The organism is Natronomonas pharaonis DSM 2160 (assembly GCF_000026045.1).
In the GTDB taxonomy this organism is placed as follows: Archaea; Halobacteriota; Halobacteria; order Halobacteriales; family Haloarculaceae; genus Natronomonas; species Natronomonas pharaonis.
The window spans coordinates 718,594-774,002 of record NC_007426.1; the positions used below are offsets into that span (position 1 = coordinate 718,594).

At 63.7% G+C, this 55,409-nt stretch carries 58 protein-coding genes, 1 tRNA gene and 1 pseudogene (2 of these 60 only partly in view); 28 read left to right on the plus strand and 32 right to left on the minus strand.

What is annotated here, in order from left to right; all coding sequences use genetic code 11:
• Positions 1-882, minus strand: partial view of a dihydropteroate synthase gene (gene folP, locus NP_RS03700; protein WP_011322465.1) — the beginning only. It extends 1,557 nt beyond the left edge of the window; 882 of the gene's 2,439 nt are visible here — the first part of the coding sequence; it begins with the start codon at positions 880-882; its stop codon lies beyond the left edge, outside the window.
• Between the two features lie 104 nt (positions 883-986).
• On the opposite strand from folP, the gene NP_RS03705 reads away from it, so the two are divergent.
• Together NP_RS03705 and NP_RS03710 are read left to right on the plus strand one after the other, a co-directional pair.
• Complete coding sequence (locus tag NP_RS03705) at positions 987-1,367, plus strand: hypothetical protein (RefSeq protein WP_011322466.1); 381 nt, start codon at positions 987-989, stop codon at positions 1,365-1,367.
• Positions 1,364-2,299: a hypothetical protein gene (locus tag NP_RS03710; RefSeq protein WP_011322467.1), complete on the plus strand. Its 936-nt coding sequence runs from the start codon at positions 1,364-1,366 to the stop codon at positions 2,297-2,299. Before NP_RS03705 ends, NP_RS03710 begins: the two co-directional genes overlap by 4 nt.
• Before the next feature lie 15 nt (positions 2,300-2,314).
• Here the strand turns inward: NP_RS03710 and NP_RS03715 are convergent, their stop codons facing one another.
• Positions 2,315-3,154: a M48 family metalloprotease gene (locus NP_RS03715; protein WP_011322468.1), complete on the minus strand. Its 840-nt coding sequence runs from the start codon at positions 3,152-3,154 to the stop codon at positions 2,315-2,317.
• Positions 3,155-3,293: 139 nt separating this feature from the next.
• Here NP_RS03715 and NP_RS03720 point away from each other — a divergent pair, with 139 nt between their 5' ends.
• From NP_RS03720 to NP_RS03735, 4 genes are all read left to right on the plus strand, one after another.
• Entirely contained in the window at positions 3,294-4,499 is a 1,206-nt protein-coding gene (locus NP_RS03720) for a methyl-accepting chemotaxis protein (RefSeq protein WP_011322469.1), read from the plus strand.
• A gap of 193 nt (positions 4,500-4,692) precedes the next feature.
• On the plus strand, positions 4,693-5,577 hold the full coding sequence (gene dapA / locus NP_RS03725) for a 4-hydroxy-tetrahydrodipicolinate synthase (protein WP_011322470.1): 885 nt from the start codon (positions 4,693-4,695) through the stop codon (positions 5,575-5,577).
• Complete coding sequence (gene dapB, locus NP_RS03730) at positions 5,574-6,314, plus strand: 4-hydroxy-tetrahydrodipicolinate reductase (protein ID WP_011322471.1); 741 nt, start codon at positions 5,574-5,576, stop codon at positions 6,312-6,314. Before dapA ends, dapB begins: the two co-directional genes overlap by 4 nt.
• Positions 6,311-7,147, plus strand: coding sequence for a 2,3,4,5-tetrahydropyridine-2,6-dicarboxylate N-succinyltransferase (locus NP_RS03735; protein WP_011322472.1), 837 nt, complete (start codon positions 6,311-6,313; stop codon positions 7,145-7,147). The genes dapB and NP_RS03735 overlap by 4 nt, the downstream gene beginning before the upstream one ends.
• 43 nt (positions 7,148-7,190) lie before the next feature.
• On the opposite strand, the gene NP_RS03740 is transcribed toward NP_RS03735, so the two are convergent.
• The 6 genes from NP_RS03740 to NP_RS03765 all read right to left on the minus strand — a co-directional run bounded on the left by NP_RS03740 (position 7,191) and on the right by NP_RS03765 (position 11,959).
• Positions 7,191-7,263: transfer RNA gene (locus tag NP_RS03740), tRNA-Gln, on the minus strand.
• Between the two features lie 50 nt (positions 7,264-7,313).
• Positions 7,314-7,751 (minus strand): metal-dependent transcriptional regulator, encoded by a 438-nt coding sequence (locus NP_RS03745; RefSeq protein ID WP_011322473.1) that lies wholly within the window; start codon positions 7,749-7,751, stop codon positions 7,314-7,316.
• Positions 7,748-8,233 (minus strand): rubrerythrin, encoded by a 486-nt coding sequence (locus tag NP_RS03750; protein WP_049939805.1) that lies wholly within the window; start codon positions 8,231-8,233, stop codon positions 7,748-7,750. Before NP_RS03750 ends, NP_RS03745 begins: the two co-directional genes overlap by 4 nt.
• Before the next feature lie 116 nt (positions 8,234-8,349).
• On the minus strand, positions 8,350-9,567 hold the full coding sequence (gene sufD, locus NP_RS03755; RefSeq protein ID WP_011322475.1) for a Fe-S cluster assembly protein SufD: 1,218 nt from the start codon (positions 9,565-9,567) through the stop codon (positions 8,350-8,352).
• 1 nt (position 9,568) lies between these two features.
• Positions 9,569-10,999, minus strand: coding sequence for a Fe-S cluster assembly protein SufB (gene sufB / locus NP_RS03760; protein ID WP_011322476.1), 1,431 nt, complete (start codon positions 10,997-10,999; stop codon positions 9,569-9,571).
• 51 nt (positions 11,000-11,050) lie between these two features.
• Positions 11,051-11,959 carry an ABC transporter ATP-binding protein gene (locus tag NP_RS03765; RefSeq protein ID WP_011322477.1) on the minus strand — a complete coding sequence of 303 codons (909 nt, stop codon included), beginning with the start codon at positions 11,957-11,959 and terminating at the stop codon, positions 11,051-11,053.
• A gap of 248 nt (positions 11,960-12,207) precedes the next feature.
• Between NP_RS03765 and NP_RS03770 the strand changes: the two genes are divergently transcribed.
• Positions 12,208-13,908 (plus strand): histidine kinase N-terminal 7TM domain-containing protein, encoded by a 1,701-nt coding sequence (locus tag NP_RS03770; protein ID WP_011322478.1) that lies wholly within the window; start codon positions 12,208-12,210, stop codon positions 13,906-13,908.
• A gap of 12 nt (positions 13,909-13,920) precedes the next feature.
• Here the strand turns inward: NP_RS03770 and NP_RS14955 are convergent, their stop codons facing one another.
• Positions 13,921-19,143 carry a DNA polymerase domain-containing protein gene (locus tag NP_RS14955; protein WP_011322479.1) on the minus strand — a complete coding sequence of 1,741 codons (5,223 nt, stop codon included), beginning with the start codon at positions 19,141-19,143 and terminating at the stop codon, positions 13,921-13,923.
• A gap of 138 nt (positions 19,144-19,281) precedes the next feature.
• Between NP_RS14955 and NP_RS03780 the strand changes: the two genes are divergently transcribed.
• From NP_RS03780 to NP_RS03790, 3 genes are all read left to right on the plus strand, one after another.
• Positions 19,282-19,464: a DUF7331 family protein gene (locus tag NP_RS03780; protein WP_011322480.1), complete on the plus strand. Its 183-nt coding sequence runs from the start codon at positions 19,282-19,284 to the stop codon at positions 19,462-19,464.
• Between the two features lie 75 nt (positions 19,465-19,539).
• Positions 19,540-19,914, plus strand: coding sequence for a DUF7322 domain-containing protein (locus tag NP_RS03785; RefSeq protein ID WP_011322481.1), 375 nt, complete (start codon positions 19,540-19,542; stop codon positions 19,912-19,914).
• Complete coding sequence (locus tag NP_RS03790; protein ID WP_011322482.1) at positions 19,911-20,324, plus strand: DUF7346 family protein; 414 nt, start codon at positions 19,911-19,913, stop codon at positions 20,322-20,324. Before NP_RS03785 ends, NP_RS03790 begins: the two co-directional genes overlap by 4 nt.
• On the opposite strand, the gene NP_RS03795 is transcribed toward NP_RS03790, so the two are convergent.
• The 4 genes and pseudogenes from NP_RS03795 to NP_RS03810 all read right to left on the minus strand — a co-directional run.
• Positions 20,316-23,009 carry a DNA double-strand break repair ATPase Rad50 gene (locus tag NP_RS03795; protein ID WP_011322483.1) on the minus strand — a complete coding sequence of 898 codons (2,694 nt, stop codon included), beginning with the start codon at positions 23,007-23,009 and terminating at the stop codon, positions 20,316-20,318. The two genes, NP_RS03790 and NP_RS03795, sit on opposite strands and share 9 nt — an antisense overlap.
• Positions 23,006-24,361 carry a DNA double-strand break repair protein Mre11 gene (mre11, locus tag NP_RS03800; RefSeq protein ID WP_011322484.1) on the minus strand — a complete coding sequence of 452 codons (1,356 nt, stop codon included), beginning with the start codon at positions 24,359-24,361 and terminating at the stop codon, positions 23,006-23,008. The genes NP_RS03795 and mre11 overlap by 4 nt, the downstream gene beginning before the upstream one ends.
• On the minus strand, positions 24,362-24,733 hold the full coding sequence (locus NP_RS03805; RefSeq protein WP_011322485.1) for a hypothetical protein: 372 nt from the start codon (positions 24,731-24,733) through the stop codon (positions 24,362-24,364).
• 125 nt (positions 24,734-24,858) lie between these two features.
• Positions 24,859-25,110: pseudogene (locus NP_RS03810) on the minus strand (winged helix-turn-helix domain-containing protein); the annotation flags it as partial.
• A 153-nt stretch (positions 25,111-25,263) separates the two neighbouring features.
• On the opposite strand from NP_RS03810, the gene pan1 reads away from it, so the two are divergent.
• Entirely contained in the window at positions 25,264-26,478 is a 1,215-nt protein-coding gene (pan1, locus tag NP_RS03815) for a proteasome-activating nucleotidase Pan1 (RefSeq protein WP_011322487.1), read from the plus strand.
• Between the two features lie 84 nt (positions 26,479-26,562).
• On the plus strand, positions 26,563-28,818 hold the full coding sequence (locus NP_RS03820; protein ID WP_011322488.1) for a DUF7527 domain-containing protein: 2,256 nt from the start codon (positions 26,563-26,565) through the stop codon (positions 28,816-28,818).
• A 126-nt stretch (positions 28,819-28,944) separates the two neighbouring features.
• On the opposite strand, the gene NP_RS03825 is transcribed toward NP_RS03820, so the two are convergent.
• Positions 28,945-29,250: a hypothetical protein gene (locus tag NP_RS03825; RefSeq protein ID WP_011322489.1), complete on the minus strand. Its 306-nt coding sequence runs from the start codon at positions 29,248-29,250 to the stop codon at positions 28,945-28,947.
• 223 nt (positions 29,251-29,473) lie between these two features.
• Between NP_RS03825 and NP_RS03830 the strand changes: the two genes are divergently transcribed.
• From NP_RS03830 to mobB, 4 genes are all read left to right on the plus strand, one after another.
• Positions 29,474-30,844, plus strand: a complete 1,371-nt coding sequence (locus NP_RS03830) for an adenylosuccinate synthase (RefSeq protein ID WP_011322490.1) — start codon at positions 29,474-29,476, stop codon at positions 30,842-30,844.
• A gap of 156 nt (positions 30,845-31,000) precedes the next feature.
• A complete protein-coding gene (locus NP_RS03835) occupies positions 31,001-31,660 on the plus strand; it encodes a helix-turn-helix domain-containing protein (RefSeq protein WP_011322491.1) in 660 nt (219 codons plus the stop codon).
• A gap of 6 nt (positions 31,661-31,666) precedes the next feature.
• Positions 31,667-32,101: a molybdopterin-dependent oxidoreductase gene (locus NP_RS03840; RefSeq protein WP_011322492.1), complete on the plus strand. Its 435-nt coding sequence runs from the start codon at positions 31,667-31,669 to the stop codon at positions 32,099-32,101.
• Positions 32,102-32,608, plus strand: coding sequence for a molybdopterin-guanine dinucleotide biosynthesis protein B (mobB, locus tag NP_RS03845; RefSeq protein ID WP_011322493.1), 507 nt, complete (start codon positions 32,102-32,104; stop codon positions 32,606-32,608).
• Here mobB and NP_RS03850 read toward each other — a convergent pair.
• The 5 genes from NP_RS03850 to NP_RS03870 form a co-directional block, all read right to left on the minus strand.
• Positions 32,605-33,234: a helix-turn-helix domain-containing protein gene (locus tag NP_RS03850; RefSeq protein WP_011322494.1), complete on the minus strand. Its 630-nt coding sequence runs from the start codon at positions 33,232-33,234 to the stop codon at positions 32,605-32,607. The genes mobB and NP_RS03850 overlap by 4 nt on opposite strands.
• A gap of 93 nt (positions 33,235-33,327) precedes the next feature.
• Positions 33,328-33,765: a MoaD/ThiS family protein gene (locus NP_RS03855; RefSeq protein WP_011322495.1), complete on the minus strand. Its 438-nt coding sequence runs from the start codon at positions 33,763-33,765 to the stop codon at positions 33,328-33,330.
• A gap of 56 nt (positions 33,766-33,821) precedes the next feature.
• Complete coding sequence (locus NP_RS03860) at positions 33,822-35,024, minus strand: TIGR04347 family pseudo-SAM/SPASM protein (protein ID WP_011322496.1); 1,203 nt, start codon at positions 35,022-35,024, stop codon at positions 33,822-33,824.
• Positions 35,021-35,329, minus strand: a complete 309-nt coding sequence (locus NP_RS03865) for an Htur_1727 family rSAM-partnered candidate RiPP (protein WP_011322497.1) — start codon at positions 35,327-35,329, stop codon at positions 35,021-35,023. The genes NP_RS03860 and NP_RS03865 overlap by 4 nt, the downstream gene beginning before the upstream one ends.
• 63 nt (positions 35,330-35,392) lie before the next feature.
• Complete coding sequence (locus tag NP_RS03870; RefSeq protein WP_011322498.1) at positions 35,393-36,508, minus strand: TIGR04053 family radical SAM/SPASM domain-containing protein; 1,116 nt, start codon at positions 36,506-36,508, stop codon at positions 35,393-35,395.
• A gap of 88 nt (positions 36,509-36,596) precedes the next feature.
• Here NP_RS03870 and NP_RS03875 point away from each other — a divergent pair, with 88 nt between their 5' ends.
• Positions 36,597-36,878, plus strand: coding sequence for a DUF2249 domain-containing protein (locus tag NP_RS03875; RefSeq protein ID WP_011322499.1), 282 nt, complete (start codon positions 36,597-36,599; stop codon positions 36,876-36,878).
• Positions 36,879-36,916: 38 nt separating this feature from the next.
• Here the strand turns inward: NP_RS03875 and NP_RS03880 are convergent, their stop codons facing one another.
• Positions 36,917-37,147: a DUF2249 domain-containing protein gene (locus tag NP_RS03880; protein ID WP_011322500.1), complete on the minus strand. Its 231-nt coding sequence runs from the start codon at positions 37,145-37,147 to the stop codon at positions 36,917-36,919.
• Between the two features lie 152 nt (positions 37,148-37,299).
• Here NP_RS03880 and NP_RS03885 point away from each other — a divergent pair, with 152 nt between their 5' ends.
• Entirely contained in the window at positions 37,300-37,491 is a 192-nt protein-coding gene (locus NP_RS03885; RefSeq protein ID WP_148215427.1) for a DUF7511 domain-containing protein, read from the plus strand.
• Positions 37,492-37,574: 83 nt separating this feature from the next.
• Entirely contained in the window at positions 37,575-38,021 is a 447-nt protein-coding gene (locus NP_RS03890; protein WP_011322502.1) for a pyridoxamine 5'-phosphate oxidase family protein, read from the plus strand.
• 13 nt (positions 38,022-38,034) lie between these two features.
• On the opposite strand, the gene NP_RS14315 is transcribed toward NP_RS03890, so the two are convergent.
• The 3 genes from NP_RS14315 to NP_RS03900 all read right to left on the minus strand — a co-directional run bounded on the left by NP_RS14315 (position 38,035) and on the right by NP_RS03900 (position 38,878).
• Positions 38,035-38,187: a DUF7560 family zinc ribbon protein gene (locus NP_RS14315; protein ID WP_011322503.1), complete on the minus strand. Its 153-nt coding sequence runs from the start codon at positions 38,185-38,187 to the stop codon at positions 38,035-38,037.
• 122 nt (positions 38,188-38,309) lie between these two features.
• Positions 38,310-38,498 carry a hypothetical protein gene (locus NP_RS03895; RefSeq protein ID WP_011322505.1) on the minus strand — a complete coding sequence of 63 codons (189 nt, stop codon included), beginning with the start codon at positions 38,496-38,498 and terminating at the stop codon, positions 38,310-38,312.
• A 2-nt stretch (positions 38,499-38,500) separates the two neighbouring features.
• A complete protein-coding gene (locus NP_RS03900) occupies positions 38,501-38,878 on the minus strand; it encodes a winged helix-turn-helix domain-containing protein (RefSeq protein WP_011322506.1) in 378 nt (125 codons plus the stop codon).
• A gap of 124 nt (positions 38,879-39,002) precedes the next feature.
• Here NP_RS03900 and NP_RS03905 point away from each other — a divergent pair, with 124 nt between their 5' ends.
• Entirely contained in the window at positions 39,003-39,650 is a 648-nt protein-coding gene (locus tag NP_RS03905; RefSeq protein WP_011322507.1) for a helix-turn-helix domain-containing protein, read from the plus strand.
• Here the strand turns inward: NP_RS03905 and NP_RS03910 are convergent.
• Positions 39,634-39,837 (minus strand): DUF7560 family zinc ribbon protein, encoded by a 204-nt coding sequence (locus tag NP_RS03910; protein ID WP_011322508.1) that lies wholly within the window; start codon positions 39,835-39,837, stop codon positions 39,634-39,636. The genes NP_RS03905 and NP_RS03910 overlap by 17 nt on opposite strands.
• Positions 39,838-39,956: 119 nt before the next feature.
• Here NP_RS03910 and NP_RS03915 point away from each other — a divergent pair, with 119 nt between their 5' ends.
• The 3 genes from NP_RS03915 (at position 39,957) to NP_RS03925 (ending at position 41,266) form a co-directional block, all read left to right on the plus strand.
• Positions 39,957-40,205 carry a DUF7120 family protein gene (locus NP_RS03915; protein ID WP_011322509.1) on the plus strand — a complete coding sequence of 83 codons (249 nt, stop codon included), beginning with the start codon at positions 39,957-39,959 and terminating at the stop codon, positions 40,203-40,205.
• 75 nt (positions 40,206-40,280) lie between these two features.
• Positions 40,281-40,808, plus strand: a complete 528-nt coding sequence (locus NP_RS03920; RefSeq protein ID WP_011322510.1) for a YeeE/YedE family protein — start codon at positions 40,281-40,283, stop codon at positions 40,806-40,808.
• The gene (locus tag NP_RS03925) at positions 40,805-41,266 is read left to right on the plus strand and encodes a DUF6691 family protein (protein WP_011322511.1); all 462 of its coding nucleotides are present in this window, start codon (positions 40,805-40,807) and stop codon (positions 41,264-41,266) included. Before NP_RS03920 ends, NP_RS03925 begins: the two co-directional genes overlap by 4 nt.
• Positions 41,267-41,275: 9 nt before the next feature.
• Here the strand turns inward: NP_RS03925 and NP_RS03930 are convergent, their stop codons facing one another.
• The 6 genes from NP_RS03930 to NP_RS03955 form a co-directional block, all read right to left on the minus strand.
• Complete coding sequence (locus NP_RS03930; protein WP_011322512.1) at positions 41,276-42,010, minus strand: DUF429 domain-containing protein; 735 nt, start codon at positions 42,008-42,010, stop codon at positions 41,276-41,278.
• A 74-nt stretch (positions 42,011-42,084) separates the two neighbouring features.
• Complete coding sequence (locus NP_RS03935; protein ID WP_193763576.1) at positions 42,085-43,929, minus strand: cation:proton antiporter domain-containing protein; 1,845 nt, start codon at positions 43,927-43,929, stop codon at positions 42,085-42,087.
• Between the two features lie 41 nt (positions 43,930-43,970).
• Positions 43,971-45,446, minus strand: coding sequence for an HTTM domain-containing protein (locus NP_RS03940; RefSeq protein WP_011322514.1), 1,476 nt, complete (start codon positions 45,444-45,446; stop codon positions 43,971-43,973).
• A 62-nt stretch (positions 45,447-45,508) separates the two neighbouring features.
• Positions 45,509-46,483, minus strand: a complete 975-nt coding sequence (gene mvaD, locus NP_RS03945; RefSeq protein WP_011322515.1) for a phosphomevalonate decarboxylase MvaD — start codon at positions 46,481-46,483, stop codon at positions 45,509-45,511.
• A gap of 69 nt (positions 46,484-46,552) precedes the next feature.
• The gene (locus tag NP_RS03950) at positions 46,553-47,812 is read right to left on the minus strand and encodes a Glu/Leu/Phe/Val family dehydrogenase (RefSeq protein WP_011322516.1); all 1,260 of its coding nucleotides are present in this window, start codon (positions 47,810-47,812) and stop codon (positions 46,553-46,555) included.
• A 166-nt stretch (positions 47,813-47,978) separates the two neighbouring features.
• Entirely contained in the window at positions 47,979-48,512 is a 534-nt protein-coding gene (locus NP_RS03955) for a redoxin domain-containing protein (protein ID WP_011322517.1), read from the minus strand.
• 129 nt (positions 48,513-48,641) lie between these two features.
• Here NP_RS03955 and NP_RS03960 point away from each other — a divergent pair, with 129 nt between their 5' ends.
• The 3 genes from NP_RS03960 to NP_RS03970 all read left to right on the plus strand — a co-directional run bounded on the left by NP_RS03960 (position 48,642) and on the right by NP_RS03970 (position 51,191).
• A complete protein-coding gene (locus tag NP_RS03960) occupies positions 48,642-49,145 on the plus strand; it encodes a hypothetical protein (RefSeq protein ID WP_011322518.1) in 504 nt (167 codons plus the stop codon).
• A 68-nt stretch (positions 49,146-49,213) separates the two neighbouring features.
• Complete coding sequence (locus tag NP_RS03965) at positions 49,214-50,104, plus strand: CbiX/SirB N-terminal domain-containing protein (RefSeq protein WP_011322519.1); 891 nt, start codon at positions 49,214-49,216, stop codon at positions 50,102-50,104.
• Between the two features lies 1 nt (position 50,105).
• A complete protein-coding gene (locus tag NP_RS03970; RefSeq protein WP_193763575.1) occupies positions 50,106-51,191 on the plus strand; it encodes a DR2241 family protein in 1,086 nt (361 codons plus the stop codon).
• On the opposite strand, the gene NP_RS03975 is transcribed toward NP_RS03970, so the two are convergent.
• Both NP_RS03975 and NP_RS03980 read right to left on the minus strand, forming a co-directional pair.
• Positions 51,192-52,043: a class 1 fructose-bisphosphatase gene (locus NP_RS03975; protein ID WP_011322521.1), complete on the minus strand. Its 852-nt coding sequence runs from the start codon at positions 52,041-52,043 to the stop codon at positions 51,192-51,194.
• 3 nt (positions 52,044-52,046) lie between these two features.
• Entirely contained in the window at positions 52,047-52,841 is a 795-nt protein-coding gene (locus tag NP_RS03980; RefSeq protein ID WP_011322522.1) for a class I fructose-bisphosphate aldolase, read from the minus strand.
• 319 nt (positions 52,842-53,160) lie between these two features.
• Here NP_RS03980 and NP_RS03985 point away from each other — a divergent pair, with 319 nt between their 5' ends.
• A complete protein-coding gene (locus NP_RS03985; protein WP_011322523.1) occupies positions 53,161-54,306 on the plus strand; it encodes an acyl-CoA dehydrogenase in 1,146 nt (381 codons plus the stop codon).
• 176 nt (positions 54,307-54,482) lie between these two features.
• Positions 54,483-55,409 carry the 5' portion of a copper-containing nitrite reductase gene (nirK, locus tag NP_RS03990; RefSeq protein ID WP_011322524.1) on the plus strand. It continues 162 nt past the right edge of the window, so 927 of the gene's 1,089 nt are visible here — the first part of the coding sequence; the start codon lies at positions 54,483-54,485; its stop codon lies beyond the right edge, outside the window.

Below are 55,409 nucleotides of genomic sequence, written 5' to 3' on the forward strand. Positions count from 1 at the left end.
CATCACCTCGAACCGCCCCGGCCAGTGGGCGTTCCGCAGCCCACGCTCGATGTCGGCCGTCGAGACGTTTCCGACCGTTCGAGCCAGCGCCGCCGCAACACCGGCGTTTCGCGCCTGATGTGCTCCCAGGAGCGGTAGCGCCGTCTCGACGTGCCAGTCGTCGCCGTCGAGGACAACGGCCTGTTCGATGTCGTCCCGGCCGCGGTCCCTGACAGCCACGTCCGCACTGGCGTCGGTACCGACCCGTTCGGTGCTTGCGGCGATATCCTCGATAACTGACAGCGCTTCACCCTCGGCAGCGGTGACAAGCGGCGCGTCGGCCCCGATGGCCGCCTTGTCGCGGGCGATCTCCGCGATGGTGTCGCCGAGCAGGTCCGAATGTTCAAACGTGACGTTGGTCACGGCGGCGGCATCGGGGGCAAAGGCGCTCGTGGCGTCGTGTTCGCCCCCGATGCCGACTTCAAGCACGGCGATGTCGACGCCGGCGCGCTCGAAGGTCCGAGCCGCAAGCCCGGTCATCGCCTCGAAGAACGTCGGCGGCGCACCGTCTGGCATCTCTGTGCGCACGTACGGTTTGATATCCTCGACGTAGTCACAGACCGCCTGCTTCGAGACGGGCCGGCCGTCGACTCGGACCCGCTCTCTGAGGTCGTCTAAGTGCGGCGACGTGTAGAGGCCGACATCGTAGCCGGCTTCCCGGAGCACGGATTCGACCATTCGGGCGGTGCTTCCCTTTCCGTTTGAGCCGCCGACCTGCACGATGTCGATGTCGGTGTCGGCGACGCCCACGTGTTCGAGCAGCCGCCGTGTCGGCTCGACGCCGGTCCGCGAGGGGTACCGGCGGAGGTCGAAAAGGAAGTTTGCCGCCTCGTGGTACTCCATACTCGGTGCAGTGTGGGGAGAGGCTTATCGCTTGTTTCTTCGCTCTGTTCTGTGCCGGTCCGGCCGCGCAAACGCTTTTATCCCCGGCGGCAGACGGCGGAACCATGCGCCGCAGACAGGTCCTTGCTGCTGTCCCAGTCGCCCTCGCCGGCTGCGTTGCCGCCCCCGAACCGGGGCCGCCAACCGGCTCGCCCCCGAACGTCTTTCTCGATGTCGACCGCCACACCGAGGGCTTCGAACTGCGCTTTGCCTATGGCAGCCCTGTCACCGACGACAACACCGACCGTCTCTACGTCACTGATGACGCCGCTCGGACGGAAACACCGTGGGTCGGCGGGGATGGCGCGCCGGCCTCCTTTCCGCTCGAACCGGGCGCTGAACTGTCCGTCGACGCCGACCCCAGCACCGAACACCGGCTCGTCTGGGTCGCCCTCGACGGTGACCGCAGCGTCTCGCTCGCCCAGTTCGGCGGGGAGGACGAATGAACCGCCGCCGGTTTCTCGCTGCCGCTGGCGGCGGCCTCGCTGCGGGCGCGGCGACGACGCTCGGTGTCAGACTCAACAATGTCCGCTACTACGACCCCAACGGGACCGTTGCTACAGACCTGCCGCCGGGCGAGCGGATTTTTGCGGCCGCACGGCTGCTCTCCGTGCTCGACCATCGCGCCGTCTCGCGGGTGACTGTTCTCGAAGACGGGACCGACAGCGACCCCTACCGGCGGTCGCGGTACCGCTACGAGTGGCGTCCCTCGCGCCACCGGTATTTGCTCGTCGCTTCGACGTTTGCGCCGGTCTCCGGCAACCCGCCCCCGACCCGTGGTGGCATCTATGCACTGTTGCATCATACGGAGGCGACCGACGCGGCGGCTGACGAGACGCTCCCGGTCGCGACGGTGGCGTTTGCTTCCGCCCGACGAATCATTTACGACCCGCTCTGTGACCCGCCCGAGACGGTCGACGCGCGGCCACAGATTGACGACGAACGCCGTCGGGTTATGCGCGGGCCGGGGCTCGGACAGTCCAGCGATGACCGCCCGCCACGCCCCGAAGCGGTCCTCTCGGCGGCGGCGACGTGGACACAAACCGACGAGACGGAGACGACGGTCACCTACGAGACGGACAGCCACGAGGATTACGTCGCCGTCCCGCCGCTTGTGACGACAGCGACGGCCGTTGGCGACGGGAGCACGATAGCGGCGACGCTGGACCGAGAGACTGGCCGGCTGCTCGAACTCGATGACCGCCGCGTCGTCGAACAGGAAACCGAGGACGGGCGTCTGCGGGAGTACACCTACCGCATCGAGACGACCTTCGACCAGTACGGCGCTGTCACGGCTCCGGAACCGGACGGGCCGGTGCCAGACGCCTCGCTTTCGGGGACGCTCGAAGAACTGCTGTCCGACGCGACGCTATATTAAAAAAGCCCTACCGTCTCAGTAGTGTTGGCGCTCGACGCTCTGGACCGCCTCGATGCGCTTTTCGATTGGCGGGTGGGTCGCAAACAGCTTCTGTAGGGCGGATTTCTCGCCGCCGAAGATACACAGCGCCGAGACGTTGTCGTCCATCTCGGCCTCCTGGCGTTCGCCGACACTCGAAATCTTATGCAGTGCCCGTGCCATCGCGTCGCCGCCGACGTGTTGTGCGGCGTCGGAGTCGGCGACGTATTCGCGGTACCGTGAGATGGCGAGGACGAACACCATCGCAATCATCTGTGTGATGATACCGGCGACGTAGGCCAAGAGGAAATTCCCGATGCCGCCGTCGCGGGTAAACAGGATGGCAAACTGGACCGCAAGCCCGAGCATCGAGGCGATAGACTGGCCGATGACCATCATGATGACGTCACGGTTGTCGATGTGTGCGAGTTCGTGTGCGAGGACGGCTTCGAGTTCATCGTGGTCGAGCAACTGGATGAGTTGCTCGGAGACGACGACGACGCCGGCTCCACGGCGGCCGACGGCGAAAGCGTTCGGGACACCCATGTCGGCGACCATCAGCCGCGGCTTTTCGAGGTCCATCTCGTCGGAGATACGCTCGACCGACCGGTGTATCTCCGGATATTTGTCCTCGGGCATGTCCTCTGCCCCGGAGCTCCACAGCGCGGCCTTCTTGCCGACGATGTACTGGAAGCCCGCGAAGGCGATTGCCCCGAGGAAGATGAGTTCGAGTCCGATGCCGAACCCGTAGTAGGCGATGAGCGCGAGGAGGGCATAGAAGCCGAAGAGAATGCTCCCCACGACGGCCATTCTGGCCTTGAGTCCTGCGTGTCGCATGTGTACCCGCAGTACGTCGCTCAAACTCAAATGGCTTCTGGCTTCGGCCACTGACGGGCCGGCGGGCGGTTCGACGTACTCGGATTCAGCTATCGAAACACTCTGCGGTGTTTTTCAGGTGCAGGCTGTATGACTGATAATGGATTCGCAGGGCGAAATTGACCGGCTGACTGAACAGGCCGAGGCGGTGCAGACACACATCGAGGAGACGGTCACGGCGAGCGAAACGCAGGCTGACGCGATTGCGGAGCTTTCGGACGACGTTTCGGACCTCAGCGCGACGATGGAAGAGATTGCGGCGTCGGCCGACCAGGTCGCCGAAGCGGTCGCTGACGCACGCGAGTTGGCTGAATCCGGCGTCGAGGACAGCAGACGGGCCCAATCGACCGCCGAAGAAACGCTGGCGGAAGCCGACGACCTCGTCGAGGCGATTCGCTCTGTCAGCGACCGGATGGACGACATCGCCGACATCGTCGACATCATCGCCGACATCGCAGACCAGACGAATATTCTGGCGCTGAACGCCAACATCGAGGCTGCCCGGACCGATGAAGGCGGCGAGGGCTTTGCCGTCGTTGCCGATGAGGTAAAGAGCCTCGCTGACCAGACAGCGACGAACGCAGACGAGATTCAATCGATGATTGACTCGCTGCGGTCCCGTACCGACGATGGGCTCTCGGCTGCCGAGCAAACACACGACGCGGTCGCCGAAACCGTCGATGTCGTCGAGGAGATTCTGTCCGCATTGGAGGACATCGACGACAAAATAGAGGCTGGCGCCGACGGCACGGAGGAAATCGCCGCCGCCAACGACTCACAGGCCAAGACGGTCGACGAAATCGCTGACCGCATCGACCGCATTGACGAACGAGCAACCGAGATGCAGTCACAGATGTCCGAAGCGGCGGCGCTTGCGACCGACCAGCGCGAAATCAGCGGCCACATGAAAGGCTTCATCAACAACCTCCCCGGGTTCGCCTACCGGGTCGAAAACGACGAGGGGTGGCCGATGCTGTTTGCCTCCGACGGTATCGAGGAGCTAACCGGCCACGACCCGGCGGCGCTGCTTGAGGGGTCCATCTCGCTCGGCAGTGATGTTATCCACCCTGAGGATTCGGATGCTGTCTGGCAGGCAGTACAGGAGTCACTCGATGCGGGCGAGCCTTTCGATATCACCTACCGAGTCCAGACCGTCGAGGGCGACGTACGGGTTGTCCGAGAGCAGGGTCGGGGGGTCTACGGAGACGACGGCGATGTCGTCGCGCTCGAAGGGTATCTGTCCGCTGTTGACGCCCAGACGCAGCGACTCTTCGAGGACGACGCCGAGGGAACTCAAAACGCCTAAGTTACTCGGCGACGCGTCGTCACACATGCGACGCCACGTGCTCGATGGCCGGTCGGAAGCCGACAGCCGCGAGCACACCCAGCGTTTCTTCTCGAAAGGCAAACGTCCGTAGCACGGTCTGCGGCGGGTGTGGCGTCCCCGTCGCAGGTCGGTTTCGGACGCACCGCCTTCGACCACAGCAACCCCACCAGCCATGACACACGACACGTTTACCGGCGTCTTCCCCGCGATGACGACGCCGTTCGACGACGAGGAACGCATCGACCACGAAACACTCCGCGACCACGCCCAGCGGCTCGAAGCCGCCGGTGTCGACGGGCTCGTCCCCGTCGGTACGACCGGCGAGTCGGCGACGATGTCCCACGACGAACACATCGAGGTCGTCGAGACGGTCGTCGATGCCGTCGACGATGTGCCGGTTATCGCCGGCTCCGGTTCGAACAACACCCGCGAGGCGCTGGAACTCTCCGAGCGGGCCGCCGACGCCGGCGCCGACGGACTGCTTCTCATCTCGCCGTACTACAACATCCCCGAGCCGGAGGGGATGGAAACCCACTACCGGACGGTGGCCGACGCGGTCGACCTGCCACAGATTATCTACAACGTCCCCGGACGCACCGGCCGGAACATCGCCGTCGAGACGGCCGTGTCGCTGGCCGAACACGAGAATATCGTCGGCTACAAGGCCGCAAGCGGTGACCTCAACCGCGTCGGCGAAGTTATCGAACGCACCCGCGAAGAGAACTTCGAGGTGCTCTCCGGCGACGACGCGCTGACGCTGCCTATCATCGCCCAAGGCGGGACCGGCTGTATCTCCGTGTCCGCAAACGTCGAGCCGGAACGGACCGTCGCGCTCGTCGGTGCGGCACTGGAGGGTGACTTCACCCGCGCCCGCGAACTCCAGTACGAACTCGGCGACCTCTTCCGGACGCTGTTTATCGAGACGAATCCGATTCCGATAAACGAGGCCATGGACATGCGGGATATCCACTCCTCGACGATGCGGTCGCCGCTCAACCCGCTGCAGCCGGAGCACCGCGAACAGCTACGTGAGGTACTTGCGGACCTCGAACGATGAACGTCGTCGTCGTCGGCGCGACGGGCCGCACGGGCAGCGAAATCGTCGCCGAGGCCAGCGAGCGCGGCCACGATGTCAGCGGCGTCGCCCGCTCGCAGACGTCCGTCGGGGACGTACGTGTCTACCCAACCGAGGAGTTTCCCGAGCTACTCGACAATGCGGACGCTGTTATCGACTTCACCGTCCCCGAAGCGACGCGCGAACACGTCCAAGCAGCCGCGGCGGCCGGCGTTCCTTACGTCATCGGCACGACCGGCTTCGACGACGACGGTATGGCGGCGCTCCGGACGGCAAGCGAATCGACGGCTGTACTGAAGGCCTCGAACTTCGCCCGCGGCGTGCAGGCGTTGCTGCGGGTCGTCGAGGCGGGCGTCGAAGCGCTGCCGGAGTACGACATCGAACTCACCGAAACCCATCACAACGGCAAGCGGGACGCCCCAAGCGGCACCGCGAACACGATTCTCGATGTCGTCGACGAGACCCGCGATGAGGCGCTGGACCGCACTCACGGCCGTGAAGGAGAACACCGCCGCGGGGACGACGAGGTCGGCGTCCACGTCCGGCGTGCGGGCACCGTCCGCGGCGAACACGAACTCCTTTTGGCCGGCAACGATGAGGTACTGTCGCTGACACACCGCGCCGAATCCCGGCGCGTCTTCGCCGCCGGCGCCGTCGACGCGGCCGAATGGCTCGCTGACCGTTCCGCCGGCTGGTACGACTTCGAGGACACAGTATGAGTACGCTCCAATCCGACATCGAAGACCTGCAGCACCGCTATGAGAACGGCCTGACTGCCGACGACGCCGGCAACGAGGAGTATGCCCTCCTCGATGAGTTCCTCGCCGCGCTTGAGGCCGGCGAGGTTCGCGCCGCCGAGAAGCGCGACGGCGAGTGGGACGCAAACGGCTGGGTCAAGCAGGGTATCCTCCTGAACTTCGGCCTGCGGGACATCCAAGCCCACACCCACGGCGGCGTCGACTACCACGACGTACTGCCGCTGCGGGAGACCGACGACCTTCCCGGGCGGGGCACCCGAAACACTCCCGATGGAACCGTCATCCGGCGCGGGGCTTACATCGGTGGTGACGCTATCCTGATGAGCCCTGCCTTTGTCAACATCGGCGCGTACGTCGGCGACGGAACGCTCGTCGACTCCTGTGATACGGTCGGCTCGGCGGCCCAAATCGGCGAGAACGTCAAGCTCGGCGCGAACACGCTTATCGGTGGCGTCCTCGAACCGGTCGAGGCGGCTCCTGTCGTCATCGAAGACGACGTTTCGCTCGGGGCTGGCTGTCGGGTTACCTCCGGCTTTGTCGTCGGCGAAGGCAGCGTCGTTGGCGAAAACACGCTGTTGACGCCGCGTATTCCGGTCTACGACCTCGTCGAAGAGGAAGTTATGTACGGCGAACTGCCGCCGGAGCGGCGGGCCTTTACTCGCTTTGTCGAATCGAGCGTCGGCGACCACGACCTCTTCGACGGCGGCGCGTACAAACCCGCCGTCGTTGCTACACACGTCGAAGAGGACACCTTGGAAGCGACAGCGCGAGAGGACGCGCTGCGCGACAACTAAGCCGGTCAGTCGGCGCTTTTTTGAGCGAACTGCCGTAGAGAAGTAGTCCCGGCTGGATTCGAACCAGCGTCATGGGCTCCAAAGGCCCATATGATTGGCCACTACACCACGGGACTGCGCCCGAAGCTAACCGCCACGGACACAATAGGTTTACTTTTTGTCGCCGTCAGTCGGCCGGCTCCGTTTCGAGCTCGATGTCGAGCAGTTCGCAGGCGTCGGCCTCGGCGTCGAAACAGTCCGGACACCGGTCGTTGCGGTCGATGATCGTATCGAGCCGTTCGGCGACCGTCTCGTCGATGACGGCTTCAAGCTGTCGGGCCTCGGTGCGGAAATCCTCGACTTCGAGGACCTCCCATAGAAACCGCTCGATGATACAGTACGTCTCAAGCGCTTCCCGCGCCTGTACGATTCCTTCATCGGTCAGCGAGACACCCTTGTACTTTTCGTGGTCTGCCAGCCCTTGGTCTTCGAGTTTGCCTATCATCTCGTTTGCGCTTGCCGGACTGACTTCCAGCATATCAGCTATCGCCCCCGTCGAGGCCGGACCGTCTTCGCGCTCCTGTACCAGATAGATTGCCTTGAGATACTGTGCCTGCGTGTTCATTCCCGTTCCTCCATCAGTTCAGTCACCTGCTCTGCGCCTTCCTTTTCGTCTGCACGGATCTCTCGTAGCACCGACAGCAGCCGCTCGCGGTCGATGCTGAACTCGACGTCGGAACCCTCGATGGCTGTAATGAGGTCGTCGTAGAACTTGTAGGCGGTTTCCTCGTTGCAAAGCTGGTCGTAGAGGACGCCGTCGAAATCAGTGTCGGATTCGTATCTGGCAGCGACGAGCGTCTCGATTTCGTCGTATGCCACCGGCTCCGCGTCAAGCTCGTCGACGAGCGACTCAAGCCGCTTGCGATGGGTCTCCGACTCTTCGGCGGCTTCGTCCAGCAGGTCGGCCGTCTCCGGGTCAAGCTCCTCGGCGTCGAGCGTCTCCCGGTGTTTGTGGGCGCGTGCTTCGACAACCTCCTCCAGTACCATCCCGATCTGGAGGAGCCGTGCCAGCTGGTGGTCAGTGGCCACCGGATAGGTCAGACTCACCGCGACCACCTCGTGGACGGGAACATACACGCCGTTCAGGGGCCGACGGCCATAAGCGTACCCGTCGGGCGACGTGCGACAACAAAAACGAAGCTTCGGAAACGAACGTCCGGATGTCAGGCGCGTGCCTGCAGCCGTCCGCGGACGCGCCCTTTGAGCTCTTCGCGGAGCTCTTCGACCTCGATTTCTTCGAGGACGGGGACGTAGAACCCTTCGACGAGCATGTTCTTTGCGAGCCGTTCCGGCAGCGCACGCGAGGTCATGTAGAACATCTCCTCCGCGGAGACCTGTCCGACCGTGGCGCTGTGGGAGGCCTCGGTGTCGTGGTTGTTGATGATGAGCTTCGGCGAGGCGTCGGCTTCGCTCTCGTCGGAGAGCATCAGCGTGTTCTCACGCTGGTAGGAGTTGGTGTCCCACGCGTCGGCCCCAACGTCTTGGACGCCCTCGTAAACGGAGCGTGCCTCGTCGTCGATGACGCCACGCGTCACGAGGTCCGCCGTCGTATGCTCGGCGGTGTGCCACACACGGGCGTCGATGTCGAGGTGCTGGTCGTCGTGCCCGTAGAAGGCACCGACGATTTTCGACTCCGAGGAGTCGCCGTCGAGGTAGCTCTCGACGGAGGATTTCGTCAGCTTGGAGCCGATGTTGCACTCTATCCAGTTGACGTTGCCGTAGGTGTCGATTGCCGCCTCCTTCAGCGAATACGTATAGGTCGTCTGGTCGAGGTCCTGCAGGTTGCCGAACTGGACGTAGCTGTTCTCGCCCGCGACAACCTCGGTAAGACCGCTGTAGTAGCGATTGCCGTCGACCTCGTCGCCGGATTCTTGCCGCTCCAGAATCGTCACCGACGACGATTCCTCGGCGACGACAAGCGTGTAGTTGAACAGCGACCGGGAGTTCATCTTCGTCCGGATGGTCACGTCCTCCGCGTCCGTGCCTTCGGGGACATAGACGACCGTCCCGGTGGTAAACAGCGCTGTCGAAAGCGCCGTCAGGTAGTTCGTTTCGGGGTCGACAACGCTGCCGAAGTGCTCCTCGAGGAGGTCGCCGTGTTCGTCGACAGCCTCGGCGAAGGGAAGGACGTCGACGGTGTCGGGGCCGACTTGGTCTTTCTCCTCGGCGGCATCGAGCGGGTCGACAAGCACCTCGTAATCGAGGTCTTCGAGGTTCGTCCACTTCCGCCCCGGCGTCTGAATAACGTCGGGGAACGGAAGCTCTTCGAGCGCTTCGAGCGCCTCAAGCCGCGTCTCGAGCAGCCACTCAGGCTCGTCGAGCTCGTCGCTTATCTGTCGGACCGTCGCTTCGTCGATGGATGCGTGTACCTGCGTGGACATGTTATCCGAGCGAGCCCTCCATTTCGAGTTCGATGAGTCGGTTGAGTTCGACGGCGTACTCGATGGGGAGTTCTTCGGTGATGGGTTCGATGAACCCGGAGACGATCATCTGTTTTGCGTCGTCGTCGTCGAGGCCGCGCGACTGGAGGTAGAAGACGTCCTCGTCGCCGATTTTGCCGACTGTCGCCTCGTGGGCGACGTCGACTTTCGACTCCTCGATCTCCATGTACGGCATCGTGTCGGAGGTCGATTCGTTGTCGAACATCAGGGCGTCACACTCGACGGCCGTCGAGGAGCCTTCGGCCCCATCAGCGATGTGGACCAGCCCGCGGTAGTTCGTTCGACCGCCGTCTTTGCTGATGGACTTTGACTCGATGGTGGACTTCGTGTTGGGTGCGTTGTGGTAGACCTTCGCCCCCGTGTCGATGTCTTGGCCCTCGCCGGCGAAGGCAATGGTGATGTGGTTGTCCGTCGCACCCGGTCCCTTGAGGATGGTACAGGGGTACAACATTGTGGCTTTCGAGCCCATCGACCCCGACACCCACTCCATCGTGCCGTCCTTCTCGACGATGGCGCGTTTGGTGTTGAGGTTGTAGGTGTTTTTCGACCAGTTTTGGACGGTTGAATACTGGACGTGGGCACCTTCTTTGACGAAGACTTCGACGCCGCCCGAATGAAGGTTGAACGCCGAGTATTTGGGCGCTGAACAGCCCTCGATGTAGTGGACTTCCGAGTTCTCCTCGGCGATGATCAGCGTGTGCTCGAACTGGCCCATGTTCTCGGAGTTCATGCGGAAGTAGGCCTGAATGGGCATTTCGACGGTGACGCCCTCGGGGACGTAGACGAAGGAGCCGCCGGACCAGATAGCGCCGTGGAGTGCGGCGAACTTGTTGTCGCTCGGCGGGACGCATTTGGTCATGAAGTACTCACGGACCAGTTCAGGATGTTCCTGAACCGCCTTGTCCATGTCCATGAAGATGACGCCCTTTTCCTCCCACTGCTCCTGCATGTTCTGGTAGACAATCTCGGATTCGTACTGTGCGCCGACGCCGGAGAGGGCGTTTTTCTCGGCTTCAGGAATCCCGAGTTTGTCGAAGGTGTCCTGAATTTCTTCGGGCAGGTCCTCCCACTCTTCGGCCCCGCCGCGGGCCTCGATATCGGGCCGGATGTACGGAACAATCTCGTCGATGTCGACATCCGAAAGGTCCGGCTGTCCGGGCCAGTCGGTGGGCATGGGCATCTGCTGGAACTGTTCGAGCGCTCGAAGTCGCCGTTCGAGCATCCACTCGGGTTCGTCTTTGTCCTCGGAGATGACGCGGATGGTCTCCTCGGTGAGGCCCTTCTCGGTCTTGAAGGCGGAACTCTCCTCCTTCTTGAACTCGAAGCGGGCTTCGGTATCTGTTTCTTTGATGTGGTCTTCTTCGGAACTCATTGGTTGTAATTACGTCTGGATGGTTATAGGGTTGTGCGTAATCGCTACTGATTACGCCGTCTCGTAGACTTCCTCGCGGACCCAATCGTAGCCCTTGTCCTCGAGCTCTTCGGCGAGGCTCGCATCACCGCTCTTTGCGATTTCGCCGTCGAGCATCACGTGGACGTGGTCGGGCTCGACGTAGTCGAGGATGCGCTGGTAGTGGGTAATCTGGAGGATACCGGTACCCTGCTCGTCGCGGAGCGCGTTGATACCGTCGGAGACGTCCTGGAGCCGGTCGATGTCCAGCCCGGAGTCGATCTCGTCGAGAACCGCGATGGACGGCTCAAGGATGGCTGCCTGCAGCACTTCGTTTTGCTTCTTCTCGCCGCCGGAGAAGCCGGCGTTGAGGTAGCGCTGAGCGAAGGACTCGTCCATGTCGAGCAGTTCCATCTTCTCTTGGAGGATTTCTTGGAACTCGGCGACGCCGACCTCGCCCTCGTCGGCGGGGCCTTCCATCGGTGAGTTCTCGTAGCCGGCTTCGTCGTCCTCGTCTTCGCTGTCCTCTTCTTCCTCGAACAGCTCTTCACGTTCTTCGAGCTTGGCGTTGAGCGCCGTCCGGAGGAAGTTCACCATCGTGACGCCTTCGATTTCCGCAGGATACTGGAACGCAAGGAAGATGCCCAGCGCGGCACGCTCGTTGGGCTCCAAATCAAGGAGGTCCCAGGTCAGCTGGTCGTCGTCGATGTCGATGTCATCGAACTCGTCTTCCTCGACGTGGAGGAGTACCTCACCCTCTGTGACTTCGTAGGCGGGGTGTCCGGCGATGACCTTTGCGGTCGTAGATTTCCCGGAGCCGTTCGGTCCCATCAGGGCGTGTATTTCGCCGGAGGCGACCTCGAGGTCGACGCCGCGGAGAATGCGTTCGCCGCCGTCCTCGGCGACCTTCGCGTGCAGATTGTTGATTTCAAGCGTAGCCATGGTCGTGTCTCGTTCAACTATCGGCGCGTGACGCCCATAATGGTTTCGGGTTCACGGCATTGGCTTTCTGAACCAGAAAATTATTTTTCGGTACTGAGTACATCTGATGGTTTCGAACTCTGCCGAGAGCAATTATTTAATTGCTTCGGACTCATCAGAAACCGAAACCATTACTACTGTTTCACCGGTCGAATATACAACCGGGGGTGAGTCCGCAGGTGCAATTCTGGCTTTACGTCGTTCCGTTGATGGCCGCTGCAGTTATTTCTGCTGGACTCACTGTTGTCGTTTTCCAGAACCGCCACAAGCGGACCGCCCCACAGATACTCGGCGTTCTCATCGGGGCGTCCTTTTGGGCGGCAGCCGACGCGTTGCGGCTGCTGTCGTCGGACCCTTCGCTGCAGTTGTTCTGGCACAATGTCCGTTTTCTGGGTTCAACGGTCGTCGTTCTGTCGGCGTTCCTCCACGCCCTTGAGTACACCAACCGAGAGCGATGGCTCCGCCCGCGCTGGGTGTCCGTCGCTGCCTTTATTTTTGTTGTCACAAACCTGCTCGTTTGGACCACCGAACCGCTCGGCCACGAACTGATACGGGCCGGGGCAGAGACCGTCGCCGTCGGCTCACAGACCGTCCTCGAATTCGAACACGGCCCGTGGTTTTTCATCAACGCCGCCTACTCGTATCTCCTCCTCGTCGCTGCGGTGGCGATGTATGCCTTCGAAGCGCTCCAACGCTCCGGCACGTATCGCCGACAGGCGGCAGCGCTCATCGTCGCTATGGCCGTGCCGTGGCTGCTGAACCTCGTCTATGTCCTCGGCTACGTGGTGGTTGACCTGACCGGCTTCGGATTCACCGTTACGGCGGTCGTCTTTGTCGCCCAACTCTACTGGTTCCAGTTACTCGATGTCGTTCCCGTCGCTCGGGGCACCGTCGTCAACCACATCGAGAGCGGGTATCTCGTCGTCGACCCTGAAGGCCGAATACTCGACGCCAATGAGGCGAGCGCGGAGCTTTTTGATGTCCCCCGTGACGCGATAATCGGCCAGACCATCGACGAGGTCTTCGAGACGCTCCCAGAAATCGTCGAACGGTTCGGCGACGAGCGTGATGTCCGCGACATAATTACGATATTCCGCGATGGAGACCGGTACGACTACGATGTCGATATCTCGCCGGTCTACGACAGCCGCGACCGCTACGTCGGCCGCGTCGTCCTCGTTCGCAACGTGACCGAACAGCGCCGCCGACAGCGGAAACTCGAAGAGCGAACCGAGGCGCTCGAACGGCAAAACGAGAAGCTTGACCGCTTCGCCAGCATCGTCTCCCACGACCTCCGAAACCCGATTGCCGTCGCAAACGGCCACCTCCAGATAGCCCGCGAGGACGGCGACGAAGAGAGCTTCGAACGCATCGACGAGTCGCTCGAACGGATGGACGACATCATCGAAGACGTCCTCGCGCTCGCCCGGCAGGACGACGAAATAACCGACCCTGATGAGGTTTCCCTCTCCGACCTGTGCACGCAGGCGTGGACCACCGTTGACACAAATGGAGCGACGCTCGATGTCCAAACCGACGCGACAATCAACGCAGACCGGGGCCAGCTCCGGCGAGCGCTGGAGAACCTGTTCCGGAACAGCGTCGAACACGTTGGCGACGACGTAACCGTCACCGTCGGCGACCTATCCGACGGTTTCTACGTCGCTGACGACGGTCCCGGAATCCCTGAAGACGAACGCGAGAAAGTCCTCGAATCCGGATTCACAACCAGCGAAACCGGTACTGGCTTCGGGCTCAGTATCGTCTCCGGCACCGCCGACGCTCACGGCTGGTCGCTCGATATCGCCAGCGACGACGACGGCGGCGCACGGTTTGAGTTCACCGATGTCTCGGTTGTCGAGAGGGCTGATTCGACACCCGGCGCGCCGGCAAGCATGTGGGAAGAGTAACGGCCAACCGTCTCACATGAAGCTTCCGAGCCCGGTCTGTTCCTGTCCGCTCTCGACCTCGTCCCACGAGATGTCCAGCGCTTCCAGAACCCGAGCGATAGGGCCTTTCAACGTCTTATCGAGCATCTTCTCGTAGTCGACCTCGAAGGCATCGGGAATCTGGTCTTCATACTCGAAGCAGATGACTGCCTCGCCGCTTTCGGCCTCTCGCTTGAATTCGCCATAAAGCTGGTCCGTCGAGGGGTCCAGCCCTTCCTCGGACTCCATCTTCCGGAAGAATGACGGATGGACCTTCGCTAAATAGAGCCGCTTCGGCTTCGACCCGCTCGTGAAGTTCGTCCCGAGCAGCCGGTTTGCGTACTTTGCGCCCCGGACCTGTGCGGTGTCGGTCTCGTAGTTGTCGAGTTTCTTGCCGATACCCCCCGGGATGGCTAACTCCTCGTGGCTTATGTCGCCTTCCCGGACCCGCTCGATGACATCGTGGACGTAGCTCTTGATGTCTTCAGGGTCTTCGCCGGTCACAATCATCTCGAGGACTTCCCGCTGGACCTCCTTGGTAATCGGCGCGATGTCCGACCGCTGGTACTCGAAGCCGGTGATGTCGAGGTCGTCGACCTCTTTGCCCTCCTTCCAGATGATGTGGCCGGCGTATCGCTTTTTCTTGCCGGCCTGGAAGAACCGCCGATAGAGCTTTTCGAACTCTATTTGGAACCGGTGTTCTTCGGCGTTGAGTCGCTCTGCGAATCGGTCGTAGGCGTCGTTGATGTGCGACTCGATTTCGAACGACTGCTCGATGGCTTCGTCCTCAGAAACCTCGTTGCCGAGTTCCAGCATTACCGAGTCCGTGTCGCCGTAGATGACATCCTTATCGAGCTCTGCGGCTGCCTGCTCGGTGAACTCGATGACGTCCCGGCCGGTCGCGGTCACGGCAGCGCCCATCTCCTTGTCGTAGAGCCGGAAGCGGTCCCATCCCAAAACGCCGTAGAGGGATTGGCCGACAAATTGGAATTTCCCCGCTCGGCCTGCAAGGAGTGTATGGTTGTCTTCGACGGTTACGCAGTACACGCCGTCATCAGCAGTTGTTCGCTCTGCGCTCCGGTCCATGCGGAGCGTGTTCGTGCCGTCTTCCGTGACGTAGATGCGATAGACGCCGCTTTCTTCGCTGTAGCTTGCGGGTACGCCGAGATGCGCACAGAGCCGCAACACGTCGTCCCGGAGCCGCTCGCTTGCGGTGTTATACTGCCACGAATTCGGCTGGCGGTCCCCGTCACCGCTGATGAGTGTCTGCATGAACCGCTCTTTCTGTCGGCGAGATGCTTCAAAAACGAGCTGCGGAATACGCTTGTCCTCACTTCCCCCTCCGCCAAGGGTACAGAACAGGTCACCGAGGAGCTTCGAGGTGACCTGATAGCTCCCGTTGTCGTTGTCGTAGTCGAACCCCATCCGGTCGAGGAGCGTGCCAATGGTCGCGTGTGTGTCTCCTCCATCGGCTACGACCGGCTCCTGTGCTATCTGAACCGTCGAACTCCCGTGGCGCTGTCCGTCGAACTCCTTTCGTTCCGATGTGTGGGCGTTGCCTTCGGTCACATACCACGCCAGCAACTCGAGGAAGTCATCCCCATCGTACACGCGAGGAATCCATTTCAGCCCGGACTCGCGGCGGATGTAGCTTTGCTCGCAGACGGATTCGATGTACTCACGGTGCTGTTTGAACTCATCAGCGGTGAACACGTATCCGACGGTATCGATGTCGGCTTTCGGCACTCGCCGGGGCTTCCACCCTAACTCGGCGGTAAACGTCCGACCGTGGACCTCAGGCCGTACCCACACCTCGTACTCCTCGTCGATGAGTTCTGTCAGGTCTATTTGCGTAACGTCTTCACCGTCCGGACCAGCCCAGTCATGCGGCAGCTCGTAGGTTGTCGCCAGGTCGAGGGCACCGGCCTCGACGAACCGATATTCGTCGTCGGTGATGCCGTTCGTCCCGTTTTTTCGGACGAGCATTCGATGGTTCGGTGTCACGCGGAAGTCGATTTCCCCCGTCTGGATGTCTACGAGTTCTCCGCGGTAGTCCGGGTAGGCGTGCGTGTCGACCACGGGCTTGACCTCCATTTCCATCGTCTCTGGGTCTAGTGAGTAGACCTCATCGCCGATGTCGAGGGCACGGATATTCCGGACGCCGTCGGGTGTCAGGACCTCCGTGTCCGGCGTAAAGCAGTTCATAATGACCTTGACAGCTGACTGCTGTCGGTCATACGTCTCGTAGGCGTCGGTGCTTGGCTCGTGTTCGTTTCGGAGGCTCTTTTTTTCCTCCCGTTCTTCGAGCAACTCGTCGACCATCTCCCGGATTACCCCGTCCGGTTCCTTCCGGAAGTGCGTGCCATTGGGAGCGGCGTAGGTTTCGGCCCCGTAGTTGTCGGGGTCGACCTTCGTCTCGGGAGACGCGTTAATCGTCACCATGCACATGGGGTAGAGCGACTGGCCGACCCACTGGAGATGGCCGTTACGGCCCGCGAGTACGACGTGATTGTCCTCGGCGGTGATACAGTGGACGTCCCCGTCGTGGTCTTCAACCGTTGCGTTGGACTTTTTCATCGACCCACGTGTGCCGACTGAGACGTACCACGTACCGTCTTGGTTCTCCGAGACAGTCGGCTTCTCGCCGCAGCGCACCGCAAGCCGAACAACGTCGTCCTTCAGCCGGTCGCTCTGTGTCCAGAACTCTCCGAGCCCGCTGTCGGTACGGCTGCCGTCGCCGTCGACGAGCGTCTCAAGGAGCGTTCGGAGGTGGGCGGCGTCGAGTTCGAACACCCACTCCGGGAGCCGCGTTTCGGTCGCGCCGTCACCGCAGTTTTTGACGAACCAATCGTACAGGACCCGATTTGAGACAGTAACCCGGGTTCCATCGGCGTCGTAGGGCAGTTCCATCCGTTCGAGGAGGCTCCGTATCGCGGAACGACCCTCCTCGTCCTGTCGACGGAGAACGATTCTTTTTGCCTCGTGGGCGAACCGTCCCGCAGTGACGAACCAGCCGACTAGCTCAAGCCAGTCGTCCATCCCGAACCCTGTCGGAATTTGGTTGTCCTCGCGCTCGTATTTGAGCAACACCTCGTCGGCGTGCTCGTCGATTACGTCCCGCCGCTCGCGGTACGTGTCAATGGGGATGCGATACGTGCCGGTCTTTTCTTCCGTTGCGGCCAGTTGGGAGGTGCCGTCCGCCCGGTCGAGAGCGGCTTCAACGCCCGCCGGCATCGCTGTGCGAAACGCGCTGCGGCCATCGTGGGCGCAAACGACGGCGTGTCCGTCGTCGACTGCTCCGGCGAGGTCGAACTCCTCCCGCGTTGCGCCTGCCATCGGCTCGTGGTTCGGAAACGCGAGCCGCTCGTACTCCGGTAGCTCTCGATACTCGGAGAGTGCATAGTCGTCGGGACCGGGGCTGTCCAAGTCCACCGTCTCTGAAAGCAGGAACCGATGGTTCTCGGTCACCTTGAAATCGTGCGTCCTCCCGGCGACGTGATGGAGTTCACCGTACTTGTTCCGGTAGGACTGCGTGTCGACGACCGGCTTTATCTCACATTCGAATGTCTCGGGGTTCAAGGTGTACACCGGGTCACCGACCGCTACCTCCTGAATGTTCTTGATCCCGTCCGGTGTCGCCACGTCCGTATCCCCGCTGAAGCATTTCAGGTCCAGCACCGAGACCATCTCTTTGACACCGGAAATCGGGTCAAAGACGGCCCCTCCCTCGTATTCTTCACCCTCTTGGTGCCCCTTCGACGGCAGCGCGAACTCGCCGTGAATCTTGTGGAGGACATACATGTCGACGGCGTCGCCGGGCGTCGTTGCGTCTTCGAGCTTACAGCCGACGAAGGAGGCGACCTCCTCCCAGAACTCGACGATATTCTGTTTGCGGTTTAGCTCGACACAGAGCTCGACGTCACGGAGGTTATACTCCAGCAGTCGCTCGGGGTCGTCCTCCCAGAGGTCGCCGATGTCGCCCGGATAGCGCTCCTTGCCGACGCCGAGTTCCTCTTCGCCGACGGCATCGAGCCGGTAGGAGTCGAGTTCGGAGAACTGCGTCCGCTGATAGGCATACAGCAGGTCGAAGACGACCCGTCCCTTGATGTTGGGGCCGCCCCAGCCGGAGTCCCAGACCTCGCGGACCCGCGAAAGCCGGTCGGAGTAGAGTCGGTCGTGGCGGCTTGCGATGCGGTCGATGCGGTCGATGAGGTAGGGGGCGTCGAAGTCATCGAAGTTCCAGCCGCTGAGAACGTCCGGGTCGGTATCCTCGATGTAATCGAGGTAGTCGACGAGCATCGTCGCCTCCTCGTCGAAGCGGCGGACATCGACATCGAGTGGACCGTCGCCGATGGGGTCGTATCCGCCGAGGGCTTCGGGCCCGCCGACGCCGTCGTCGGACTCCGAGAGCCAGATGACGTATTCGTCGCGGTAGGAGTCGTAGCTCGTCAGACAGACGATTTCCTCCTCGCCGTCTTCGGGGAACCCGTGTCGGTCGTCGACCTCGATGTCGAGGATGTGGAGGCGGCTTTCGGCGTCGACGGCCGTCGCTGTCAGCTCGCTGTGGTGGACTTTCAGGCTTCCGTCGTCGAGCTCGCGGTTCGGGGCACGGACACCGCTCGTGATGTCCTTGTCGATGAGCAGCCGGTTGGGAAAGAGGATATCTGCCTCGTAGTGCTCGAAGCGGTCCCGTAGCTGCCCGACATCGCGCGGCGTCTGGCCGAAGACCTTTACCAACTTCTCGCCGCGGATTGACTCGTAGACGACCAGTTCATTCGGGCCGTCACCATCGTCGGCTTCCGTTTCAACGCCAGTCAGCCGGTCGTGGTCCAGCCGCGAATCGACGATGTCGGCCTCAGTGAGGGGTGCTTCGGCGCTGTCAGCGATATCAAGCTCCGAAAGCGGCGTATAAAAGTACGGTTTAAATCCGTAGACACGGATGTGGAGTGGCTCGTCATCGCCGTCATTCGGCCGGCGGCCGAAAACGTGTAACACCGGATGCTCGTCGTCGCCGCCTCCCTCGACGGTGTAGTCGACCTGCGTGACCGCACACTCGATTTGTCCGTCCGCGTCGGGGAACTCGTAGTCGGCGACATCGACGACCGACGCGTCCCCGTCGTCGCTGCCGGCGACCGCCGCTGCCTCGGCGGCCGGCCGGCCGGCGTCGGCATCGTCTGACGCGCCCGTATCGAAGTCCCCGAGCGTACCCTGTTCCATACTGTCTATTCCGTGTCCCTCCTCGGTAAAAACCTCCGTGTTCGGTGCGGCCCCTGTGCCGACTCAGTTTCTGTGTCGACTCTTGACACGGTCGGAAGGGATTTATTATGTGGAATTGTACCATGTTATGGTTGCACCATGCCCGAGCACAACGCGCCGACAGAGCAGGATAGCACGGGAGCAGTCGAACCGGCGGTCGCCGACGCCGTCGAGGCGACGGAGGCCTACGAGACCGATGAGGGCGTGGTGTTTTACGATGTCGAGAACCCGCTCGCCTGGGTGCAGGCAGACCACGCTGTCGACCTCGAAGCAGCGCTCTGAGGCCGCTGTCCGGCCCCCGCCTCAGCCGACAACGCGTCCGCGGCACTTTTGAGAGTCCGGCGCTAGCCATCGACTGTGACTTCCTCCACCGACGACGAGGAGTCGTGGCTAGATGACCCGGGGGAGTTCGACCCCGATAGCCTCGGCCCGGACCCGCCAGACACCTCCTCGTCGTCGCTTCAGGACTCGATCCAGGCGACCGAAGACGTTCCTGACGGCCTGTTCCGTGCGTTCTGGGCGTCCGTACTGTTGCTCAACGTCGCTGTTGCTGCCCTCTCGATCGGTGCGATGTTCGTCTACTTCCGCGGCGACTACGAAACCGGCGGCGCTGCGCTCGCAATCGGTGCCGTTGCGGCGTTCGGGACGTTCCGCTACTACTGGGGTGTCAAGACTGGCCGATACACAGATGCAGCGGAGTCGACCCCACAACAGGAGAGTGACAACCAATGACACCTGTCGAACACGACGGAAACCGCTATCTGCTGCGCAAACAATCGACCGAGTCGAGTCTCGTCTACGACCCCGAAACCGGCGACGAGCGCTATCTTCCCAACGACGAACTCACCGAGGTCGGCGATTCGCCGCTTTCAGTTGCCGCCGAATCGGTGCCGGAAGCGGCCAGGCGGGTGCTCGTTGCCGTCCATTCCGACGAAACGCTCGGCCTGCTCGTCGAACTCGACGAACGCGGACCGCTCCCGGCGCGCGAACTGCTCGGCCGCTATGGGCTCTGCGAGTCGGACCTCCACGGCCGCACCGCCGAGCTTCGGGCCGCCGGCCTCGTTGCGACGGCCGACATCGACGGCGAACGCGGCTACGCGATAACCGACGCCGGACGCGACGGCCTCGACGTGTTACGGTAATGCTTCGGTCGTCGCCGACCGCTCGACGGACGACCGGTTTGTCGTCGGGTTCTTCCGCACCGCCACGAGGTCATCAGCCGCGCCGGCGAGTTCGTCGTCGTGGCTGACGACGATTATCTGCTCGACACCGTGGTCGGTCATCGACTCGACCAACTCGACGAGCTTCGAGACGTGGCCGGCATCGAGGAACACCGTCGGCTCATCGAGAATAAGCGGCGGCGTCGGTGACTCCCCGTCGATACCCTCCGACAGCAGCCGATAGATGGCACACCGCAGCGAGAGGTTGAATATCGCCCGCTCGCCGCCGGATAGCTGGTCGGGGTCCAGCGGCGTCCCGTCCTTCTGATACACCGTCAGCTCGTAGTCGCCGTCGAGTTCGATGCGTGCATACGAGTCGTTCTGGTAGACGAGCTCGAAGATTTCGTTGAGCATCGCTTCGAGTCGCTCGACGTTCTGCTGTCGAAGCTCCGAGCGGAGGTCGGCGTAGGTGTCCTGCAGCGTACGTGCCTCGTCGCGGAGCGTTCGGAGCCGTTCGACCGTAGCTTCGAGTTCGTCGCGGCGCTCTCTGAGCGCTTCCAGCTCCTCCAGTTCATTTTTGACGGCCCCGATGTCGCTTTGGAGTTTGTCGCGTTCTTCGCGCTTCGTTTCGAGATACGATGCCACCTCGTCGATGTACTCCTCGGCCCGCTGTTTCTGTGCCTTCGCTTCCGTGACGGCTGCGTCGTCGAACTCAGCTTCGAGTTCGGCCTTTCGGGTTCGTTTCTCGTCTAACCGCTCACGGCGCTGGTCGTTCAGCTCCGTAAGATGCTCACGCCGCTCGCGGAGCGACTCGATGTCGGATTCGTTCTCGGCGATGTCGGCGAGCAACGACGCGACGGTTTCGAGGCGCTCGCGCCGCTCATCGAGGTCGGCCTTCCGGCCGTTCAGCTCACCGATCGCTTCACGAGCGGCCTGTGCGCGCTCTTCGGCCGCTTGCGCCCGTTCTTCGGCCGCCTCCGCTTCGGTCTCGTGGTCGGCGGCCTGTTCACGGAGGGACTCGGCCCGAGTTTCCTTTTCGGCAATCGTCTCACGCTGCTGGTCGAGCAACGACTCGACATCCTGTCGCCGCTCCAGCGACGATTGCAGCTCCGCCGCCGTCTCGGCCGCTTTGACGGCCCGCTCGTGGTCTGCTTCGAGTCGTTCGACCTCCGCTTCGAGCTGTTCGACCTCGGTCTCCAGCGTACCGACCTGCTCGCGGGCGTCTTCGAGCCCTTCAACGTCGCTTTCGTCTTCGATGGGCTGTCCACACTCCGGGCAGTTCCCGGCTTCGAGCAGCGCCGCGGCTTCTTCGACCCGCTCTCTGGCGTTCTGGAGGTCCGCTCGGCGCTCTGCCAGCCGCTCGTTGGTCGCTGCGAGCGTTTCACGGAGTTCGTCGCGCCGCTCCGATAGCCGCTCCCGTCGTGTCTCGATGTCCCCGCCGTCATCGCTTTCGGCTACTTCGCCTTCGAGCTCCTCACGGAGCGTCTCTATCTCTTCGTCTAGCTCGTCGAGGTCCGACTCGCGGGTTTCGAGCGTCTCCCGCGCTGACTCGATGTCAGATTCGAGCGTCGCTGCCTCGTTTCGGGCCTCAGTGGCACGTTCACGGTGGGCTTCAGCGTCGTCGGTCGCCGACTCGGCGTCGTTGAGGTGTTCTTGAGCAGCCAGCCGTTTCTCCTCGATGGTTTCTCTAACGCCCTCGATGGCTTCGCTGAGTTCTTCGAGCCGCTCTTCGACGCGCTCGGCGTCGGCACGCTCTAGCTCCGTCTCCGCCAGCGCGTCGTCGCGGCGCTCTCTGAGCGTCTCTGTCGTCTCCCGAAGCGACCGCAGCCGTTCGCCCAGTGCATCGCGTTCGCTTTCAGCCGCCGCGATGTCTTCGGTTAGCTCCTCGATGTCGGCCTCAAGCGTCTCGATTTCCTCGCGGCGTTGCTCGTAGGCCTCAAGCACTTCCACGGCCTCCTGTTTCGTTTCGACGGCGGTCTCTCGTTCTTCTTCTTTCGTCTCGATGTCGCTCTTCAGCTCGGAAAGCTCCGTCCGGAGCGCGTTAAGACGGTCGTGGAGGCTCTTCTGTTCTTTTTCAGCGATTGTCGCTCGCTTGTCTTCGAGCAGCGTCTCCTGTTGGCTCAACACGCGCTCGACGCCGACGCGGGCGTCGCTTGCCCGCTCGCGGTACTCCTCTAGCGTGCCGAGCTGTAGGAGGCTGTCTATCATGTCCTGTCGCTCGCTCGGTGTCGCGTTGATGAGCTTGTTCACCTCGCCCTGTCTGACGTAGGCACAGTTGACGAAGGCGTCCGCATCCATCCGCAGCAGCTCTTCGATGTGCGCTTCAACGTCCGTGACCTGCTCGACGGTACCGTTCGGCGTCTCTAGCAGACACGTCGTCGTCTGTGCGCTGCCTCCGCGGCGCTTGATATTCCGTTCGATGCGGTACTCGCCGCCGCCGTGGGTGAACCACAGTTCGATGGACATTTCGTCGGCGTCGTTGGCGATGGCGTCATCCAGCGTGCCGTCTATCGCCGCGGACCCGTACAGCGCGAAGAAACACGCTTCCAGCAGCGAGGACTTCCCGCTGCCGTTGACACCGTGGATGACGGTGACTCCCTCCCGGAGCGAAAGCTCCGTCTCGGCGTAGCATTTGAAGTTCCGAAGCCGGATACGCTCGAATCTCATAGATACTCCTCCATCGAGGACTGGCCGTTCTCGGCCGGCTGCCCGTCGGTCTCCTGTGTCTGCGAGGACTCGTTCGACTCTGCCTCTGTCCTTGCATCCCCAGTCTCGCCGGCGTCGCCAGTATCCGATGGTCCCGTCTTCCCGTCGGCACGTTCCGATTCGCTGCCGGTGGTGGCCCCGCTATCTCCCGCTTCACCGTTGTCGCCGGTGTCGGCGTCCGCGGCCGTTCCCGCGATGTCCTCCAGCCCCCCGTCTTCGAGCGCCGACTCGACGCGGCGCTCTATCTCGTCGGAGAGGTTCGAGTCGGCTATCTCGCCGTCACGAACCGTCTCGTCGAGCTGTCTCCCCATCTCGCTTAGTCCGAGTTCACGGACCCGCTCGCGTGCGGCCTTGTCCGGGTCGGCAAACGCGATATCGGGTGCGTCAGCGTCGACATCGATCGTTCGGTTGTCGGTGACGCGGGCGACAAGCGCTCCCTCGTCGGTCGCGAAACTCTCGATTCGGGCCGGCGAGACGTCCTCGCCGTCACCGTCAAGTGTGACCCGAACGACGGCGTCGTCGAGGTCGTATTCGAGCAGCCGGTCGCGGACGTAATTGAACCCCTCGGTCGCCCCGAGTTCGAGGTCGACAAAGACGAACGGACGGGTTTTGATCCCTCGTCGGCTGATTCTGACAGCACCGTCGAAGGTGACGAGGTTGTAGCCGCGGTCGTCGCGTTCGCTGGCACTTGTCCGCTCGGTCGACCCACAGTAGGTGACCCACGTGTCCGCAACTTCCTGTTTCGTGGCGGCGTGCTCGTCGCCGAGCAACACCGCATCGAAGTCGATGTTCGACGCCTCCAGCACCGCCTCGATATCCCACTCGACGTTTCCGTAGTCGGGGACGAGCGGCTCGAAGAGGCCGTGGGAGACAAGCGCCGCATGCTCGCAGTCGTGTGTGGCGAACTCGTATTCGAGGTCGTCCCGCTGGTTCCGCGGGACGAAATCCAGTCCGTAAAACGCCGTCTCGCCCACGGGGACTGGCTCGTCGCCGAGGCGGGTCGCAAGCCCCATCGTCTCGAAGAGGTCGAGCCACTGTGCATCCCGTTTTGTCTCGTGGTTGCCGACGATAGCGAGAAACGGAATCCCGGCCGAATCGAGCGTCTCGAGGATGTCAACCGTGCCGAGCAGGTCAACGAGCCCCGGCCGGCGGTCGTGGAAGAGGTCGCCGGCGTGGACGACGGCGTCGACATCCATCTCGACAGCATCGTCGGCTACCTGCCGGAACGCCGAGAGGAAATCCTCCCGCCGCTCCGGCGTGTGGTACTGCCGATACCCGATATGGGTGTCGCCGGTGTGAAGCACCCGTGTCATTTACTCGTCCGTTGGTTCGTCGCCGCTTCTTAAATCGCTTCCGCGGGCGCGGTGGACGTGGTTCTCGCCCGGTGTGTCCCCTGGTGGTATGGTCGGATCGTTGCCCACAGCAGCCTGCCGGAACCGACGGAAGGACGCAAGCGCTGCCTGCCCGCGGCGCTTGAGTGATTTGTCCTCGACCTGCTCGACCGCCGCCGCCAGCGCCTCAAGGTCGGTTCCGTCGGCGAAAGCCGCTGCGGCCTCGATATCGTCAGTTGCCGCAATCGCCCGCCGGACGACTGTCTCCGGAGCAGCCCCGGCCAGCCGCGACAGTAATGTCCGGACCTGCCGCTCGGTTCGGCACGTTCGCTCTGCGGTGTCGTTCCGGGACACGCCGGCTTTCGTCCCGCTCCAGTATATAAAATCTCGGCCGCTTAGTCATCAGCCGGGAGTACGCTCCCCGACCGAGTGCCGTCCCGCTTTGTCCCGCGAGTGCCGTCCTGCTTTGCTTCATCCTCAACAGCGAGTGTGTACACGCGCTTGCGGGCGTCGGTGAACGAAAACCGGGAGTCGACGGCGTCGACTTCCTCCAGACGGTTGAGTCCGTAGCGGACCGTCCGCGGCGGCAGCATCGTCTCCTCGGCCAGCTGGCTCTGTGTGAGCCGGTCGTTGTACTCGAGAACCTTCGCGACCAGCTTGGCGCTCGGCGGCAGCTCCGCGACGGCCTCCCAGCCGTCAGATTCCACCGCTTTCGTGTCGGTTGCGCTCATCGTACTCTCCTCTTTTCGATGACGGGTAATAATACTTTCCAAACTATAATTCCTGCTGGTTATTGAATCCGCTGGACTGATAGCTTCGGCGGTGGCTGCCGAAGTTGGAGCCACCCGAAGCCTCTTATAAGCACGGGCGCTAGAAATCCAGTAATGACTGACACTGTTGACGACGTCGACCTCCCCTACGAGGACGGCGCGTCACAGCAGGAGAAACTGGAGGCGCTGGAGGAGCGTCTCGAAATCCTCGAACAACAAAACGAGGAGATGCGGGACAAACTCCTCGACGCTAACGCGGAGAACAACAAATACCAGCAGAAACTCGAGCGGCTCACCCACGAGAACAAGAAGCTCAAGCAGTCGCCGCTGTTTGTCGCCACCGTCCAAGAGCTCACCGGCGAGGGCGTCATCATCAAACAGCACGGCAACAATCAGGAAGCGCTCACCGAGGTTACCGACGACATGCGCGAAGACCTCGCGCCGGACGACCGTGTCGCGGTGAACAACTCCCTTTCCATCGTCAAGCGACTCGACAGCGAGACCGACGTTCGCGCCCGCGTGATGCAGGTTGACGAGTCGCCCGACGTCTCCTACGAGGACATCGGCGGTATCGACGACCAGATGGAGGAGGTTCGCGAGACCGTCGAGATGCCCATCGAAAGCCCCGAGATGTTCGACGAGGTCGGTATCGACCCGCCGTCGGGTGTCCTGCTGCACGGGCCGCCCGGGACGGGGAAGACGATGCTGGCGAAGGCGGTCGCCAACCAGACCGACGCGACCTTCATCAAGATGGCCGGCTCCGAACTCGTCCACAAGTTCATCGGCGAGGGCGCAAAGTTGGTCCGTGACCTCTTCGAGCTGGCTCGGCAGGAAGTGCCCGCCGTCGTCTTCATCGACGAAATCGACGCCATCGCGGCCAAGCGAACCGAGTCGAAGACCTCCGGCGACGCTGAAGTCCAGCGGACGATGATGCAGTTGCTTGCCGAGATGGATGGCTTCGAAGACCGCGGCCAGATATCCATCATCGCGGCGACGAACCGCTTCGACATGCTCGACCGCGCGATTCTCCGTCCCGGCCGCTTCGACCGGCTCATCGAGGTCCCGAAGCCCGACTTCGAGGGACGCGAGATTATCTTCGATATACACACCCGCGACATGAACGTCGCCGACGGGGTCGACTACACCGAACTCGCCGAGATGGCTGACAACGCCTCCGGGGCCGACATCAAGGCGATCTGTACCGAGGCCGGTATGTACGCCATCCGCGACGACCGCACTGAGGTCCGCCACGAGGACTTCGAGCAGGCTTGGCGGAAGATACAGGAGACCGAAGAAGCCGACGCCGACGTCTCCAAGACGTTCGCCTGAGACAGCCCCACGCTTTCTGTTGCTCCCATTTCTTTGCGGTCACCGGTCGGTAGCTATATGTCCGTCCTGTCGCTTCTCAGTTGTATGGACGCCCACTCCGTGATTGACGACTGGGACGTGTCTCGGTTCGACGGTGGGTTCAGCGGTCTCGCCGACCTTCGGGACCGCGGCTTTAGCGGCGCGGTCGAGGCCGGGACGTCGTGGCTCTTTTTCCACGGCGGTGAGCCGCTCGCGGTCGTCTCCGACCTCTCGACCGACCCGCGCCCCGGCGATATCGACGCCTTCGAGGGCGCAAGCGGCCAACTCCACGAACCCGAAGCGCCGGAAGCGGCGGCGCTTTCGGCAATGCTGGCGCTCGATGGCGACGTGCGTGGCCGATACTTTACGGACGATACGTCGCTTGCGACCGTCCACGAGACGCTCTCCGAAGGCGGCTTCACCGGCTACGTTGAACTCTCCGAGAACGTCCTCAGCGGTGACTACTACTACATTTACGTTGATGGCGAGGTCGACCACCTCGGCTTCGTCGGCTCCAGCCAGACACTCTCCGGCGAGGAAGCGAAATCGAAGGCCGAAGGCGAAGTCGGCATCTACGACGTCGTCGGAGTCCAGCTGCCGGCTGTTGATATTCCAGAGCCAGAGCCAGAACCGGAGCCAGAGCCAGAACCGGAGCCAGCCCCAGCCACAGCGGCGACAGCGACCGACGATTCATCGGAACCCTCCCCTGAAGACGAGTCAGCCTCGTCCCCAGCGGCGGAGCCGGACACCCCAGCGACGACGGTCGACGAGAGGCCGGACGAGCGGCCCGACGCTCAAGTGTCTCCCACCACAGACGACGTGGAAGCACGGGCTGACGAAACAGCGACGGAGGACTCGGTGGCCGACGCCGCTGCTGAAGAGCCGGAGTCACCCCCTGCCGAAGAGTCAGCCCCCCCGGATGCTGACTCGTCAGCACATGTCTCCGAAGCGACTGCGTCGGACAGCGACCGCGATACTGCCCCCGACGCCGAGACGCGGAACGATAGCGGTGCGACCGGCGAACAACAGTCCGCCGCCGCTCCGTCCAGCGCCGACGACGATGACGCATCGGCAGGTCCGGCCCAGTCTGAAGACACTTCCGCGGATGCCACGCCCCACAGAGAAAGTACTGACACCGCAGAAAAAGGCCCAGAGCAGTCGCGTAAGCCGTCTTCCTCAAAGGTGAAGGCTGCACGAGCCGGCACGGCCAACCGCCCCGAGGAGCGAACTGACCTTTCCGACGTCGAGACGTGGGCCGTCCCGTCGCTTGACCCCGAACGGAGTAGCATCGACACCGACGATGCGGCCGCCACCGATGAGCGGTCACCGTCGACGACCCACACACAGTCGAAGCCGACACAGAACGGGACAACGTCGACCGACAAGCGGCTTCAGCAACTCAAAGAACAGCACGCCGCAGAAGTCGAAGCGTACGAAGACCGGATAGCGGATTACGAGGCACAAATCGAAGACTACGAGAGCCGGATCGAGTCGCTACAGTCGGAGGTCGACACGCTCGAATCAGAAGTCGAGTCGCTGCGAACCGAACGCGACCGGCTCGAAGAACGCGCCGAGACACTCCAAAGCGAGGGCGACACCGCCGATGTCGCTGGCCGCTCACTTGAGCCGTCGGCGGCGCTCCGACAGACGAGCCTCTTTATTCGCGAAGGAACGCGCGGCGAGGCAACGCTGGAAGACGCCCACGACGGGGTTATCGACCGCGAGACGCTTGAATCGAACCTCCGCATCGAGTACCACACCGAGTTCGACGACGAGGCCGTTACTGTCGACAACCAACCGTTCGAAACGTGGCTCCGCTCGTCGGCTCCCTACGCCTTCGTCGAGTGGCTCATTATCGACCTGCTCTTCGAGATCCGCTCGACCGGCACCGCTGGCGGAATGCGACACCTCTACGATGCGCTTCCCGATGTCGACCGTGTCGGTTTCGATGCGGCTATCGAAACCGAGGGCGAGGACGCGCCGATGTTCGACATCGTCGCGTACGACCGGAAGGGCAACCCGCTCTGTGTTGCCAACTTCGACCAGCGGCGTGAGCCGACCGGTGCCGACCGCATTGAGCCGATAATTACCACTGCGGCGGATGTCTGTGAACATGAGCCGACGCTTGCGGCCGCGTTCGCGGTCACGTCAAGCTACTTCGAGTCCGATGCGATGGACGCTGCCGACGAGGCCACAAGCGGCAGCCTGCTCGGTCGGGACAAGTATCGAAGCTTCGTCAAGCTCTCACGGAAGAACGGGTACCACCTCTGTCTCGTTGAATCCCGCGACGAATCGTTCAACCTGACGCTGCCGGAGCTGTAGACGTTCGCTTGGTCACGTAGCTGACCGCCCCGCCGAACACTATCGCCTGCCAATCGTGGCTGCCCAAGCCCTTCGGCTGGAGCGGAAACGCGCCGACTCGACAGCAAACAGAAGACAAAAAACGGGTTAGCCTTCGATTTCGGGAACGTCGTCGATCTTCATCCCTTCGAGCTTGTCGATGATGTCGTCGACCTTCGAGTCGAGGTCCTCGACGAACTCGATGGTGTCCTCCGTCGTGATTGCACCCTGGCTCGACGGCTCGATGAGGTTTTCCTCCTCGAGGACACGCAGGGAGTAGCGAACCTTGTGGTGGGGGTAGCCGGTCTCGTTGGACATCTTGACGATGCCGATCGGCTCGTTTTCGATTACCATCCGGAGAACACGGAGATGGCGTTCGAGCATATCGACTTCTTTCTCAAGTCGGTCTATCATGGCATTTGTTAACTTGTGTTTGGAGGTTTTAAAGGTTGCTGTCCGAGCGGCGTCGAAAACGGCATCGTGTCGACTCTTGACGAGGTGCATATAAATCCCTTGCGCCCCCGGAAGGATACACGAGCAGGGGCCAGCCGTCCGGTGCGGTGGTATCAGGCGGTGGTAGCGACCACGCCGAACAGACCGTAATCTGTTTACCCCGTTGGCGGGAAATACCGTCCCGATGACCGTAACCATCGTCGGTTCACAGCTCGGCGACGAGGGGAAAGGCGGTATCGTCGACGTCTACGGCGATGCCGTTGATGTCGTCGTGCGCTACCAGGGCGGCGACAACGCCGGCCACACCGTCGTCCACGAGGGCGACGAGTACAAACTCTCGCTCGTCCCGTCCGGGGCCGTCCGCGGGAAAGTCGGCGTCCTCGGCAACGGCTGTGTCGTGAACCCGGAGACGCTCTTTGAAGAACTCGACGCGCTCCGCGAGCGCGGCCTCACCCCCGATGTCCGCGTCGCAGAGCGCGCCCACGCAATTCTGCCGTATCATCGCGTCCTCGACGGTATCGAGGAGGATGTCAAGTCCGATGATGACCTTGCTGCGGGTACGACCGGCCGCGGTATCGGCCCCACTTACGAAGACAAAGCCGGCCGCCGCGGCGTCCGCATCGGCGACCTGCTCGATGCCGAAACGCTTCGTGCCCGGCTGGAGTACGTCGTTCCACAGAAGCGGGCGCTCGTCGAGGATGTCTACAACCTCGAAATCGGTGACGACATCGACGCCGACGCCTTCGATGTCGAGGCGCTTTTCGAACAGTACCGCGAGTTCGGCCGTCGGCTCGACGAGGAAGGGATGACCGTAAACTGCGGTGAGTTCCTCAACGAACACCTCGACAACGGCGATGAAATCATGTTCGAGGGCGCACAGGGAACCTCAATCGACATCGACCACGGTATCTACCCGTACGTCACGTCCTCCAATCCGACCGCTGGAGCCGCCGCCGTCGGCACTGGGGTCGGCCCCACCGTCGTCGGCCGCGGCGAGGTCGTCGGTATCGTCAAGGCCTACCTCTCGCGTGTCGGCACCGGCCCGCTCCCGACAGAGCTCGGGTCCGTCGACGGCCAAACGCCCAACAACGGCGGCCGCCCCGACGAGTCCGACCTCGCGACCTACATCCGCGACGAGGGCGGCGAGTACGGCACCGTCACCGGTCGGCCACGCCGGGTCGGCTGGCTCGACATGCCGATGCTCCGCCACGCTGCGCGCGCAAACGGTTTCACCGGACTCGCTGTCAACCACCTCGATGTCCTCGCCGGTCTTGAGGAGGTCAAGGTCGGCCACGCCTACACACTGGACGGCGAGCAACTGCTGACAATGCCCGCGACCACCGAGCAGTGGGCCGACTGCGAGGCCGAGTTCCGGAGCTTCGACGGCTGGCCGGATGTCGACTGGGGCGCTGTCGCCGACGAGGGCTACGAGGCGCTTCCCGAGAACGCTCGGACGTATCTCGACTACATCGCCGACGAACTCGATGCACCGATTTATGCGGTCGGCGTCGGGCCCGGGCGCGAAGAAACCGTCGTCGTCGAGTCGCCGCTGTAGCGGCGAGCCGAACCTGTTCGGGTTTTAAACTCCTGTACAGTAAAGCGTAGCCGACAGGCTGTGTAGAACCATACTCCGATATATGGGTGCTCCTGTTTCGCCAGCGGTTTGCCAACCCGGTCTACCGATTGAGCTGCTTGCGCCGGGGGTGGTGCTGTGACGCTGGCTCGCATTCGAGTGGACCTCCCGGGCGATGCGTGGGTGTCGACCGTTTCCCGGTCGTTCCCGGATGCGACCTTCCGTCTGCTCGCAACGATGCCAGGTGCCGACCACGGTGAAGCCGTTGTCTCCGTCGAGGCGGACCGTCCGGAAGCGGTTCTGGACGCGATGGCCGACTGTGACCCCGACCACGAACCGAGCCCGGTCTCTCAGACCGACCGTGGGCTTACCGTCCAGCTCGATACCGCCCAGCCCGAGCCACTCCGTGCAGCCAGCGAGTCCGGGCTCCCGGTTGAACCGCCCTGCCGCATCCAGAACGGAACCGCGACAGTCGACCTCCGCGGCAGCCACGACCGGCTGTCGGCGTTCGGACAGCAGCTCGACGCCGCCGGCCTCGATTACGAGGTCGAGTTCGTCGGCGGCTTCGAGGACGGCGCCGACCGCCTGCTCACCGACACCCAGCGGGAGCTCCTGATGACCGCCATCGACCTCGGATATTACGATACCCCACGCGGCTGTACGCTGACCGAACTCGCCGCCCATCTCGATATCGCCAAATCGACCTGCAGCGAGACGCTCCAGCGTGCGGAAGGCAACCTGATAAAGCAGTTCGCCAGAGAGCATTTCAGCGCGCCGGCCCAACCTGCGAGCGATTAGCCCCCGATGTCCGACCAGTTTGACACGCTCGACCGCTCGCACGTCGCCGGTGATGCCGGCGGTGACCTCCGAGCACTCGCCGAGCGCCATGGGCTCGACACGCTCGACCGCGAGACGGCCTGTTCAAGCGGCGAGCCCATCGAGGGCCGCTGGCGCGGCGTTCCGCTTTCGGCGCTGCTCGATGCTGCCGACCCCGAAGCGACCCATCTCGTCGTCGAGGCTGCCGACGGTTTTCGGGTCTGTGTGCCGGTCGCGGACGCCCTATTCGGTATCTTGGCTGTCGAGCGGCTCGATGCGCCCGACGAGGGGCTGCCGCGACTCGTCGTTCCGTCCGTCGATGGTCCCCGGATGGCGAAACACGTTCGACGGCTCGACACCGAGCGGCTGCCGCCGGGGACAGAGCCGGAAACGTTAGAACGGCTCGCCCCCGACTCCGAGTGAATGGCCGACGCCGACCCGCTTGTTCAGTTTGCTGACGCTGCAACGCCGCCCGTCGTCGTCACCGTCGCTGGTCCCAGCGACAGCGGCAAGACGACGCTTGTCGTCGACCTGCTTGCGGCCATCGCTGACGACTACCGTGTCGGGACGGTCAAATCAATCCACCACGACATTGAGCCGGATACGCCGGGCAAGGACACCCACAAGCACCGGACCGCCGGTGCCGAGACGGCCGTCGGAATTACGCCCAGCTATACGTTCGAAGTGACCCCCGGCGGCAAGGCCGACGGTGAAGCACAGGCGCTCGCGGCGACGCTCTCGCGGCTCGCCGGCCGCGGCTTTGACCTCGTTCTCGTAGAAGGATTCAGCGAAGCGCCGCTGCCGACGATTCGGGTCGGCGACCCCGCCGCCCGCGACCATGCGGGTACGGTCATCGGGACCGACGACGACTCGGTTGCAGAGCTGGTCGACCGGCTTGAGGCCCGCATTAAAACGGCTGGCGACGCTTAAGCGAGCATCTCATCCAGAAGCTTCGACTGTGCGGCCGACAGATGGCCTCGGAGCGTTGCCGAATTGATACCGAGTTCGTCAGCGACCTCGCCGGCGTTTGCACCCTTGGGGTGCTCGAAGTAGCCCATCTCGTAGGCGGTCTCCAGCACCTCACGCTGTCGGTCGGTCAGCCGTCCGCGGTCGACAACAACCGTCTCCCCTTCTGTCGGTTCGCTCGACTGAACGAGATGTTCTAGCTGGATACCACCGAACTCCCGCTGTAGCGTCCCGACAATCTCCTGTAGTGATTCAACATCCGCCGGCCGGAAGACGATTCGAAGGCTCCCGTCGACGGCCTCGACATCGGCGACCGGACAGCCGAACGTCTCGATGCGCTGGCAGATGCACGGGGCGTCGCCCGCACGGTCGAACCGATAGATGCTGTACCGGTTGTCTCCGAACACTTTTTCCATGTCGTCCGGCGGGTCGGCGTCCGTGTCGAGTTCGAACTCCTCGACGACGCTGCCGTCGTCGTTCGGGACGCCGCTCCACGACACGTCTCCGACTCTGGCGTCGGCTTCGGCCGAAACGTCGGCGACCGGGCACTGCTCCGGATTCGGTATTTTAACCGCCGCTTCGAGTCCCATACAACGATTTATCGGTGCGGTTGCTTTTGTCCGTCCGTGATTCCCATTTGCTGAGACCTCACACCGGCGACACGGCTCCTCGAAGAGCGACACTCAACAGCAGAACATGAACGGATACAGCAGCGAGACACGGTCGCCGTCGGCGAGTTCAGTGTTCAACCCGTCCAGATGCTCGTTGAACTGTCCGTTGATGGCAACCCGAGCGAACGAACGGGTCTGTTCGCCTTCCGGGTTCTTCGCCCACGCGCCCGGTGGGTCACCGTCGCTCGGTGCCCACCCGCTCGTGGTCGCCTCGGCTTCCGTCTCCGCGATGAGCAGGTCTTCAACATCGTAGTCTCCAAAGAACGCCTGCAGGAATGCCCGAAGCGTCCGTCCTTCAAACGTGTATTCGAGCTCGTGGGTTCCGACCGTGTCTCGGACGTGTCCGGTACAGCGGACCGTGACCGTGGTCGCGCCGCCGGCATCGCCGCCGCAGTCGCCGGCGGCGCTTTCGTCGAGCGCCACCCTCGAAGTATCGCTACCAGCGTCCATACTGGCAGTACTGACTGGGCAAGAAAAGTAGCCACTCCGAATATGTTCGGCAGTGGTCAGTCGGCGCTGGCCGGTGGGCGGGTCCCCTGCCGCTCTGCTTCGTCGAGGTAACACTGCGGGTCGGGGCCGAAGAGGCCGTTCCCCGACGCCAGCGCCCGGAGCCGGGAGCCGCCGCGACAGATTTCTTTGTACTGGCAGTCGGCACACTTGCCGGTGAGGTTCTCCGGGCGGTTCCGGACCGCACGGAGCAGGGGGTTCGACTCGTCTTCCCAGATATCCGAGAACGGCCGGTCGCGGACGTTGCCGAGGCTGTAGGTCCGCCAGAACTGCGTCGGGTGGACGTTCCCCAGACAGTCGACAGCGGCGACACGCTCGCCGGTGGGGTCGCCGCCGTTCTGTTCGAGCCGTTTGTAGACACGCTCGGCGGCTTCGTCTCCGAACTCCCGCCGGGCGTACTCGACAATGTACGCCGCGTCAGCGTAGTTGCCGACCAGTAGCGTCTCGATTTCGTCGCCGTTTCGGTGGGACCGCAGCGTCCGGTCGCAGATGCGCTTTACGACCTCGCGGCGTTCGGCGGCATCGAGGTCGATGTCGCTCAGCGTCTCGCCGCGGCCGCTGTAGGAGAGGTGGTAGAAGCAGAACCGGTCGAGGCCGACATCGGTCAGGAGGTCGACGACGCCGTCGAGGTCGTCGACGTTCTGACCCGTGACGGTATACCGGAGCCCGGTCTTCAGCCCGACGTCAAGACAGGATTCGATGCCTTCGACGGCCGCTTGGAACGCCCCATCGACGCCGCGGAATTCGTCGTTGCGCTCGGCGAGGCCGTCGACTGAGACGCCGGCGTACGCGAGGCCAGCCTCCTTTAGCTCGCGAGCACGCTCCTCTGTCAGTAGCGTCCCGTTGGTCGACAGCACTGGCCTGATACCGGCGTCGGCGGCGTAGGCGACGAGCTCAGTGAGGTCTTCGCGAACCATCGGCTCGCCACCTGAAAAGAGCACGACCGGCGCACCGTAGTCGGCTAGGTCATCGAGCAGCCGCTTGCCCTCCGTCGTCGTCAGTTCGCCGGCTTTGGCCTCGGTTTCGGCGCCGGCATAGCAGTGTACGCACTTGAGGTTGCACCGGTTTGTCGTGTTCCAGACCACGACCGGCCGCCGCTGGGGCTCCTCGGAGACCGGGTTGTCGGTACCCGTGTCGACGTTGTAGCGGAGCTGGTTGCCGTCAGCCGCGTGGTCACAAAGCAGCGTGCTGACCGAAATCATCTGCTCTCACTCCCCGTTGCGGGTTCACCGTCGGCGGCGTCAGGCGTGACGGTCGGTGCGTCCTCTGTGAGCTCTGTCGTCGTATAGCGGGTCACGTCGGCGCTGGGACAGACCCACACGTCCTCGGCGTACCACGCAAACAGGCGGCACGCCAGCTCGTATGCGCCGTCGGCGTCGGGGGCGCGAACGCTCCCGACGTGTCTGAGCGGGTCTTCGCTGTCGCTGCGGACGAACAGCTCCCATTCGCGGCCGTTCGGGGCACGGTCGCCGTCGTCGATTCGTCGTCGCTCCGTCCGTTCGACCATACACAAAGCTAGCGCCTCCGCGTCCAAAACCGCTCTCCCGAAGATGTTCGTCTAATGTCGTGGCTACCTGTCGGCGGCCGCCTGCCGGTCCGGAAGCGGGCCGTCGTACCCGGACGGCCGGTAGGCACACAGCGGGTCGCTCGCCAGCGGGTCACCAGTCACCGCGTACGCCCGCGAGCGGCTGCCGCCGCAGACGTGTCGAAACTCGCAGGCCCCGCATTTGCCCTTCAGACGGTCTCTGTCCCGCAGCGACTCGAAGAGCGTCGAATCCTGATACAGGGAAACGAGGTCGCTGTCAGTGACGTTGCCGGCTGATTTCGGAAGGAACCCTGAGGGGAACAGCTCACCAGTATGTGAGACGAACGCGAAGCCGTCCCCGGCAATGATGCCGCCGCGGCGGCCGATGGCGTCCGCGTCGGGAGCGTCGGTCGCCGACCCGTTCCGCTGGAGCGCGACGCGCCGGTAGTGCGGTGCTTCCGTCGTCTTGACACCGAAGGGAGCCGCCTCGGAGACGTCCTGTAGCCACTCCAGCACTGATTCGGCCCGCTCCGGCTGGATAGGGTCAAGTATCTGCCCTCTGCCCACGGGAACGAGGAAGAAGACCGACCACAGGACTGCCCCGACCTCTGCGACGAACTCCCGGACGGCCGGGAGCGTCTCAACCGTCGTCGCACAGACGGTCGTGTTTGTTTGTAGTGGGATGCCCGCATCGCGGGCGGCCTCGGCGGCCTCACGAGTCCGCTCGAAGCTCCCCGCTTCGCCGCGAAACCGGTCGTGGGCCGTCGCTGGGGCGTCGACACTGAGTGCCATCCGCTGGAGCCCGGCATCGACCAGCGCCGCAATGTTGTCCGGTGTCAACGCTTCGGTTCCACTCGGTGTCAGTGTCATCCGCAGCCCCTGTTTGGTCCCATAGCGGACCAACTCGACGAGGTCATCGCGTTTCATCGGGTCGCCACCCGAAAGAACGACCAGCTGGCCGTCGCCGAACTCGGCCGCCGAATCGAGCAGCCGCTTTCCCTCCGCCGTCGTTAGCTCATCGGGATGGCGGCTCGGCTTCGCGTCGGCCCGACAGTGGTCGCAGGCGAGTTCACATGCCTGCGTTACCTCCCAGATGAGAACGAACGGCCGCTGGGACGTGTCGATGTCGCGTGGAGAGGGGATGGGGGCGCCGGTGCTCATTGTCGGCGGTTACGGCTGCCAGCCTTGAGAAGCCCTTCCCGAACGGGTTCGGCGAAAGTCACTGGATACCGACGACCCAACTGACGGTATGTCGGAAAGCGAGTCGTTTCCGGTGGAAACGTGGCTCGACCAGCTTGGCGGCCCCGTTGACGTGCCCATGTCGTTTCTCGACGCCCGCGAGCTACCGCCGCCGGAGCCGCTCTCGCAGACGTTGGAGCGGCTCCCGGAGCTCGACGACGAGACCGTCTTCGTTCAGTTGAACGACCGGGAGCCGCAGTTCCTCTATCCGAAGCTCGACGAGCGGGGCTACACGTACGAGACGATGTCTGTCGACGACGGCGTCGTGACGGCGATTTGGCTGAGCGCGTAGCGCTGTCCGGCTGCTACGCTGAAAAATACGCCGGTCGGCTAGTGTTTCGGGAAGTGTGCCCGGAACTCGTTCGGTGACGCCTGCTCGACCTCGTAGCCGTCGGCGTCGAACGACTCAACCTCCGCCTGAAACTCATAGAACAGCGGCTTCGGCTCGTGGTCGTTGACGATGGTCAGCGTTTCGCCGGCCGCCAACGCCTCGAAGGCAGCGTGTATCTTCGGATGCCGGTCCGACGGCGGGATGTCACGAACGTCGAGTGTTTCGCCCATACAGTGACGCGTAGCCGCCCCGTAGTCGACGGTCTATCGCCGAACATATTCACGCCGATGGGCGGCGCGTGTCGCTTTCTCATACGTCGGGAATCGCGGCGGCCGTTTTATATGAGGGGCGTGAACCGCAAACTGAGACGCCCATGACCGATATGTCGAGCTCCCAGGCGAGCGGCACCGACGAGGCGATGCGTCCGCACACGCTTGAGGCGATTCCCGCCGACGCGGACGACGCCTGCGGCGAGTACACGTTCGTGCCCCGGGACGCGGAGGGCGACGAGCGGCTCACGCGATGGCTAACAGCCGAGGAAGACGCCATCGTAGACCTCTCCGAGTGGCGCTAGCCGGCAACATATATAAAATCCCCTGGGAACGTGTTCTCCCTACCTCGCAAATACTATAACCGCCCCGGGCCGTTGCTCCGGGTATGGCAATCGACCGCCGGACCGAGATGTCCTCCGAGGAAACCGACGAGTTTCTCGGGACCCACGAGACGGGGGTGCTCTCCCTCGCACGGTCGGACGAGCCGTACTCGATTCCGATATCCTACGGCTACGACCAGTCGGACAGGCAGTTCTACATGCGGCTTATTTCGACCCCACAGAGCGAAAAGCGGCAGTTTCTCGATTCCGCTCCCGACGCCCGTCTCGTTGTCTACGATGAGGCCGACGACACGTACCGAAGCGTCATCGCGACCGGCGTGCTTGAGCGTGTCGACCCGGACGAACTGACGGCCGACGACATCCGGCAGTACGGCGACGCGAGGCGGCCGCTGTTCGAAATCTGGCCACAGCAGAAAGGGAACCTCGATATCGAACTGTACCGTCTCGTTCCCGAATCCCTCAGCGGGCGCGTTGTCGTCGTCTCACGCTGAACGGCCACGCTACCTACCGTGTCGCCTCGGAGGTCGACTCGAACGCCGCCTTCTCGACGCCCGTTGTACAGACTGGACAGCCGCTGGAGAGAATTGCCTCGCGCATCGAGCCGTTGACCTCGATTTCTTGGCCGCAGCCCGGACAACTGAAGATATACTCACTCATTGTTGTGCTCTATGCTGTGTGTAGTCCGGTGTCCGGTCGCGGCCGATAAATATCGGTCGTCTGCCGGCCGCCTCCGTCCGACAGCAGCCGCCGATGCGATTTCTGTACCACTGTTTCCTCCATCAGTCGTGTTCGACGTCGATATCCGGGTATGTATCGTCAAGTCCGTCTTCCGCTTGGAACTCCGTCTGTGGCTCGTCGTCGACGAGCCGGCTCCCCGTTCCACCATCCTCCTGTTGCCGCTCAGTGACGGATGTCTCGCCGGTCACTGAAAGGAAAAGCGAGCGCGCGTCGCGTTCGCGCTCTGCCATCCTCAATCACCCGTGGCAGGCGACGCAGTTGCCCGCGAGATGCCGACGGTCACGCCCTCCGACTCACACAGCGAAATCGTCACGTCGTCGAAGGTTCGGCGATACTCGCTTGCGTGTTTTCCGTTCGTGCTGATTCGGACCCGCTCTTCGAGGAGCCCGGCGTCCGTCAGTTGCTCGACTTTTCGGTAGGTCGTCGACCGCGGAATGTCGCACCGCTCTGTGAGCTCTTGTGCGGTCAGCGCCTCGTCCGTTGTCGCTTCGAGCAGCGCCCGACAGTCCGGGTCCTCAAGCGCCGCGAGGACTGCTTCGCAGTCGCCCGGCGTCGCCGTGTCACGTTGCGTCGTTCGCGTGGGGTCGTTCCGATGGAGTTCCGCTGACATAGTTGTACGATAGAGGTAGATGACTGCATAATGTGACCCCAAGTATACGGGTAGTTTTAAAACGGGTCGGATGAATCCCGCACCCGGGGACAGACTTAGGTGGCCCCTTGCATAAGACGCGGTGATGAGCGCGGGAATTCGTGCTGAGGTCCGCGTCGACGGTGGCGGGAGCTGTCCGGTCGCCGTCGCGTCCGCAGACGCCGGCACGCCGACGTATTCGGTCGCCCGCAGCGTCACCGGAAGCGACCCCGACCGCGTCACCGAGGAGTTCATGCTCGCCGCCGAGGGAACGCCTGACGCCGGAACTGACCTCGAAGCCGTCTTCGACTACGGTTCGAAGACGATGTACCGGTTCTCCCGCGAACGCGGTGTCGGCTGCCCCTGTGAGGTAATCGAGGTGGAGGACTGTCCTGTCGTCGACATCCACACGCGGGACGGGAACCTCCACCTCGTCTTCCATGCGGCCGACATGGAGACGCTGCAGGAGGTCATTTTCTCGCTCCGAGAGCGGTTTCCCTCCGTCGACGTACAGCGGCTCCTCCGTGACCAACACGAGGCACCCGAGGACAACCTGATACTCCTCGACCGGAGTCGGTTGACCGACCGACAGCGCGAGGTGCTGGAGACTGCCCACGAGATGGGCTACTTCGAACATCCCATGGGCGCAAACGCCGGCGAGGTCGCCGACGAACTCGATATCACCACCTCGACATTCTCCGAACACCTCGCGGCCGCACAGTCGAAGCTACTTGACGCTATTCTGGATGCGTAGGGTGTCTCGCCTCCGGCGCGCTTTCGCGTCTCCCGGTGGCAACGGTACCGAAGGCGTCGGCAGATACCGCCGCCCCACAGACGACACACCCCTCGTCCAGCAGCGCCGTCCGCATCGGCGGCGTCACCGGAACCTCGCTGCGGCACTCCGGACAGACGAACGTCGCGTCGGCGTCGCCTTGACTCATACATACCACTACGGCAAGCCTCCCTATAGGGGCGACAGTTCTTCCCACCCGGCGGGAACGGTTCCCGCTGACTTGCTGTGAACACAGGGTTTACGCCGGTGACTCACGAACCGACGCCCATGCCAGAAGTCGAAGTGTCGCTTCCCGACCGTATCGACAGTGAAATCGCCCGACTCGTCGACCAGGGCGAGTTCCTCAACCGCGAGCAGGCCGTCGAGGAACTGCTCTCGATGGGCGTTTCCGCGTACGCGCCCTCGGACTCGTCCGACGAACCGGCCGACGAGGATATTTTCACCCAGATGACAGACGATCAGCAGGACCCGGCCGCCCGCGAGGACGACCCGCAGGGCGACGAGTACACCTTCTGATACTGTCGGAGCTTTCGGCCGGCTTTTCGGAGACGGAAGCATTCAAACCGCCAACGGCCTACTCTCCCGGTAGTTATGAGCACGACCGCACTCGCCGTCTCCGCAGCGATGGAGTTCTTCCCGCGGGGTATCTCTCACTACCTCGTCGGGGGATTGCTCATCGGGCTCGGGACCGTTGTTATCTATCTCGGGACCGGTATCATCGCCGGCGCGAGCACGTTCCTTGAATCGACGCTGTCCTACGTTTCGAAACAGGACCGGTTCCAGCAGCCGCGCTTTGTCGGCTCCCGCGACTGGCGTATCGTTTTCACACTGAGCATCGTCGCCGGAGCCGCCGTGTACGCTATCGGCTTTCAGGGCGAGGCGTGGTCGCTTTCGGGGAGTGTCTGGACGACCGAGGTTGAAGCGTGGCGGCTGTTTGTCGGCGGGCTCCTCGTCGGCGTCGGCACCCGTCTCGGAAAGGGCTGTACCTCCGGCCACGGCATCTGCGGTGTCGGCTCCGTCTCGACAACCTCGATACTCAACGTCGGCATCTTCATGGTCATCGCCATCGGCACCGCGCTTGCCATGGTCGCGCTCGGACAGGGGGTGTCACCGGTATGAGTGACGACCGCCACCCGCTGTTCATGCCGTTGGTCGTCGTCGGGGGGCTGCTTTTCGGGTTCGGTCTCGGATACAGCCAGATGGCCCGTCCCGAAATCGTCCTCTCGTTCCTCGAACTCTACGACCTCGGGTTGCTGTTCGTGATGGGCGGCGCTATCGCGGTTGCAGCGCCGGTGTTCCTGCTCGCATCGCGGTCCGGGAAGTCCGCACCACTCACCGGAGCGGCCTACACTCGCCGGCTGAAACGGCTCGACCGAAACGTGCTCGTCGGCGGTGTTGTCTTCGGCATCGGCTGGGGACTGTCGGGCATCTGTCCCGGCGCGGCCTACGCCAGCCTCGGAATCGGCAATTATCCGATGCTGTGGGGTGTCGCCGGTATGTTCATCGGCGCGTACGGACAGGGTGCCCTCAGGTCAATGCTCGCCAGTGGTGACGCGGGCTCGGCCATTCGCGAGTAGCGGCCGGACCTACGCACCCAGCGGCGTTGCGCTCCGGTAGACGTACCGCATCGGGAGCCCGCGGTCGTCGGTTGGCGGGTCGGCCGGCAGCGACCGGAGCGTCCCGGGGCCGGGGCGAACGGTGAGCCCAAGCGCAACAGCATCAATGACGGCCGGAATCGGGAGCCGATGGCCTTCGGTCGCCTCAGCGACAGACTGCACCGTCGGCGGCCCGTCCCGCTCGAACGACGCCAGCGTCCGCATCCGCTCGGCGTAGCCGGCAGCGACGTCCGGTGGGTTCTCCATCGGCTCGCCCGCGAAAGCCCGATAGCACAGCTCCGGGTGCGCCTCGACGATGGCCGGCCGCGCCTCGTCGATGGCGTCGAGAAACGCATCGACAGCCGCGGCCGTCGACGACCGCTCGAAGGCGGCCTCGTCAAGCCGCTCGCCCGTCTTCCGCTCGTGGGTGCGCGCCGCTGCCCGGTAGCGTTGCTTCCGGGTCGCTTCTCTGACCGGCGCCCCGACGATGGCGTCCGCACGGTCGCCGAGAAGTTGCCGCGCTGCTCGCTCGTTCGGCCGCGGCGCGGCGTCCGCAGCCAGCCCGACCGGTGCGTCGACGGCGATTCGGACGGCGCTTTCCTCGTAGCGCGTCCACAGCTCGCCGATTCCCTCGAAGACAGCCGCGTGGTCGTACCCGGACTCGGTGTAGGCCGCCGCAAGCCATTCCCCGTCCCGCACGACGGCGCCGACGTAGTGGTCGCTCACGACTGTCCGCTACCGGCCGAGCCACTGTATGTGTATCGCTGCCCCGGTAGCCGCGGTGTCGCCTGTCTTTGCTGTCACTCGTGGGGGTGGAACCGCTTGACTGCACGGTCGACGGCGTCGGCGTCGCCGAGGAAGGTGATGTGGTCGCCGTACTCGATGCGGTCGTCAGCGCTTGGAACGCGGGTATCGTCCCCGCGGCCGATGACGGCGACGATACAGCCGCTCGGCATCTCGGCGTTCAGCTCCCGAATGGTCCCTCCCGCGAGCTCTTCGGCGGTCATCTCGACTTCCTGTACGTCGTGGTCGTCGCCGAGTTCCGTCATCCAGTGGGCGATGGCCGGCCGTTCGATTTCGTTGTCGATGGCAAACGCCGTCGCCATCGGCGCATCAATCGCTGTCACGCCCACCGTCTCGAAGGCGTCGACGTTCTCCGGCTGGTTGACTCGCGAGAGGACGTTCTCGATACCGAACTTCGAGCCGGCGAGTTGACACACCAGCAGGTTCCGGTCATCGTCAGCCGTCGCCGCGATGACGCGCTTTGCGTCTTCGATACCGGCCGCCCGGAGCACGTCCGACTCCGTCGCATCGCCTTGGTGGACGGTAAAGCCAGCCTCTCGCGCCCGCGCCAGTTCCTCGTCGTCCTGCTCGACGATGACGACGAACTCACCCCGCCTCTCTAGCCGTGTGGCGAGCGCCCGGCCGACCCGACCGCCGCCGACGATTATCGTTTTCATAGGTGTCACTCCGAAGAAATCCCCCAACTGCCGTGCCAGCCCCGCCTCGACGACCACCGTCGCGAAGATGACGATGAAGACAGCGCCCAAAAGCGTCTGGCCCGTCGCTGCTGCCTCCGGGTCGCCGGTTGCCGCCAGCTCGATTGCGAAAAGCGTCGCGACGCTCGCTGGAATGATGCCTCGCGGGCCGACAGCGCTCAAAAAGAGCCGCTCACCGTTGGTGAACCGCTCGATGTCGTACGTGGCGACTGCGATAGCCAGCGGACGGACCACGAGCGTGACCGCGAGGACGACACCGACGCCAGCGACCCCCAGCGCGGCGATGGTGTCGATATCGATGAGCGCCGCAAGCGATATGAACACGAACGAAAGCACCACAAGCGTCGCATCACGACCGAACTCGGCCATCTCTTCCCGATGTGGAAGCGGGAGATTACCGAGAACGATGCCGGCTGTTGCCGCCGCCGCAATCCCAGCCTCCGGTGCGAACGCCTCGGCGGCTCCGTAGGAGCCGACCGCGGCGGCCAAAAAGAGGAACCGGGAGGCCTGCGGCGCGTTTCCGGGCGTGATATCGGCGTTGATGACAGTGTACACGATACCCGCGATGGCGAGGCCGACACCGACGCCGAGCCCGAACCGAGCGGCAAAGCCGGCGACGCCCGCGGCGAGACCGCCGTCCCCCGTCACGAAGACATCGAAGATGACGACGGCCGCGATGGCGGCGGTCACGTCGTTGAAAATCCCCTCGCTTTCCAGCAGCGAGGAGACGTGTTCGCGGACGTGGACGACCTCAAGGATGGGTGTAATGACGGTCGGTCCGGTCGCAACGAGCAACGCACCGACGAGTAGCGCTGTCGGCCACGGTGCGTCGGCGAAGACGCGCATGGCCGCCGCCGTTCCAAGGAGCGTCAACACGGCCCCGACCGTCACCAGCCTCGCCGTCGCTACTGAAGACTCCCGCAGTCGCTCGGTGCGAAGGTCGAACGCCCCGTCGAAGACGATGACCGAGACACAGAGGCCGACAACGACGCTGAGGCCGTCGCCGAATGTATCGAGTGTGACGATTCCGGCCCCGGACTCCCCGACAGCGAGGCCGATAGCGATGAGAAACAGCACACTGGGGACCTGCAATCGACGAGCCAGCAGCTGGGCTGCGATGCCAGCCACTAAGATGCCGGCCACTATCGGCAGCGCGTCTGCGGCCACAGTTGATTATCTCAGGAACGTCAGTTAAGATTCCGCGTCTCGGCAACCGATGCTGTGTCGACGTTACATTCGGTCGACAGCAACTCGACCCGCGTTGCCTCTCCCCCGCCGACTGCTTCCACCGGGCGCTCGACAGCGTAGACCGTGAGTTGAGTGACGGCCTCACCGGATTCTGCCGCCGCCTGTTGGCAGAGATACGCACCGAGCGGCTGTCGTTCGCTGTCGCTTGCGAACCGCATCTCGTTGAGATACCGATGCCACAGCGTCGACGCATACGTCTTTGCGGCGTCCGGCGGTGGGTCCCACGTCACCGCGGAGCCGTCGAAGGCGTCGACCGTTTCGCCGGTCTCGAACGTTGTCGGTGCAACGAACCATCGCGTTTCCGTCGGCGGCGTCGGCGAAAAGAGCGTCCACGCGTAGTCGGGGGCGTCGACCCGGTCGGTTTCGGTGTCGACCGCCGCCCCCATCGGCCACACAACGGTGACGACCAAGACGACAACGAGCACGACTACTGCCGCCCGACGGCCGCCCTCCCGAAGCCGCTTCGGCGGTGCCGGTAGGGAGGGCAGCCGTTCGACGGCCGTACGGGACACCACCTGTCGGCCGCCGAGGATAGCCTCGATTCGGTCCCAGACTGTCGACGGCAGATACAGTAGCAGTATCGCCCAGACGACCGCCGGGAAGAGCCCGAGCCGCATTGTCACGAACATCCCGAAGTGGGCAGCAGCAAAGGCCGCCACGACGGCCACCCGCCGCCAGCCGGTCAGCACGACCAGCAGTGGCGCGGCGGTCAAAAGCAGCACCCACGACCAGTTGACCGCGACGAGGACCGTCGGAAACGCCGCGAGCATCGGACCGAGCCAGACGGCAAACTGTTCGAGGCCGAGCGCGTACTGGACCGCCTCCCCGCGCATCCACGCCTCGCTTTGGTATTTGAACACCGCGTTAAACAGGTAGACGACCACGAGCTGTGCCAGCACGACGGCCGTCGCCAGCGACGCGACGTACTGCCGTGGCTGCCGGTCGCGGCGGAGCGCGTCGACCGACCACCGCTCGCCGAGCGGCAGAAACACCGCAAGCGCGAGCAGCACGACCAACAGCGCGTCGCCGCCGTTCAGAAGATACGGATTGCGTGCATGCAGCGATGCGTGTAGTGCGGCTGTCGCCGCCGTTGCGAGACGGGTGTGGTAGCCGACAGCGAGGACGAGGGCAACGAGCCCTGAAAGCAAGAACAGCACCGTCTGCCCGACCGCGGAGCCGGTCACCGTGTGTATTGACGCGACGGCTAGCCAAGGGTACTCCGCTGCAAGTGCCCCTCTGGGGAGCGTGCCGGCGTCGGTGTAGAATGCCGGAATTCCCCGCGCGCGGAACAGCAGGTCGGCGATGACAAGCAGCGCGACAGCGACCCGGAACGCAGCCAACGCTCGCGCGTCGATGCCGAGCCGGTGGCGGAGCCAGCCGCTAGTGTCGCTTTCGGCGGTGGGCGGCGGGGACACACGTTCGGGTCGACCGGTCCCGATAATAGGTTTTGTGCCGCGTCCCGACGACCCCACGTCGTTCAGAACAGCGATTCGCTTTCGGGGAGGACTTCGGCCGGGCCGCCGACCTCCCAGACGCGCGTGTCAACGCCGAGGGCAGCGATTGCGTTCTCGACGCGGTCGACGTGGTCGGCGGTCGTGTTGACGTAGACAGACGCCCCCGTATCAGTCGAGAAGTAAACCGGGATGTCGTCGTCTTCGCGCAGCGTGCGGACCGTCTCGAAGACCGAAAGCGTCTCGGGCTGCCAGTAGACCCAGCCAGCGGGGCCGGTCATCGTCGTCGCCGCCAGCGAGAGCGAGTCGTGTTCGGCCAACTCGAAGACCCGGTCGAAGTCGTTTTCGCGGAGCGCGTTGCGCATCGTCGCTATTTGCTCGTGGATGTGTGCGAGCCGGGCCTCAAACATATGGCTGTCTGCGGCCTCCTTGTGGGCCTCCTCGGTGTGTTTGAACGCGGGTATCTCGGCGGCGACCGTCCGGAGGTCGTCTTCGAGGTCGGTATCTAGCCGCTCGGAGTAACAGTCCGCGTCGTCGAGGCCGGTGTATAGCTGTGAGAACGCGCCGGTGACCGCGCGCGCGGCCGACGAAGAGCCGCGGCGTGCGACGGTCGATATTTCCGGATGTGAAAGCTCCAGCCCCGCAGCCTCGACGAGTGCGACCGCGGCGGCCGCAAAGCCGGACGACGACGAGCCGAAGCCGATGTTCGTCGGAAAGTCGTTTTCGGATTCGAGCCGAACGCGGTGGTCGATGTCGGCCACGTCGCGAACGTGGTCGACGACGGCCCTGATTCGTTCGGCACCGCGACCGTCGACAACCTCGCCGTCGACGACGTAGCGGTCGGCATCGCGCTCCGGTTCGAACGCAGCGGTCGTCTTCGAGTGGCTGGGTGCGGTACAGACGGAGATAGAGTCGTGATACGGGAGCCGAAGCTCCTCGTTTCGCATCCCGTGGTACTTGACGAGCCCCTGAATCGGGTGGGCCTTCGCGGTCGCCTTCATACTACGGCTCGGGTGCGTCTCCGGCTTAATAGGTTCGGAGCCGCGGTCGCCGGGAGGCTTCCACCCCAGTCAGGGCCACGACCCGGCCTCGTCGTAGGCCGAAAGCACCCGCCGAAGCGCGACGACGTAGGCGGCCGTCCGGAGGTTCGGCAGGTCACGCTCTTCATAACAGTCGATGAGACCATCGAAGGCCTCGACGATGTGGCGTTCGAGTTCCTCATTGACCCGCTCTTCCGTCCAGTAGAACCGCTGGCGGTTTTGCACCCACTCGAAGTAGGAGACGGTCACCCCGCCGGCGTTGGCGAGGATGTCCGGGATAACGAGCACATCCTTTTCGGTCAGGATGTCGTCGGCGGCGGGCGTCAGCGGGCCGTTCGCCGCTTCGGCGATGATGTCTGCCTGGACATCGGCCGCGAGGTCGGCGTCGATAGCGTTTTCCAGCGCCGCGGGCACGAGCAGGTCGACATCGAGGGTCAAAAGCTCCTCGTTTGTCAGCTCCTCCGTTGCGTCGTCGTAGCCCGAGACCGAGCCGGTCTCGTTTTTGAACGCCTTGACGTCGTGTGCGTCCAGCCCGGACGGATTGTACACCGCTCCGGAGGAGTCGGAGACGGCAACGATGTTCGCGCCGTGGTCGTCCTGAAGGAGTTTGGCGGCGATGCTCCCGGCGTTGCCGTATCCCTGTACGGCGACCGACGCCCCCGGCAGGCTCTTGCCGAGGTAGTCGAACGCTTCGCGGGCGGTGAGCATTGTCGACCGGCCCGTCGCCTCGACGCGGCCGCGGGAGCCGCCCGACTCTATCGCCTTGCCGGTGATGACGCCCGGTGCCGTGGTGTTTTCGAGCGTCTCGTAGGTGTCCTTTATCCAGTTCATCTCCCGCTGGCCGGTGTTGACATCCGGTGCGGGGATGTCGCGGTCCTCGCCGATGAGCGGTCGGAGCTCCTCGGCAAACGCCCGCGTGATGCGTTCGAGTTCGTCGGTGGAGTACTCTCGGGGGTCGATGACGATGCCGCCCTTGCCGCCACCGTAGGGGATGTCGACAACGGCACACTTGTAGACCATCCAGCCGGAGAGCGCCTTTACTTCGTCGCGGTCGACGTCGGGGTGGTAGCGGATGCCGCCCTTGTAGGGGCCGCGGTCGCCGTTGAACTGCGAGCGATAGGCCCGGAAGACGCCTATCGACCCGTCGTCGAGTTCGACGGAGAGGTTCGTTTCCAGCACACGCTCGGGGTTTTTGAGCCGTTCGACGACATCGTCGCCGACATCGAGGTGTTCGGCTGCGTCATCGATTTGCTCCTGTAAACTTTCGAACGGGTTGACATCCTCGGCCATGGTTTGAGCGTCAACCAGTTAGCGCTTAAGCGTGGCGACACCCCCGCGGAGACACAAAATTTGCCACCGATATGGAAAACCGTGACACTCCGATGTGACCGCCCACATCGGCTCGGTATTTGCAGGCTGTCGAGGCGAATGCCACGGGGCTTGACCCCGAGGCGGTTCACCCGCCGAAGCACTCATCGTACTCGACGCTCACATCGGCCGTTGCCGCCGGCACATGCTCGGCGACGGATGCTGCGACCACTTCGACCGGCGATGGGGACGGACGCTCGAAGGCGTCTGCTCTCCGCCATGCCGCCTCGACAGTCCAGTCGTCGTCGATGAAGAAGGCGGCCCGCTCGGGGACGTTGTAGTGGCCTTCCCACTCGTCTTGCTTGACGCCATAGTAGTCAGCCGCGCTGGCTCCGTCTCCGAGAAACGCCATCGGAAACCCGTGGTCGTCGGCGTACGCCGCGGCGGCGTAGATGCTCTCCATCGAGACGACCCACACCTGCAATCCCTCGCAGTCGTGCCAGCCGGCTCGGTTGATGGCGGCGAGCTCGGCGGTTGCCGTCGGCACGAACGGCGACGGCACGAACCACAGTAGGACCGCATCGCCGTTCTCGATGGGCCGGAACAGCTCGTAGACATCGGGCTCGCCACGCTCGACCCCCGGGAGTGCGAAATCCGGCGCAGTCTCGCCTTCGCGTATCATGGTCCCGTCTCCGCCGCCCCGTGGCTTGGGTCTGCCGGCTGCGGACACAAACCGTACACAACTGGCCCCATGCTGTTTGGTACCGAACTAGACTCAAGCGCTAAATACGAGGACTGTGTAGCCTCAACTATGTACGAGACGGTCGTCGACGGCGGGATCAGCCTCGTTGCCCAGTACGGGCTCGTGGTCCTGCTGATTGCCTTCGTCCTCGAGGGCGCGCTCGTCGGCAAGCTCATCCCGACGCGGGCGCTCTTCGTTGCGGCCGCCCTCGTCGTCGGTAGCGACGCCGTCGGGCTGGCGGCCGTCGCCGCCGTCGCCGTGGTCGGCGCGACGCTCGGGCAGGCGGTGCTTTTCGTCGCCGTCCGCCGGACCGACTGTTCCGTCGAGTCGCTGCCGGGGCCCACCGACGCGGCCGGCGGTGCTGTCGTCGGCTGGTTCGACCGCTGGGGGCTGCCCGCGGTCGCCGTCTCGAACGCTCTGCCGGTCGCCCGTGGTTCGCTCACCGTGCCAGTCGCGATGACCGACGAGAGCGTCCTCCGGTTCTGTGGGTCGTCGGTCCTCGGCTCATCGGTGTATGCGGTCGGCCTCGTCGCGGTCGCCGCCGGGCTTGACGTGCTTTTCAGCCTTCTCTGAACCGCCCGAACCGGCCAGCCGCCCGGGCTTGCGAAGCCACTAAGGCCGCGCTGGCCCACACTCAATGTATGCAAGCGCTCGTCATCGTCGCCCACGGGTCGCATCTGAACCCTGACGCGAGCACGCCGACCTACGACCACGCCGACACGATACGCGAAACTGGCGTGTTCGACGAGGTACAGACCGCCTTCTGGAAAGAGGAGCCGTCCTTCCGGGAGGCGCTCCGAACCGTCGAAAGCGACGAGGTCTACGTCGTCCCGCTTTTCATTTCTGAAGGGTACTTCACCGAGGAGGTCATCCCTCGCGAACTCCGCTTGGACGGCTGGGAGACCGCCGAATGGGACTCCGACGGCACGAGCGCCACCCACGCGACGCTGACCGCCGCCGATGTCGACAAGACCGTTCATTACTGTGGCCCGGTCGGTACCCACGACGCGATGACCGATGTCGTCGTCCGACGCGCCGAAACCGTCACCGACGACCCCGGTGTCGGCGACGGGTTCGGGCTGGCGGTCGTCGGCCACGGCACCGAGCGCAACGAAAACTCCGCGAAGGCAATCGAGTATCACGCCGACCGAGTCGCCGAGATGGACCGTTTCGACGAGGTGAAAGCGCTGTTCATGGACGAAGACCCCGAAATCGACGACGTGACCGACTTCTTCGAGACCGACGACATCGTCGTCGTCCCGCTGTTCGTTGCGGACGGCTATCACACCCAGGAGGATATCCCCGAAGACATGGGACTGACCGACGACTACCGGACCGGCTGGGAGACACCAGCCGACGTCGACGGCCATCACATCTGGTATGCCGGTGCCGTTGGCACCGAGGGGCTCATGGCCGATGTCATTATCGAGCGTGCCGCCGACGCCGGCGCGGATGTCGGCGACGCCATCGAGGAAGTCCGCCGCCGTACCAAGGTCGCAACCACAGACGTAAACGCCAGTGCGGGTGACTGACGTGAACGACGACCAACTTGCGGCGCTCGTCGCGGCGGCCGACGACGGCGTCGATTGTGACGGCCTCGTTGTCGAACGAACCGAAGCGGGCTACCGATTTGAGACGCCCGGGACAACCCACGAGGAACTCTCGGAAGCAGCATTTCGGGATGTCGCCGCCGAGAACCCGTGGTTCGTCTCGAACTGGTATTACTGGCGTGCGCGCGACCGGCCGGAAAGTGAGGTTAGCTTCCTCCGATGGCTGGAATCGGCCGACGACCGCTCGGTTCCCGAGCGGTACGAAGGGTTCGCCGCCGACGGTCTCAACGCCTCGTGGGGCCAACTCCACATCGACATCGGACTCGGCGACGACGGCCATCGAGTTTACACGCTCCGCAACGAGGCCGATGCCAGCGCCGACACGGAGGCGCTTGCGGTGCATACGGACCCGCTGGACGCCCGGCACCTCGTCAAGCACGACAACGACGGCCGGTTCCGGCCGCTGAAGACCGCGCCGACGCTACCGACCGGCTGGGCCTTCGTCGACCTTGATGGCCGCGCGCTCGCCGAGACTGTCGAGTACATCTACCCGGCGACGATAGCCAACTGGCATCTCGAACGGCAGGGCGACCTCGATGTCAGCCACTGGCGGGAGACGATGGAACGACAGTCCGGCATCTACAGCGTCATCAAGACGTGGGACCGTGGCGAGGGGTACGAACACGTAAACTGGGTCGCCGAAGCCTGCTGTGACGACAGCCAGTGTCTCAAGCGCCGCGAGTGGCAGTACGACGACGAGACCGACCTCGATGTCGACGGCGGGGACGGCGAATTCCCGTGTCGGGAGCCCTGTTCGCTCGTCGTTACTGCCGCCCGCAAATGGACGAAACTCGAAGGCGAACAGTCACAGACCTACGAGTTCGAACTCACGCCGAGCGAGAAAGAACAGGTCGAAGAAATCATCGACGCCGTCGCCGACGGCGAGGCCGACGACATCCGAGAAGCGGATATCTACGAGGGAGCAAACCGCTATCGGGCGCGGTTCCTGCGCGCAAAGCGGTTCGACGACGACGGACGGTTCTGTGGCGTCCCGACAGACGATACGTAGCTACGGCAGCGCCGCCTCAAGCCGCTCGATGTACTCGTCGTTGCCGACAAAAAGCGGCGTCCGTTCGTGAAGCTGTTCCGGCTCTTTTTTGAGCAGCGAGCCGTCTCCGTCGGAGGAGGCTCCGCCGGCGGCCTCGACGATGGCGGCGATGGGGTGGCCCTCGAACAGCAGCCGGAGCTTCCCCTCGGGGCGGTCTTCGAGGCCGGGATAGCCGAAGACGCCGCCGTAGGTGAGCACCTGGTTCACGTCGCCGATCATCGCGCCGCCGTACCGGAGCTTCAGCTCCGAGGCGACCGACTCGACGTAGTCGGCGAAGGCGGGCGTCCAGTTCGGGACGCGGCCGCCGAAGCCGTAGACAACTGGGTCCGACGGCAGCGTCAGGTCATCCGTGACGACCGTACGGGTGCCGTCCTCGTCGATGACTGACTCGGTGACCGTTCCATCACGGGCGGTGATGAGCGTGGTAATCGGCCCATAGAGGACGTAGCCGGCGGCGACAAGCGCGTCGCCGGCGGCCGGCAGCGGCTCCTCGTAGACGCCGAAGAGCGTCCCCATCGTGTTGTTGGATTTGAGGTTCGAGGAGCCATCAAGCGGGTCGGCAGCGACGTGGTAGCGGCCTCCCTCGTCAGCCTCGATAACCGACTCCCGCTCCTCGCTGGCGTAGCTGCCGACGGCGTCGACATCGAGGAGCCGCGCTTCGAGGAGTTCGTCGGCGTACACGTCGGCTTCGAGCTGCCGCTCTCCGGAGGGGTTCTCGTCCGCCTCGTAGACGCGGCGGCCCGTGAGGCCGTCGCGCACGTCCGGTGCCGTCGAGACGACGACGTCGACGATATCGTCGATGGCGTCTGCCATCGGTTACTCGGCGGCGTCAAGCGCCTCGTCGACGCTTGCTTCCTCGAAGATGACCGCTTCAAGCGCGTCGAGGATGCGGGTCGGGTTCTCCCGCTGCCAGACGTTTCGGCCAACTGCCAGCCCCTTGCCGCCGGCGTCGATGGTCTGCTTGACGCTTTCGAGGAATTCGCGGTCGGTGGTTTTCGAACCGCCGGACATGACGACCTTCGTCTTGCCCGCCATCCGGACGGCATCCTCCATTGCCGACTTCGAGCCGGGGTGTTTGACCTTCGCGATGTCAGCGCCGAGTTCCAGCGCCAGCCGCGCCGCGTACGCAATCGTCGAGGGCTTGGTGTCGTTTTTCAGCCCCTGCCCGCGCGGGTACGACCACATGACGGTCGGTAGGCCGTGGTCGCGGGCGGCCTCGTGGACGTCGCGGAACTCCTCGGCCATCTCGACTTCCTTGTTCGAACCGCCGTACAGCGTGAAGCCGACGGACGAAGCGCCGAGTTCGGCAGCGTAGTCGACAGAGCAGTTGACCGCCGAGTCGGGCTCGCCCATCCAGAGGTTGGAGGTGCCGTTGAGCTTGACCATCAGGTCGACGTCGTCTTCGTAGCTCGGATAGTACGCTTCGGCGACGCCCTTCTGGACGGCAACGGAGGTGACTGCGGGGTGGGTAGCCGCTTCGAACGTGCGCTCGGGGTCGGCGCTTTCAGGGACATCCTTGAAATCGACCGGACCGTGTTCGAGGCCGTGGTCGTAGGCGAGGATGAGTGCCTTCCCGTCCCGACACAGCGGGGTGTCGTCGATCGGAATCATATAGGCGAGTGTCCGGCGACGGAGGCAAAGAAGATTCTGGTCTGGACGGCCCCACGCGCCGCCCTAACGTGGTCTCGACAGCAGTCGGGTTATCGTTCCGGCCCCCGTCCCGATGTCTGTCGGGATGTTCTGCTCTCTGGCGGCCTCGCACGCCCGTCGGACTGGTTGAGGGACCGTTCGGTTCGGTTCTCGTCGACGGTTTCCTAGGCGACGAACTGTTCTCCGACGAGAAACTTCCACGGTGTGGAAAGATGTGCCGCGAGAGGAAGCCTCAAGCACAGAAAGGAAACGTAAAGTACGGATAGCCGAAGGAATAGGCATGGACTTCGCGCTCACAGCCGAGCAACGACAAATCAAGGACATGGTCTCGGAGTTCGTCGACGAAGAGGTCGTTCCTGTCGCGGATGAACTCGACAAGAACGACGAGTTCCCGTGGGACCTCGTCGACGAACTCGCCGAACTCGGCCTGATGGGGATGCCGTTCCCCGAGGAGTACGGCGGTGCCGGCCTCGACTATCACGCCTATCCGGCCGCGCTAGAGGAAATCGCCCGCGGCTCCGGTGGCCTCGGCACCATCGTCGCCGCCCACATCTCGCTGGCCGGCAACATGGTCTACAAGTTCGGCAATGACGAACAGAAAGAGGAGTACCTGACGCCGCTGGCGCAGGGCGAAGAAATCGGTGCGTTTGCGCTTTCGGAGGCGGGTGCGGGAAGTGACGTTCCCGCCATGGGGACGACCGCCGAAAAAGACGGCGACGAGTACGTTATCAACGGCGACAAACTCTGGATTTCCAACGGCTCTGTCGCTGACACGGTCACGGTGTTCGCCAAGACCGACCCCGAGGCCGGCAACAAGGGCATCTCGTCGTTCATCGTTCGGCCCGACACGGACGACGGCTTCTACGTCGAAGGTACCGAAGACAAGCTCGGCGACAAAGGCTGTCCGACCGCCGAACTCCGTTTCGATGACCTCCGCATCCCCGAGTCCCGGCTCCTCGGCGATGAGGGACGAGGGTTCGTGCAAGCGCTGAAGACGCTCAACGGCGGCCGTATCACCATCGCCGCCCGCTCTGTCGGCATCGCACAGGCCGCCCTCGACGAGGCCGCAGACTACGCACAGGACCGCGAGCAGTTCGACCAGCCGATTTCCGACTTCCAGGCCATCCAGCACAAGCTGGCTGACATGGATACGAAGACGCGCGCGGCGCGGCTGCTCATGCACGACGCCGCCGACAAGAAGATTCGTGGCGAGAGCTTCGCAAAGGAGGCCGCACAGGCGAAGCTCTACGCGTCGGAGGTTTCCCGTGAAGTGGCAAACGAGGGCATCCAGATCCACGGCGGCTACGGCTACACCAAAGACTTCCCCGCCGAGCGGTTCTACCGCGACGCCAAGCTGAACGAAATCTACGAGGGCACGAGCGAAGTGCTCCGCAACACCATCGCCGCTCAGCTGCTGGAAAACTAACGGACGACGCCGCCACATCGGCTTTTTCTGCACCTGTTTTCGGTGGTCGGAGAGCAGTATATAAACACCCGTTATACCGTGGGAAGTTCGAAAATTTAGTGGTCCATGTCTCGAATTTTGGGATGCTCCGCGGCCCCATTGTATAAACCCCGAAAATATGCAGTTGTAGAAGGACCATGACCCAAAACACAAACCCCAACCGACGAACGTTCCTGAAGGCGGCCGGCGCCGGCGGAGCCTTCCTGCTTGCAGGCTGTGTCGGCAACGAGGGCGAACCGACCGACGAGTCGACGCCGGAACCGGCACCACAGCAAGCGGGGCTGGACCCGGCACAGTCTGTCGACACCGACCGCATCGCTGCGGACCCCCGAGACATCCCCGACCCGGTTGATTGGGACGAGCCGCGACACCACGAAATCGAGATAGCGACAACCGAAGAAATCGCGGAGGTTGAGCCGGGCGTCACCTTCCAATACATGACGTTCGGCGGGCAGGTCCCCGGCCCGATGGTGCGGGTCCGAGAGGGTGATACAATCAACCTCACCCTCACAAACGAGTCCGAGAGCGCGATGCCGCACAACATCGACTTCCACGCGACGTACGGTCCTGGCGGCGGAGCCGACGACACAACCATCGGTCCCGGCGAGTCGGCAACGATCGAGTTCCAGGCGATGTACCCCGGCATCCACGTCTACCACTGTGCGGTCCCGAACATGGACCACCACATCAGCGCCGGGATGTTCGGTGCCATCCTCGTCGAACCCGAAGACGGCCTGCCGGAGGTCGACCACGAGTTCTACTTCGGCCAGCACGAACTCTACACCGAGGGTCAGGCCGGCGAGGAGGGACATCACGGATTCGACTTCGACTCGATGCGAGCCGAGGACCCGACCTACGTCTGTCTCAACGGCGAGGCATACGCCTTCACCGGAAACGGCTACGGGCCGATGACCGTCGATAAGGGCGACACCGTCCGGGTGTTCTTCGCCAGCGGCGGCCCGAACCTCACCTCGTCGGTCCACCCCATCGGCAACGTCATGTCGCGGTACTACCGCGACGGCGACCTGCTGTCGGAGCCGGACCGCAACATCGAGACCGCCCCG

Bases quoted from the DNA above. Each gene is read 5' to 3' on its own strand.
- NP_RS03770 (WP_011322478.1), top strand. From the start codon at position 12,208: ATGGCCGCTGCAGTTATTTCTGCTGGACTCACTGTTGTCGTTTTCCAG.
- NP_RS03980 (WP_011322522.1), bottom strand. From the start codon at position 52,841: ATGATTCCGATCGACGACACCCCGCTGTGTCGGGACGGGAAGGCACTC.
- NP_RS03895 (WP_011322505.1), bottom strand. From the start codon at position 38,498: ATGGCAGAGCGCGAACGCGACGCGCGCTCGCTTTTCCTTTCAGTGACC.
- NP_RS03720 (WP_011322469.1), top strand. From the start codon at position 3,294: ATGGATTCGCAGGGCGAAATTGACCGGCTGACTGAACAGGCCGAGGCG.
- NP_RS03795 (WP_011322483.1), bottom strand. From the start codon at position 23,009: ATGAGATTCGAGCGTATCCGGCTTCGGAACTTCAAATGCTACGCCGAG.
- NP_RS03705 (WP_011322466.1), top strand. From the start codon at position 987: ATGCGCCGCAGACAGGTCCTTGCTGCTGTCCCAGTCGCCCTCGCCGGC.
- NP_RS03910 (WP_011322508.1), bottom strand. From the start codon at position 39,837: ATGAGTCAAGGCGACGCCGACGCGACGTTCGTCTGTCCGGAGTGCCGC.
- NP_RS03950 (WP_011322516.1), bottom strand. From the start codon at position 47,812: ATGGCCGAGGATGTCAACCCGTTCGAAAGTTTACAGGAGCAAATCGAT.
- NP_RS03900 (WP_011322506.1), bottom strand. From the start codon at position 38,878: ATGTCAGCGGAACTCCATCGGAACGACCCCACGCGAACGACGCAACGT.
- NP_RS03710 (WP_011322467.1), top strand. From the start codon at position 1,364: ATGAACCGCCGCCGGTTTCTCGCTGCCGCTGGCGGCGGCCTCGCTGCG.
- NP_RS03885 (WP_148215427.1), top strand. From the start codon at position 37,300: ATGTCGAGCTCCCAGGCGAGCGGCACCGACGAGGCGATGCGTCCGCAC.
- NP_RS03765 (WP_011322477.1), bottom strand. From the start codon at position 11,959: ATGGCTACGCTTGAAATCAACAATCTGCACGCGAAGGTCGCCGAGGAC.
- NP_RS03890 (WP_011322502.1), top strand. From the start codon at position 37,575: ATGGCAATCGACCGCCGGACCGAGATGTCCTCCGAGGAAACCGACGAG.
- dapA (WP_011322470.1), top strand. From the start codon at position 4,693: ATGACACACGACACGTTTACCGGCGTCTTCCCCGCGATGACGACGCCG.
- NP_RS03850 (WP_011322494.1), bottom strand. From the start codon at position 33,234: ATGGGACTCGAAGCGGCGGTTAAAATACCGAATCCGGAGCAGTGCCCG.
- NP_RS03985 (WP_011322523.1), top strand. From the start codon at position 53,161: ATGGACTTCGCGCTCACAGCCGAGCAACGACAAATCAAGGACATGGTC.
- mvaD (WP_011322515.1), bottom strand. From the start codon at position 46,483: ATGAAGGCGACCGCGAAGGCCCACCCGATTCAGGGGCTCGTCAAGTAC.
- mobB (WP_011322493.1), top strand. From the start codon at position 32,102: ATGGCCGACGCCGACCCGCTTGTTCAGTTTGCTGACGCTGCAACGCCG.
- NP_RS03855 (WP_011322495.1), bottom strand. From the start codon at position 33,765: ATGGACGCTGGTAGCGATACTTCGAGGGTGGCGCTCGACGAAAGCGCC.
- NP_RS03715 (WP_011322468.1), bottom strand. From the start codon at position 3,154: ATGCGACACGCAGGACTCAAGGCCAGAATGGCCGTCGTGGGGAGCATT.
- NP_RS03830 (WP_011322490.1), top strand. From the start codon at position 29,474: ATGACCGTAACCATCGTCGGTTCACAGCTCGGCGACGAGGGGAAAGGC.
- NP_RS14955 (WP_011322479.1), bottom strand. From the start codon at position 19,143: ATGGAACAGGGTACGCTCGGGGACTTCGATACGGGCGCGTCAGACGAT.
- NP_RS03820 (WP_011322488.1), top strand. From the start codon at position 26,563: ATGGACGCCCACTCCGTGATTGACGACTGGGACGTGTCTCGGTTCGAC.
- NP_RS03790 (WP_011322482.1), top strand. From the start codon at position 19,911: ATGACACCTGTCGAACACGACGGAAACCGCTATCTGCTGCGCAAACAA.
- sufD (WP_011322475.1), bottom strand. From the start codon at position 9,567: ATGTCCACGCAGGTACACGCATCCATCGACGAAGCGACGGTCCGACAG.
- NP_RS03915 (WP_011322509.1), top strand. From the start codon at position 39,957: ATGCCAGAAGTCGAAGTGTCGCTTCCCGACCGTATCGACAGTGAAATC.
- NP_RS03870 (WP_011322498.1), bottom strand. From the start codon at position 36,508: ATGAGCACCGGCGCCCCCATCCCCTCTCCACGCGACATCGACACGTCC.
- pan1 (WP_011322487.1), top strand. From the start codon at position 25,264: ATGACTGACACTGTTGACGACGTCGACCTCCCCTACGAGGACGGCGCG.
- NP_RS03925 (WP_011322511.1), top strand. From the start codon at position 40,805: ATGAGTGACGACCGCCACCCGCTGTTCATGCCGTTGGTCGTCGTCGGG.
- NP_RS03745 (WP_011322473.1), bottom strand. From the start codon at position 7,751: ATGAACACGCAGGCACAGTATCTCAAGGCAATCTATCTGGTACAGGAG.
- mre11 (WP_011322484.1), bottom strand. From the start codon at position 24,361: ATGACACGGGTGCTTCACACCGGCGACACCCATATCGGGTATCGGCAG.
- NP_RS03920 (WP_011322510.1), top strand. From the start codon at position 40,281: ATGAGCACGACCGCACTCGCCGTCTCCGCAGCGATGGAGTTCTTCCCG.
- NP_RS03865 (WP_011322497.1), bottom strand. From the start codon at position 35,329: ATGGTCGAACGGACGGAGCGACGACGAATCGACGACGGCGACCGTGCC.
- sufB (WP_011322476.1), bottom strand. From the start codon at position 10,999: ATGAGTTCCGAAGAAGACCACATCAAAGAAACAGATACCGAAGCCCGC.
- NP_RS03840 (WP_011322492.1), top strand. From the start codon at position 31,667: ATGTCCGACCAGTTTGACACGCTCGACCGCTCGCACGTCGCCGGTGAT.
- dapB (WP_011322471.1), top strand. From the start codon at position 5,574: ATGAACGTCGTCGTCGTCGGCGCGACGGGCCGCACGGGCAGCGAAATC.
- NP_RS03975 (WP_011322521.1), bottom strand. From the start codon at position 52,043: ATGGCAGACGCCATCGACGATATCGTCGACGTCGTCGTCTCGACGGCA.
- NP_RS14315 (WP_011322503.1), bottom strand. From the start codon at position 38,187: ATGAGTGAGTATATCTTCAGTTGTCCGGGCTGCGGCCAAGAAATCGAG.
- NP_RS03735 (WP_011322472.1), top strand. From the start codon at position 6,311: ATGAGTACGCTCCAATCCGACATCGAAGACCTGCAGCACCGCTATGAG.
- NP_RS03825 (WP_011322489.1), bottom strand. From the start codon at position 29,250: ATGATAGACCGACTTGAGAAAGAAGTCGATATGCTCGAACGCCATCTC.
- NP_RS03780 (WP_011322480.1), top strand. From the start codon at position 19,282: ATGCCCGAGCACAACGCGCCGACAGAGCAGGATAGCACGGGAGCAGTC.
- NP_RS03960 (WP_011322518.1), top strand. From the start codon at position 48,642: ATGTACGAGACGGTCGTCGACGGCGGGATCAGCCTCGTTGCCCAGTAC.
- NP_RS03880 (WP_011322500.1), bottom strand. From the start codon at position 37,147: ATGGGCGAAACACTCGACGTTCGTGACATCCCGCCGTCGGACCGGCAT.
- NP_RS03965 (WP_011322519.1), top strand. From the start codon at position 49,214: ATGCAAGCGCTCGTCATCGTCGCCCACGGGTCGCATCTGAACCCTGAC.
- NP_RS03860 (WP_011322496.1), bottom strand. From the start codon at position 35,024: ATGATTTCGGTCAGCACGCTGCTTTGTGACCACGCGGCTGACGGCAAC.
- NP_RS03875 (WP_011322499.1), top strand. From the start codon at position 36,597: ATGTCGGAAAGCGAGTCGTTTCCGGTGGAAACGTGGCTCGACCAGCTT.
- NP_RS03955 (WP_011322517.1), bottom strand. From the start codon at position 48,512: ATGATACGCGAAGGCGAGACTGCGCCGGATTTCGCACTCCCGGGGGTC.
- NP_RS03905 (WP_011322507.1), top strand. From the start codon at position 39,003: ATGAGCGCGGGAATTCGTGCTGAGGTCCGCGTCGACGGTGGCGGGAGC.